This is a genomic window from Actinomycetota bacterium (assembly GCA_030774015.1).
Taxonomy (GTDB): domain Bacteria; phylum Actinomycetota; class UBA4738; order UBA4738; family JACQTL01; genus JALYLZ01.
Map to the genome: position 1 here is coordinate 57,672 of JALYLZ010000026.1, position 55,351 is coordinate 113,022.

Here is a 55,351-nt window from a genome sequence, read left to right on the forward strand (position 1 = left end):
CGACGTCGCCGCGTCGGTCTGGCCGAGCAGCGAACGAATCGACGTCGCGGCGGCGGCGTCCTCCGGCTGCACGGCCAGCTGTTTCAGGATCTCGACCACCGGCCAGTACGTGATCCCCTCTCCGTAGGGAAGACAGCGGCCGCGGACCACCGTCGCTTCCAGCGAGGCGAGGGTCTCGGCGATGAGCCGCGACTTGCCGACCCCGGCTTCCCCGGTCACCGTCACCAGCTCGCAGAGGCGCCCGGCCTGGACCCGTTCCCAGGCTTCCCGGATCGTTGTCAGCTCGCGCCCGCGCCCCACGAACCGAGCCCCGTGGGAGCGCTCCGGTGCCTCATGGACCCGCAGGAGCCGGTAGGCGGGCATGCGCCGAGCCTTGCCCTTCAGCTCCAGGGGCTCGACCGGCTCGACGTCGGCCGCGTCCCGAAGGAGGGCGAGGGTCGGAGCCCCGATCAGCACGTCCCCGGGCGCCGCGGCCTGCTCCAGTCGGGCGGCCACGTTCACCGCGTCGCCGGTCACCAGCCGCTCCTCGGTGCCGGTGACCACCTGCCCGGTGTTGACGCCGATCCGGGCCTGGACGCCGAGCCCCGGGAGCGCCTCACGCATCTCCATGGCCGCCCTCACGGCGCGGAGCGCGTCGTCCTCGTGCGCCGCCGGCACCCCGAACACTGCCATCACCGCGTCGCCGATGAATTTCTCCACCGTCCCCCCGTGGCGCTCGACGATCGCCTTCATCCGCTCGAAGTAGCGGGCCAGGAGGCCGCGGAGCGCTTCCGGGTCGATCGACTCGCCCAGCGAGGTCGAGCCCGTCACGTCGCAGAACAGCACGGTCACGGTCTTCCGCTGCTCCCGCGCCGGCGCCGAGGCCAGCGCGGCTCCGCAATGGGGACAGAAGACGACATCGCCGTCGATCTCCCGTCCGCAGCTCGAGCAGGCGCGCATGGGGGAAAGGCTATGGCGCCCGGACCGCCGGGACAATCGACATGCCCTCGAGCAGCTCCCCGGTCAGGACTCCTCGTGGCCCTCGGCCGGTGGAGCCGGCGGCTGCCCTGACGCCCTGGACAGGAACACGGGGATGCCCAGCTGTGGGACCCACACGAAGAACAGGGGCAGGTAGGACTTCACCGCGGAGGCCACGAACACCAGCGCCACCGCCACCAGCACGAGCACCACCACTACGAGCCGCTGAGCCCGCTCGCTCATGTCGGAGCTCCCGGCTCTGGGGGCGGGGTGAACGACGTGGTCGCGGCACCGGCGGACTCCTCGGCGCCCGGTGGGGGCGGAGGCGGGCGCCTGGATTGGATGGCCCATTGCACCAGCACGAACGTCGAGATCGCGGCGAGGGCCGCCGTGCTCCACTGGCTGCCGGTCAGCCCGAAGAACCGCTTGTCCACCCGGAGGAAGTCCGTGATGACCCGGCCCATCCCGTACCAGATGGTGAACGTCAGGATCAGCACGCCCTCCCGCCGGGGCTTGCTCGCCATGACCAGGTACATGAACAGGAACAGCGACCCCGCGATCAGGAAGTCGTACAGCGCGGTCTGGTGGACCCCGTTCCCCGTCTGCACCACGCCGGTGGGATAGATCAGCCGCGCCACGTGCGGGGTGATCTCCAGGGTGTGGCGGTGCAGGCCCTGGAGGAGGGTCTCGGTGCACACGTTCCCCGTGCACGAGAACCCGGAGAGATGCCCGCCGTCGTAGGCGAACGCCCACGGCACGCTGGTGGGCTTCCCCAGATGGTCCCCGATGACGAGGTCGCCGATCCGCCCCACGAAGATGCCGAACGGCAGTCCGATCGCGGCGCTGTCCATGACCTGGAAGAACCGGTAGTGGTGCCGGCGCATCACGGGGTAGGCGAACGCGATGGCCCCGACGATGCCGCCGATCAGGCTGATCCCGCCGTTGTAGATCTTCAGCATGTCGGTGAAGCTGTTGAACTCCGAGAGGTGCGCGATCACGTAGAAGAACCGGGCCCCGACGATCGTGCCGATCAGGGCCCAGAACAGCATCGAGCTGGCGTGCTCCTCCTTCACGCCGCGCTTGGGGCCTTCCCGGAGCACCCACCACGATCCCAGCAGGAACCCGAACGCGATCCCCACGCCGTGGGGGGAGATGGCGAATCTGCTGCCGAAGTGGACACGGTCCAGGACCGGCCACGACAGCGAGGCAAGCAGGTCGATCACGCGCCTACTGTATCGCCGGACCCTCGGATTGCGAGGGCGGCCAGCCCCATCGCCCGGCCCAGCAGCATCCCCGCCACGACGTCCGAGGGGAAGTGCACGCCGAGGTACACCCGCGACGTGGCCACCAGCCCGGCCAGCCCGGCGAGCCCGATGCGGGCGGCGCCCGGCAGCCCCAGCTCGCGCCCCGCCACGGTGAGGAACGAGAGCAGGACCGCGGGGTGCGAGCTGGGCCAGGAGGTCCCCCGCGGCCTCCCGATCAGCAGGCGGACGGTGAGTGCGTCGTACGGACGGACACGCAGGTAGAGGCGCTTCAGCGCCTGCCCGGCCACCCACGTCGCGCCGGCCGCACCCACCGCCCTGGCGGCCACCCGAACCTGCCCCCGGGCGGCCAGGACGGCTCCTGCGGACAGGGAGGCCGTGATCGAGCCGAGCTCGGTGAGCCCGGCGAAGAACCTGTCCGGCGCCTTCCCGTGACCCGCGTTGACCATGCCGAACAGGCGCCGGTCCACCTTCATCCCCGGCCGGGAGGACGACAGCCGCTCCACCACGATGGCGACGGCGGCCAGGGTTCCCGCGCGCTGCAACGCCTCACGGTCGATGCTCACGCCGGCGATTTGAACCCGCCCGGCGAGGTCGGCGCAACGCCGGGGTGTGCGAGAATCGCCGCGCCAGCGCCGCGGCCCGAGGGGAGGAACCGATGCGACGAGAGGGGGATCAGCCGCCCGGGGCCGACGACCCGGAGCTCCAGCACGACCGCGACCAGCTCCACGAGCTCCAGAAGTCGCGCCAGCGCCGCGTGGCCAAGCTCCTGGTGGCGCTGTTCATCTCGGTCGTCCTCATCGTGTTCATCATCCAGAACTCCGAGCGGGTGAAGATCCACTACGTCTTCTTCACGGCCAACAACCGGCTCATCTGGGTCATGCTCGCGTGCGCCATCCTGGGAGGGGTCGTGGGCTACCTGATCGGCAGGCCCGGGAAGCAGGTCCGCCTCCGCCACCGCCCGGACCAGGAGCCGAAGCCGAAACCGGAGAAGAACAAGCCTTCCTGAGGGGTGGCCCAGGGCTTCGGGCGCTCCAGCGCGCGGCGCCCCCGGGCTTATCCGGATTCGATGTGGTGCTTCTGGGCCAGCGCCCCACGCCGAAGCACCAGCTGCGGGCCACCGGTCAGGCGCATGGCTCGCGCCGCCAAGCCCCCCACCGGGCCGCCTCGGAACCCGTACCGCACCTCATGGACGATGCGGCTCCGGCCGTGCGGGAGGGGCTCGACGCGCGTGTACACGACCGCCTCGATGAACCCGCGGAGGAGGATCTTCGAGGAACGGGGCGGGTCCCACTCCAGGACTTCGGCGTCCACCACGCCGGCCACGCCCATGAACCGGAGCTCGGTGGAGTAGCGCACGCCCACCTTCAGCCCGTCCTCGGGAACGCCCTCCACCTTGGTGATGTGGCGGTCCCATCGGGAGAGGTTTCGGGGGTCCGAGATGGCGGCCCACACGCGCTCCGGCGGCGCATCAACGTTCACGGTGACCCTTGCCTCGCTCACGTGCCTCGCTCACGACGGGCGGACGTCCATGGTGATCAACTGGGTCAATCACGCCTGGCGTACCGTACCCCCGGACCAGCCCTTCCACCACACAACTCGCTCGGTGTTCAGGCGGATCACCGCGGCGCCCTCGGGGTCGAGGCCGGCCCGCTTCGCTATCGCCGAGGCGGACCGCCCACCTGACCGCAGCCGGCCGATGACGAACATCGACGCGGTTCCCTGCAACAGGACGCCGGTCATGGCGCTGGCCCGCCACGTCGAGGCGTGGTCGACGGTGAGCGATGCGGGGCAGTCGGCGTCGACGCCCGCGAGCGCCAGCGTGGCCTGGGGAACGGCCGCGTACGGCCAACCCCGGTCCAGCAGCCACGAGGCCGGGATCACCAGCGGGCCGTGCCGCCCGCCCAGCGCGAGCGCAGCGGGCCCTCCGACCCCGACGCGGTCGCGGACCTCGTCGGGGACCCCGTCCAGCGCGGCCCGGTCCGGCGGCGCCGGGGCACGGAACGACTCGTGGCTCCCCACGCGCGGGCTGAACCGGCCCCACGTCCGGATGCCGCCCGCGCCCACCAGCGCGATCCGCTCCAGGTCCACCCGGGCGAACACCCGCCCGGGAGGGGTCCAGCTCAGCGGTACCTTCCGGGCATCGACGGCGTACCCGGCGAAGAACCGCGCGTTCCTCGTGGTGAACGCCACCGCGGCGGCCGTGATCCGGTGGGCGCTCGCCGCGGAGGCCATCCACGTCGTCGGGTCGAGCAGGTCGTACGTGCGCACGGTCCCGCCGAACACCAGCGACCCCTCCTCCGTCCGGACCAGGCCCGCCACCCGCGGGTCCGCCCGCCACGTCCTGGCCTTCACCGAGCGACGGGCCGTGGTGACCCACAGCGAGTGATCAGACACCGTGTACACCACCGGCGTGGCGTGCATCCCCCGCGTGGTCCGCAGGCCCAGGTGGCAGAGCGCGCCCCGGTCCAGCAGGGAGGCGACCTCCGGCGGCAGGGGCCGGATCACGAGGTTCGAGCCTCGGGCGGAGGGGCGGCGGGACCGGCGGGCGCGGCGTCGTCGGGACCGGCGGGGCCGCTGCCGTCCGGCGGGAACGCGATCATGAACGAGGTCCACACGGCGTGGCACAGCAGCGGCGCCAGGATCCCCCGGGTCCAGAAGGCGAGCACTCCCCACACGGCGCCGCCGACCACCGCGGCCGCCAGGATGGGAAGGCTTCCGCTGGGAGCGTTGGCCGCGAAGTAGGCGCCCCACGCGGCGAGCGCTCCTCCCGTCCGGCCCACCGCCTGCGACAGCCTTCCCTGGACCAGCCCGCGCCAGAAGAGCTCCTCGCCCGCCACGACCACCAGCGCCGCCCCCACCGCCGCCGGCACCGAAAGGCCTCCCCGCTGGTCGTAGATGGCCTCGGCGTGTCGCCGGAACGCTGGCCACGCTCGCTCCACGGCCCACACGAACACCCGGGTCGCCCCGAACAGCGCCACGCCCGCTCCCACCCCCGCCGAAACGGCCACGGCCCCAGAGACCGCCGGGCACAGGGAGACCTTCCCGGTGGCGACGGCGGCCAGCCCCGCGGCGGCGAGCACCGGCCCCGGCGCCACCCACACGCTGACCCGCCGGCGCCACACCAACCACCACGCCGCGGCCTCCGCGACCCCCCCGATCACGACGATGGCGGTGATCATGGGGGCCTACGGGAGGAACCGGACCTTCGCCGCCAGCTCGCCGGCGAACGCCGTGATGACCGCGAGGTAGAAGAACCCGGTGGCCGCCTGGACCGCCGTGGCCCGGGTCCCGCGAAGGGTCAGCCGGATCATCACCGCGATCAGCGCGGTCACCGCCACCATCCCCAGGGCCAGCCACGAGGCCAGCCCGGCGGTGGTCAGCAGCGGGCTGAACTGCGCGGAGCTCGCCAGCGGCCCGAACCCTCCGCCGATCACGGCCGCCGCCTCCAGCACCACCGCCACCAGCAGCGCCATCGCGAACCGGTTGATCGGCCCGCGGGACAGCCCGCGGTCGGTCAGGTACCAGTGGCCGAGCAGCAGTCCGTCCAGCACCGCGCCCATGAACACCGACCCCGCCAGGAGCTGGAGCAGCGAGACCACGTGCGACCCCTCCGCGGTTCCGGCCAGCTCGACGAGCATGGCCACGGCCACGCCGAGCGACAGGAACCCCCCGATCCGCGCGGCCAACATGGCCCGGGCGAACAGCAGAACCAGCCACACCAGGGTGATGCCGGCGAAGACGAGGGCCAGCCACCACGACCACCGGCCGGCCACGTCGCCGGCCTGTCGAGCCGCCCCGATCGCGCCCCACGTGGCCACCCCCAGCGCCACCAGCAGCGCGCCGGTCAGCTTGAAGAACCCCCGCTTCACCTCCCGCCACAGCGGGGTCAGGAACAGGAAGGCGGCTCCGCCCGCCACGGTCTCCGCCAGGACCAGCGCCAGCACCCCCGCGGGGCCCTTCATCCCGCCATCCGTTGGGGCGCACGGGTTCGTGGCATGCTCATCGCGCCGAACAGCCTATCGGGGGGTCCGAGGACACGAGGGCGGGGATGCTGGAACCGGGACTCCAGGGGACGGTCGAGCGGACCGTCACGAAGGACATGACCGCGACGGCCCTGGGGTCGGGTGACGTCCCGGTCCTGGGCACACCTGCGGTGGTCGCGCTGGTGGAAGCCGCGGCGTGTCGGGCCGTCCAGGGCAGGCTGGGCGACGGCGAGATCTCCGTGGGCACGCGCATCGAGCTTTCCCATGACGCCGCCGTGCCGGTGGGGACGACGGTCACGGCGGCGGCGCACCTGGTGGAGGTGGACGGTCGCCGGCTCACGTTCGAGGTCCGGGTGTCGGAACCCAGCGGCGACGTCGCGACGGGACGGCACGTGCGGGTGGTGGTCCAGCGCCGGAAGTTCCTCGAGAAGATCGGGGCGACGGGTCAGCCGGCCGGCTGATACCAGTCGCTCGCGGCCAGCCACCCGTAGTGGCCGTAGTACCCGACCTCGGCGGGAAGCGTCGCCACCGGGCCGGTCACCGCGGCGTGCGTCCCGTCCACGCGAGCCAGCTCCAGGGTCCCCGCCGCGTTCGGCCGGCGCTCCCGCTGCACGAACAGCACCCACCGCCCGTCCCGCGACCATCGGGGAGCCTCGTCGGCCACGTCGTCCCCGTCCGCCCCGACCAGGCGGCGCCGGGACGAGCCGTCGGCCGCCAGCAGCCAGATCGTGCGGTCGGCCACGCCAAAGCGGCGCTCCTCAGCGTTCCGCGTCGCCGTGGCCGCGACCCACGTGCCGTCGGGCGAGCAGGCCGGCCAGAACCAGCTCCGCGAGGGGTCGGCCAACAGGTCCACCGCCTTCCAGCCCGGAGGGCCGAGGCCCACGAGCGCCTTGCCCGCGGTCACGTACCGATCGGCTCCCACCGCGGCGACGAGGGTGTCGCCACAGGAAGTCAGGAAGTCCGGGTACAGCAGCATCGACCCGGCGACCTCCACGGCGTCGCCGCCCTCCGCCGGCACGGCCTCCAGGGGCAGGCCGTCGGAGGCCGCGGAGGCCGAACGGCCCGCGTTCCGCCAGAACAGGATCCACCGGCCGTCGGGTGACCACCCGGCCACCTGCAGCTCCGCGGGCTGGTCGGGCGGAATCCGGTACGCGGTGTGCCCCGAAGCCGAGGCCACCGAGGCCACCTCGATGCTCTCGCCCGCCACGTCGACGGCGACCCCACGTCCCGTCGGGCTGAACCGGAATCCCACGACCGCCGACCCGTCCGGGTACAGGTCCCGGGGTGGCCGGTGGGGCCCGCCGACCACCAGACCGCCCTCCGGCGTGACGCCCCCCAGGAGGTCGGCGGCGGGCGACCATTCCCAGGAGACCGCGGGTCCGCCCAGCGAACGCACCACCGTTCCCCCGGCGGCGGGCACCACGCTTCCGCTCCCGAAGGCGATCCAGCCGCCGGACGGGCTGAACGCCACCGGCGGCCGGGCGCCCGAGGGAACCAGGACTTGGTCGACGCAGGTGCCCACGTCGACGATGTGGAGTGCCCCGGAGCGGACGTATGCGACGGAGCCCAGCTCCGACGCGTTGCGCATGGAGGCCGCCGGGCACGGGCTGGACGCGCGAGGCGAGGTCCGGTCGAGCAAGGGTGAGGTGCCGCACCCGGCAGCGAGCACGGCCATCACGATCAGCGCCGCGAGCCGCAGCCGGCCACGCCCCGGAGGGCGTGCGGCAGCGTCGGTCTGCCTGCTCCGCCGGCCCGATCGCATGCCCGCCACGCCCGCCACGTCCTCCAGGACCCGGGCAGCGTAGCTCCGGGTTCCGGCGTTGGGGAGACTTTGCCGTCCGGTGATCCAGAAATGTCGACAAATTCCGCCGGAGGCGATCGGCGCGGCCGGCGCGGCCCCTCGGCGGGCCGGCCGTCCGGCCTACTCCTGGTCCCGGCGGTACTCCTTCATCCGCTTCGGGTAGCCGAGGACGGCGGCGTCGTACACCGGCAGCCCCAGCTTCTGGGCGAAGCGCCGGAACGACACCTCGTCGGGCAGGGCGAAGCGCAGCCACTCCCCGTCCGAGGCCACCAGGGCAACCGAGCGCTGCCGGTCCAGGGCGGCGGGCTCGAGGTAGGACTCCACGCCCACCCGGGACTTGAAGAACTCCTTCATGCCGCGGCGGTCCTCCCGGGACAGCTTGCCCCGCCCCGCCTTGAGCCGCTTGCGCCGGCCGCCCCGAGGTTCCCGGGAGAACTCGTCGTCCGCTCTCATCCCGTCCTCATCCCAGGTACGAGCTGCGCTTCATCAGCGAGGAGTCCACCAGCACGTTGATGCAGGCGGGGACGCCCGAGGCGAAGGCGCGCTCCAGGGCCGGGCGGATCTCGGAGGGCTTCTCCACGCGCTCGCCGTACCCGCCCAGGCCCTCCACCATGCGCTCGTACGGCACGTCGCCCAGGTCGGCGGCGGGCGCGTTGCCCTGCCCGTACAGCGCCTCCTGGGCCACCTTGATCTGCCCCCACGCCCCGTCGTTGCCGATGATCCCGACGAACGGGAGCTTCTTGCGGATGGCGGTGTCGTACTCCATCGCGTTCAGCCCGAACGAGCCGTCGCCGTACACGATCAGGACCTGCTTGTCCGGCTTGGCCAGCTTCGCGGCGATGGCGAAGGACGGCCCCACCCCCAGGCACCCGAACGGGCCCGGGTCCAGCCAGTGGCCCGGATAGCGCGCCGGGAGGATCGACGCGCTGATGCCCACGATGTCGCCGCCGTCGCCCACCACCACGGCGTCGGGATCCAGGAAGTCGCGGATCTCTCGGGCGAAGCGCTGCGGATGGATGGGCACCGAGTCGGCGTTCATGCCATCCTCCGCGGCCGCCTCCAGGCGCTGCTCCTCGCCCCGGATCTCCTCGGTCCACGCGCGCTCCTCCGCGCTGCCCACGCCCGCTTCCAGCAGCTGGGCGATGACGGCGCCGGGGTCGCCCACGATCCCGACCTCCACCGGGCGGTTCCGGCCGATGTGCACGCCGTCCACGTCGACCTGGATCACCCGCACCCCCGGGGCGAAGTTCCGCTGACCGAACCCCAGCCGGAAGTCCCAGTCCACGCCGAGGGCCAGCAGGACGTCGCACTTCCCCAGGGCCTGCTTCCTCGCCGCGGAGAAGAAATAGGGGTTGTCGGGTGGGAGGCATCCCCGGGCCAGCGAGTTCAGGAACACCGGCGCCTTCACCGCCTCGGCCAGCGCGGCCAGCGCCTCGTGGGCACCCGACCACCGCACGCCCGCCCCCGCGAAGATCACGGGGTGCTCGGCCTCGCCCAGCAGCGAGGCCGCCCGCCGCACGAGGTCCGGGTCGCCCAGGGGCCGGGCATCCGTCCGATAGCCCACGGGAACGTCGACCCCCGCGCCCGAGTTGAACTGGACGTCCAGCGGCACGTCCAGGAACACCGGCCCCATGCGCCCCGACATGGCGTGGCGGAGCGCCGTGGTCGTGTAGTCGCCCAGGCGCCGGGTGTCGTAGCAGGTCTTGGCCCACTTCGTGATGGACGACACCAGCGTGACCTGGTCCATCTCCTGGAGGGAACCCATCTCGAACTCGAAGACCGGGTTCTTCCCGGACAGCACCAGGACCGGGGAGTTCGCGTAGAAGGCGTTGGCGATACCAGTCACGGCGTCGGTCACGCCGGGGCCGGCGGTAACGGCCGCGATGCCCGGGCCGAGCGTGACCCTGGCCCACCCGTCGGCCGCGTGGGCGGCGGCCTGCTCATGGCGGAAGTCCACCACCTCGATGCCGAGGTCCACGCACCCGTCGTAGATGGGCGCGATGTGCCCGCCGGACAGGGTGAACAGGTACCGCACGCCCTCGTTCACGAGCGCCTGCGCGATAAGGTGTCCCCCATGCCTGGGCTTTTCCATCGCCGCTCCCGCAGCCAGTCGGGCCGGTCGGACCGGTCGGACCGGTCCTCGGGCATCGTACCCGGCTCGTCGCGGCCGGATGCAAACGGAGGGCACGGCTCCCCGGATTGGCGCTCCTACGACCTGGTCGCGGAGACCTACGAGCGCGTGTCCGCGCCCCGGACGGCGGAGGTGGCGGCGGACCTGATGGCGCTGGCCGATCCGCCCTCGGGCGGCCGCGCCCTGGACGTGGGAACGGGAACCGGCGTGGGGGTCGAGGCCGGCGAGAAGGCCGTGGGGTCGGACGGCGTCGCCGTGGGCGTCGACCCGTCGATCGGCATGCTCCGCGTGGGCGCCGCGGCCAGGCCCGCCATCCGGCTGGTGGCCGCCGAGGCCATCGACCTCCCCTTCCACGACGGCACGTTCGACGTCGTCACCGCGAACTTCGTGCTGTCGCACTTCCGGAAGTACGACACCGCGCTGTTCGACATGCTCCGCGTCCTGAAGCCGCTGGGGCGGCTGGCGGTGACGGCCTGGGCCGGGGCGGACGACGAGTTCCAGGCGACGTGGCGCTCGCTGACCGAGGAGGTCGTGGCGCACGAGCTCATGCAGGACGCGCTGGAGCGGGCCATGCCGTGGGAGGGCCGGTTCCGCGATCCCCGCATGCTCGAGCAGACCCTGCGCGACGCCGGGCTCCATCCCGTGCGCGTGGAGCGGCGCGAGTACCGGTTCCGGATGTCCCTGGAGGACTACGTGGAGACCCGGGAGACCGCCGCCTCCGGCCGGTTCGTCCGCGACATGCTCGGCCCCGAGGGCTGGGAGTCGTTCCGGGAACGGGCCCGGGCCACGTTCCGGGAACGGTTCCCGGACCCGCTCACCGACTTCCGCGAGGTATTGCTGGCCGTGGGGACCAAGCCGCCGGGCTGGACGGCCCAGGACTCCCAGACCCAGCGCTGATCCCTGCGCCGCGGGCTACTGACCCCAGAACTCGTCGGTGGCCTGCTGGTTGGCGGGGTACAGCCACTGCTCCGTGACCTTCCCGCCGGTGATGTGGAAGACCTGCACGCTGTTGTCGTCGAGCTTCTTGCCGTCCTTCTCGCCGGTGGCCCGGGCCAGCACCACGGTGTGCTCGTCGTTGCCGATCACGTCGTGGATCTCCAGCGTGAACGTGCCCCCGGTCAGCTCGAACACCTTGGCGAACTGCCCGAAGACCTCGTCCTTGCCGTGGAAGTCGCCGGAGAGCTGGTTGTTTCCGGGCGCGTGCCACACGATGTCGTCGGCGAACAGGTCGTTCAGCGCGGCCAGGTCGCCGCCCAGGAACGCGGCGTATCCCTTCCGGACGAGCTCCTCGTTCGGATGTGCCATGTCTTCCCCCTTTCGACGTTCGCGGATTATGCCCGGGATGCCCGGGAAAGGCCAGGGGAAATCGCCGGGCTCATCCCAGCATGAGGCGCCGGAACGACTCGCCGTGCCGGACGCCGATGCGGCGACCGGCCTCCTCGGCCTCGAGGGGCAGCCATTCCTTGAAGAACCCCAGCATATCCCCCTTCACCTGGCTGGCGTGCGCCTCCAGCGCGGCGATCTTCGTGTCCAGGAAGCCGGTGACGTCCTCGTCGTGGTTGGGCTGGGTGGACCAGGCCAGCCAGACCTCCGGCACGTTCCACGGCTCCAGCCCCTCGGCCAGCTGCTCGGCGAAGAACAGGGGGTTGCCGGCGCTCGGGAACACCCCATCGACCGTCACCGCGCCGGCGGTGCGGTGGTCCGAGTGGTTGATGTAGCGGTTCCCCACGAACCAGGTGGTGGGGTCGCAGGTCACCACCACCGCGGGCTTCACCTCCCGGACCCGCCGGGCCACGGCGGCCCGTACCCCCGGTGTGTTCTCCAACTCGCCGTCCGGCGTCTCCAGGATGTAAACCGTCGAGAGACCGAGCACGCGGCCGGCGGCCTCGCTCTCCTCGGCCCTGGTCCGGGCCAGGGCCTCGCGGTCCTCGTCCCGGTCGTTCGAGCCGCGGTCGCCGTTGGTCAGGACCAGCAGGTGCACGTCGCGGCCCGCCGCCGCCCACTTGGCCAGCGTCCCCCCCGAGGAGATCTCCGCGTCGTCGGGGTGGGCGAAGCAGGCCAGGGCGGGACCGGCGGGCGGCTCGTCTGTCACAGGCGGGCCCTAGCGTCCCGCCCGGGCCCGGGCTCTCGACGCGCTCCGAGCCTTCCCGTCCCGTGCGGCCTGATCCAGGATGTAGCGGATCACCGTGCGGGCCGGCGAGCCCGTGGCCCCTCTCGGCCAGTAGTCCCCGGCCTTCTCGTGGAACGCCGTCCCGGCCACGTCCATGTGGCACCACGGCGTGTCGCCCACGAACTCCGCCAGGAACAGGGCCGCGGTGATGGCCCCGCCCCACCGGTCGCCGATGTTCTTCACGTCGGCGATGGGCGAGCGGATCTTCTCCCGGTACCGCTTCCACAGCGGGAGCTCCCATCCCGGTTCCCCCACCGCCTCGCCGGCCGAGATGAGGTCACGGATGAGCGTGCGGTCGTTGCCCATGACGCCCCAGATCTCGTCGCCCAGCGCGATCATGCACGCGCCGGTCAGCGTGGCGGCGTCGATCAGCACGCGAGGCTTCTGCTCGGACAGAAAGGCCAGTGCGTCGGCCAGCACCAGGCGCCCCTCGGCGTCGGTGTTCAGCACCTCGGAGGTCTTGCCTCCGCGGTGCTTCAGCACGTCGCCCGGCCGGATGGAGGCGCCGCCCGGCAGGTTCTCCGAGAACGGGATCGCCGCGATGACGCCCACTCTCGGCTTCAGCAGCGCGATCGAACGCATCACCGCAAGCATGGCCGCGGCCCCGCCCATGTCGGACTTCATCCACTCCATCTGCTTGGCGTCCTTGATGGACAGGCCGCCCGAGTCGAACGTGATGCCCTTGCCGGTGAGGGCGATGGGCGGGCCGGAACCGGCCTTGTAGGTCAGCTCGACGAACCGGGGCGGGTTCACACTGCCCTGCCCCACACCGATCACACCGCCGAACCCGCCGTCGGCGAGGTCCTGCTCCGTCCACACCTTGAACTGGAGGCCGACCTCGGCCGCCATCTGCTCCGCCTCCTGGGCCAGGTGGTCGGGTGTGGCGTCGATGGCCGGCGCATTCACCATGTCTCGGGCCCAGGCCACCGACTCCGAGACGATCTCGCCGCGGCGGAAGCCCTCCTTCACCTCCTTGGCGTCCCACCGGGCCGGGCCGAGAACGGTGACGGTGGCCAGAGCCGACGGCTCGCCCGACTCCTCGTCCTCCCGGGTCTTGTAGCGGGTGAACCGGTAAGACCCCAGCAGCAGCCCTTCCACCGTGGCCTGGACCGAGTCGGTGGCGCTCCTTCCGGCGGCCTGCGGAAAGGTCGTGGCGGCCGTGGCGAACCTGACCACCCGGCGGGCCACCCGGCCCATTGCCCGCCGAAGCGTGTCGGTGGTGGCCTCCGCCTTGGGCCCCAGGCCCACCAGCAGCACGGTCTTCGCGGGGAGCTTCCCGAGCGTCGGAACCGTCAGCGCCTCGCCGAGGCGGCCCCGCACGCCGTTGTCCCGACACAGGGCGGCCAGGTCGGCGTCGAGCGCCGCCCCCACCTCCCGGACCCCGGGCCCGGCTTCCGGCCCCTGAAAGATCGGCAACACCAGGACGTCGGCATCAGCTTCCGCGGGCGATGTCGTACGGAATTGAAACGTCGGCATGACCAGGCTCCCTCAGATCGGCTCGGGGCGCTCAGTCTATCCGGTTGGGGTGGTGTGACCCGCGGCGACGGCGCGCGTGGCTCGAACCGCACCCGGCTCCACCCAAGGGGCCTGGCCATCGCATGCAGGTTGCATGCAAGACATGAGATCTGCTTGTAGGATGGCAGCCGTGGCACGAACGATCCAGATCCGGAACGTGCCCGACGACGTTCACCGTACGTTGAAGTCCCGCGCAGGAGCTGCCGGGCTCTCGCTCTCCGACTACCTGTTGGCTGAGGTGGTCAGGGTGGCCGAGCGCCCTCCCCTGGCGGACGTGCTCTCTCGCGCCGAGACGCGACACGGCGGCGCGACCCTGGACAGCATCGTCGACGCCGTCCGATCTGGCCGCGACCGGACGTGATCGTCGTTGACACCTCGGCGGTGATCGCCGCGCTGGCCGCGCGCCCTCCGAGCGAGGCACTGACCGTCCGTCTACGAAACGACGGCGATCTCCATGCGCCCCATCTCCTCGACGTGGAGTTCCTCCACGCACTCCGGCGGCTGGTTGCCACACGGAAGCTCACCGAGGACAGAGCTGCCGAGGCTCGAGGGGACTTCGCCGATATGGCGCTCGTTCGATACCCGCACCATCCGCTGGCGGACCGAATGTGGGAGCGCCGCCGAAACCTGACGGCGTACGACGCGGCCTTCATCGCGCTCGCCGAGGCCCTGGGCGTCCCCTTGATCACCTGCGACGGACGCCTCGCCAGAGCCGGCGGACATCAAGCCCGAGTCGAGCTCTTCCGAGTCCCATAGGGTGCCGCATGTCCGGCGGGGGGAGACCGATCGGGGATCGATCTGGATGAACGCGCGGGGCCAGCGCATCGAGCCGCCTGACCCCTTCGGCCCCAGGACACAGCCGAAACCTGACCTCAGTTAGTCTTCGCTTCGAGTGGAAACCAGGGACATCCGCGACCTCGTGCGCTTCTCGGAGGACGGGCCGGCTCGGTCCGACCTGTTCGAGAGCGAGCGGTTGTGGGCCGAGGTGATCTGCCTGGAGGCGAACCAGCAGGCCGGGCCGATGGGCGATCCGGGCGCCGACGCCGTGTTCGTGGTCGTGGCGGGCGAGGCGGTGGTGCAGGTCGACCGGAGCCGGAAGCGGCTGAAGCAGTGGTCCGTCGCGCTGGCGCCGGCGGGTTCCGAGGTCACCGTGACCAGCGCATCGGCCGATCCGACGGTCCTGCTGGTGGTGGCGGCTCCTCCGCCGACGCCGCACGCGGTCAGCGGGTAGCGCCGGCAGGCTCCTCGGTCCGCCGCCGCGGCAGCACCGCCAGCGACAGCAGCAGCGCCCCGGCGAAGCTGGGGATGCTGGCCCCGAACGCCGAGTTCCACAGCGGGAACGGCAGGTGTAGCCAGCTATGGAACAGCGTGCGCATCGCGTCGTTCCACCAGGCCAGCTGTGAGCCGACGCACCACTGGTACAGCAGGAACCCGGCGGCCCACGGCACCAAAGCCCTGGCTCGCAGGCGGGGAACCCGCCCCGAGGGCCCTCCGTCCGGGTCGAACAGGTCGGCCGCATCGTGGACTCGATGTCGCAGCACGAAGTAGTCCGCCACGAACACCCCGAACAGCGGGACGAACACCGAGCCCAGCAGCAGCAGGAAGAACTCGTAGTCGCCCACGGCCAGGTCCGGCCGGCCTCCCAGCCACGCGGCCAGGGCCACGCCGGCGGCGGCCACGGCCGCGATGGCGCCTCGCTGGGGGATCCGCGGCGCCAGGTTCTGGCTGGACACCGCCGACGAGTAGATGTCGGCGAAGGCCTCGTCGGTCTCCCCCACCAGCAGCGTCAGCAGCACGATCGTTCCGCCGGCCAGCGTCGCGATCGCCGTGGCCAGGTCGGCGGGCGTGGCGAACTGGGGCAACCCCGCGCCGAGGACCAGCAGCGCACCCAGCGCGTAGAACCACATGTTCCCCAGGGCGTACCCCGCGTAGGTGCCGGCCGCCCCCGAGGCTCCGCGCCGGGCGAACCGGTTGTAGTCCGCCACCAGCGGAAGCCAGGAAACCGGCATGGCGACGACCAGGTCGACCGCCAGCCAGAAGTGCCCCGGGTAGCCGCCGGCGCCGCGCGAGCTCCAGATGGAGGAGAGGCTCGCGGTGGTCAGCAGGCGGATGGTGATCCACAGCCCGACCGCTCCCACCACCCAGGCCCCGAACCGCTCCAGCCACCTCCGGATCACCAGGATCGGCCCGCCCAGGGCCAGGGCGGTACAGGCCACCGCCACCACGGCCAGCCACACCGCGTAGCCGAGATGGAGCACGCGGTTGGCGACGAGGCTCATGGCCCAGAACTCGAACCCGGTCCACCCCACCAGTTGCGCGATGTTCAGGGCGCTCGGCAGGTAGGACCCCCGCGTCCCCAGCACCGGCCGGAACAGGACCATGGTCGGCAACCCCTCGCGGGCTCCTGCCACCCCCACCAGGGCGAGCGGCACGCACCCCAGCAGCGAGCCCACGACGATGGCGAGCAGGGCCTCGCGGAACCCGAGCGCGGGCACCAGCAGCGCACCGGTCAGGATCACCAGCAGCCCCACCGACAGGTCGCCCCACAGCACCGCGAAGTCGAGCCCGGACAGCCTCCGGTGCTCCGGAGGGACGGGCCGGATGCCCACGGTGGGGGCCTCGCGCTGGAGGATCCGCTCCAGCCGTTCCGTGACGCTCGCCATGCTCGCTCCCTCCGCCCGAATTACCGGGATCAGGTTCCAAGGGTCGGCGACCACCAAGTCGCCCTCTCAGCCCGGTGCGCCCGAGCTCCCCGATCGCGGTCGACTGTACGGCCGCCCGTGCCACCCGGCAACACGCCCGGGTAGGCTCCGGCACGACGATGGAGACGATGGACGCGCCGGTCGTGGGCGGGGCGGTTCCCCGCGCGGAGGACGAACGGTTCATCACGGGCGCCGCCCGGTACACGGAGGACCTTCCCGCGGACGGCGCGCTGCACGCCGTGTTCGTGCGGGCGTACGCGGCCCACGCGCGCATCCTCGGCATCGACACGGAGGAAGCGGCCCGGATGCCGGGCGTGGCCGGCGTCTCCACGGCGGCGGACCTCGGCCTCGAGCCGATGTGGCGTTCCAAGAAGGTTCCCGAGGGCATGTGGCGGCCGGTGCTCGCCGCCGACACCGTCCGTTTCGCCGGCGAGCCGGTGGCCGTGGTGATCGCCGAGACCCGGGCCCAGGCCATGGACGCCGCGGAGCTGGTGGCCGTGGACTACGAACCGCTGCCGGTGGTGATCGACCCCACCGAGGCCGTCCGATCCGAGGCACCCGCGCTGTTCCCCGACCATGGGACGAACGTGGCCATGACGCTGGAGGGCGGGGAAGAGGGCGCGCTGGACGGCGCGGAGGTCGTGGTCCGCGCGCGGTTCGTGAACCAGCGGGTGGCTCCGGCGCCGATGGAGGGGAACGCCATCCTGGCCATCCCGCAGGCCGACGGCGGCCTGACCGTGTGGGTGTCCACCCAGGCGCCGTTTTGGCTTCGCGAGGAGCTGGCGCCGGCGGTCGGCCTGGACAAGGAACGGATCCGCGTGATCGCGCCGGCGGTGGGGGGCGCGTTCGGCGCGAAGATCTACTCCTGTGCCGAGCACGTCGTGGCGGCGGCCCTGGCCCTCCGGCTGCGACGGCCCATCCGGTGGGTGGAGACCCGCTCCGAGAGCATGGTCACCATGACCCACGGCCGGGGCCAGGTTCAGGACGTGGGACTGGCGGCGCGCCGCGACGGGACGCTCACCGGCATCCGGGTCCGGGTGGTGGCCGACTGCGGCGCGTATCCGGGGGCGAACGACGAAATCGTGACCGGAACGCGGCTGATGGCGACCGGGCCATACCGGATCCCGCGGGTGGACTTCCGTGCGGACCTCGTGGTCACGAACACGACGCCCGTGTCCGCGTATCGCGGCGCGGGCAGGCCGGAGGCCACCGCGCTGCTGGAACGGGCCATGGACATGCTGGCGGTCGAGCTCGACCTCGATCCCGCGGTGCTTCGCCGCCGCAACCTGCTCCGCCCCGAGCAGTTCCCCTACACCACCCCCGCGGGCGCCACCTACGACACCGGCTCCTATCAGGAAGCGCTGGACCAGGCGCTCCGCCTAGCGGGGTACGAGGAACTGCGAAAGGAGCAGGCGGAACGGCGCGAGCGGGACGACCGGGTCCAGCTGGGCGTCGGCATGGCCTCCTACGTGGAGGTGACCGCCTCGGACTCAGCTCCAGTCAGCGAGTATGGATCGGTGGAGGTCCACCCCGACGGCACGGTCACCGTGGCCACGGGGATCTCGCCGCACGGCCAGGGCCACGAGACGTCGCTGGCGCAGATCGCGGCGGAGACACTCCGCGTGCCGTTCGACCGCATCCAGGTGGTGCATTCCGACACCGGCCTGCTCCCCCGCGGCGAGGGGACCTGGGGATCGCGGTCGCTCCAGATGGCCGGGCCGGCCGTGCTGACGGCCTCGCAGGAGGTCGTGGAGAAGGCCAGGCGCATCGCCGCCCACCTCCTGGAGGTCAACGTGGAGGACGTCGTCCACGCCGACGGCCGGATCGGGATCGTGGGCGCGCCCGAGCGTTCCCTGAGCTGGGGGGAGATCGCGACCGCGGCGGCCGACGGGGCGAGCCTTCCCCAGGGCATGGAACCGGGCTGCGCCGCCTACGGCGACGTGGAGCAGGGCGGCGGGACGTTCCCGTTCGGGACGCACGTGGCCGTGGTGGAGGTCGACATGGAAACGGGAGGCGTGCGCCTCCGGCGGCACGTCGCCGTGGACGACGCCGGGCGAATCCTGAACCCGCTCCTGGCCGATGGACAGGTCCACGGCGGACTGGCTCAGGGCATCGCGCAGGCCCTGTTCGAGGAAATCCTCTACGACGAGGACGGGAACCCGCTCACGGCGAACCTCATGGCGTACGCGGTGCCCAGCGCGGCCGAGCTGCCGATGTTCGAGACGGCGCACACCGAGACGCCGACCCCCTTGAATCCCTTGGGGGCCAAGGGAATCGGGGAGGCGGCCACGATCGGCTCCACCCCCGCCGTCCAGAACGCGGTGATCGACGCGCTGTCGCACCTCGGGGTCCGCCACCTCGACCTCCCGCTCACGTCGGAGCGGGTGTGGCGGGCCATCCGCGGCGCCAACGCGAACCACTGACCGCTCGGCGATGGGGCGGCCGGAGGTCGGCGAGGAAGCCACCGTCTGGGTCACCGTCACCGAGGACATGACCGCCAGGCTGTTCGGCCGGGAGATGCATCCCGTGTACGGCACGGCCTGGATGGTCCTGCACGTGGAGGAGAGCGGGCGCCTGCTGGTGGACCGGCACCTCGGGGCCGAGGAGGACGCGGCGGGCTATCGCATCGAGCTGACCCACGAGCGCCTGGCGCAGGTGGGCGCCTGGCGCAGGTGGGCGACCACCTCGCCGTCACAGCGCGAGTCGTGGCCGTGGACGAGCGGGAATGCGTGACCGAGCATCAGGTGTTGAGGGCGGATGAAATCGTCGGGCGAGCCCGGTTCGTGCAACGCTACGTCCGGCGAGGCGCGTTCTGGCGTCCACCGAGGGGGCAGGCGTGACGTACGAGCAGATCCTGTACGAGGAACGCGAGGGCACGGCCTGGATCCGCCTGAACCGCCCTGAGCGCCTGAATGCCCTCACCACGGCGCTGTCCGCCGAAGCCCTGGACGCCGTGGCGCGCGTGGAGAAGGACCCCGAGATCCGCTGCCTGGTGATCACCGGCGAGGGCCGGGGGTTCTGCGCCGGGCAGGACCTCCAGGAGTTCGCGGAGCGGGGCTCCGGGGCCCTCGACGTCGGCGAGCACCTCCGGAGCGGCTACAACCGCCTGATCACGGCGCTGGTGGAACTGCCGAAGCCGGTGGTGGCGGGCGTGAACGGGGTGGCTGCGGGCGCCGGGCTGTCGCTGGCGCTGGCGTGCGACGTCCGCATCGCCTCCGACGCGGCCCGGTTCCTCCAGGCCTTCGTGAAGATCGGCCTGGTGCCCGACTCCGGCGGGAACTGGCTGCTCCCGAGAGCCGTGGGGGTGGCCAAGGCCCTCGAGCTCTCCATCACCGGCGAGCAGGTCGACTCGGCCGAGGCCCTCCGCATCGGCCTGGTCACGAGCGTGGTGCCGGCCGACGACTTCCCCACGGAGCTGGAGCGGTACGCCACCAACCTGGCGGCGATGCCGACTCGGGCCATCGGCTCGACGAAGCGCCTGCTGGCCGAGACGCCGGGCCTGACCCTGGCGGAGACGCTGGAGCGAGAGGCCGTGGCCCAGGCCGAGGCCGCCACGTCCGAAGACTTCAAGGAAGGGGTGCGCGCATTCCTGGAGAAGCGCCCGCCCCGGTTCACCGGCCGCTGAGCTGAGGAGGGGGACATGGCAACGATCGCCGCGGACGCCACCACCAAGCGCTGGACCCTGTTCGCGGCCGTCCTGGGATCGGGCATCGTGTTCCTCGACTCGACGGTGGTCAACGTGGCCCTGCCCAAGATCGGACAGGACCTCCACAGCAGCCTGTTCAGCACCCTTGAGGGCCAGACCTACGTCTACAACGGCTACCTCCTCACGCTGTCGGCCCTGCTGATCCTGGCGGGGGCCCTCAGCGACTACTACGGCCGCAAGCGGATGTTCGCCCTCGGGCTGGCCGGGTTCGGGGTCACCTCGGTGCTGTGCGGCCTGGCCCCGAACATGGAGCTCCTCATCCTGTTCCGGATCCTCCAGGGAGCCACCGGGGCCCTGCTGGTCCCCGGCGCCCTGGCCCTCATCACCTCGACCTTCGACGGCGAGGAGCTGGGGCGAGCGTTCGGGGTGTGGGCCGGCGCGTCCGCGGCCACCACGATCCTGGGGCCGTTCCTGGGCGGCGTGCTGGTCGACTCGATCTCCTGGCGGGCCGTGTTCTTCATCAACGTCCCGCTCATCCTGCTGGCGTACTACGCGACCGTGCGCCACGTCCACGAGTCCCGGGACGAGGACATGGTCCGGAAGTTCGACTGGATCGGCGCCGCGGTCGTGGCGCTGGCCGTCGGCGGGCTGGCGTTCGGGGCCATCCGGGGGCAGCAGCGGAACTGGCACGACTCTGCCGCGTACATCGCCCTGGCGGTGGGCGCCGTGGCCGCGGTGGCCTTCCCGTTCCTGGAAGCCCGCATGGAGCATCCGCTGGTGCCGCTGTCGCTGTTCCGTTCCCGGAACTTCACCGTGACCAACATCTCCACCCTGCTGATCTACGGCGCCCTGTACGTGACCTTCTATTTCCTGACGCTGTTCCTCCAGGGGACCCTGGGGTACAACGCCGCCGCCGCGGGGGTCGCCGGGGTTCCGGGCACCCTGTTCCTGGCCCTGTTCTCGACGCGCTTCGGGAAGCTGGCGGCCCGGTACGGCCCCCGGCTGTTCATGTCCGTGGGGCCGGTGATCATGGCGCTGGGGGTGCTGTGGTACGCGCGGGTGCCCGCCCACAGCACGCCCTGGGTGCTGACCACGGGAACGAGTGGGCGCATCCTGCCGCCGTCCAGCTACTTCACCGACTTCCTGCCCGGCCTGATCCTGTTCGGGATCGGCATCTGCATCATGGTCGCGCCGCTCACCACGGCGCTGATGACCTCGGTGCCGGAGCACAACTCCGGCGTGGCCTCCGCGGTCAACAACGCCATCTCGCGGGTGGGGCCGCAGCTGGCCGGGGCGGTCATCTTCGTGGCCATCGCGGCGAGCTTCTACCACGGGCTGGCGTCCCGAGTGCCGGGCCTGAACCCGGGGTCCGAGAAGGTCCGCCAGCAGTTCGCGCCGCTGAACCAGCCCTCGGACCACCCGTCGCAGCAGGAACGGGTCGCCGCCCGGGAGGCTTCCACCGACTCGTTCCATCTGGCCATGTACCTGGGGGCCGGGCTGCTGCTGGCGGGGGCGGTGGTGAACGCCGTCGGGATCAAGAACCCGCCCCGGCGAGCCGCTCCGCTGCGTCCCGAACAGGTCGAGCCCGTTCCCGTCCCGTGCGGCGGCTGCCTGGCCGAGCGCGAGGTCACCGCCGGCGCCGCGCAGGCCGGGGCCGGGGGCGATCGGGCGACCGAGACGTGACCCTCCCGGCCGGCGACCTCCTGGACCTGCTGGACTGGAAGCGCCGGGTGTTCGAGCTGTACGCGGAGGTCCGGGCGGCCGATGGCGACGAGGGCGCGTGGCGACGGTGGCGTTCGGTCCGCGACGAGCTGTTCGCCTCCCACTCCCAGTCCCCCATCCCGCCGGAGGCCCGGGCCTCGTTCGCGGGCCTGCCGTACTTCGACCACGACCCGGCCGCCCGCGTGCTGGCCGACGTGGAACCGGCGGAGCCGGAGCACTACGAGATCGGCACCAGCGACGGCGGGACGTACGGGTTCACCCGGTTCGGCGTGGCCCGGTTCTCGCTCTACGGCCGCGACCTGGCCCTGGAGGCCTACTGGCTGGAGGGCTACGGCGGGGGCGTGTTCCTGCCGTTCCGCGACGCCACGGCAGGCCGGGAGACCTACGGAGCGGGCCGGTACCTGCTCGACACGGTGAAGGGCTCGGACCTCGGCGCCGAGGACGGTCGCCTGGTCCTGGACTTCAACTTCGCCTACAACCCCTCGTGCGCGTACGATCCGCGGTGGGCCTGCCCACTGGCCCCGCCGCCCAACCGCCTCGACGTGGAGGTCCGGGCCGGCGAGCGGTACGTGGGAGCTGCGGCCCAGGGGGAGTAGCGATGCCGAAGTCCGCCGGAACCCGTTGCGCGTACTGTTAGCGATGGAGCCCGAAGCGAGCGCGACGCCGGCGCCGAGCACCGCAGCGCCTGCACGCCCGGCCCGGTCTCGCGGCCGGGCCCGGTTCGCGCTGTGGCTCGCCGTCGGGGCGCTGGTCGCCCTGAGCCTCGGACTGTACGGACGGGCTCACGACCCGACCGGGCGGAGCCTGGTCACGCTGTTCTTCACGAACACCCTGACCCTCAAGGTGTGGTTGGCGACGGCGGCCGTCTCGCTGGCCGCGTTTCAGGGCCTCACCGGGCTCCGGATGTACGGAAAGCTCGGGCGGCAGCGGGGACCCCGGTGGGTCCCCACCGCCCACCGGTTGTCGGGCACGGTGGCGTTCCTGCTCACGATCCCGGTGGCCTACCACTGCCTGTGGGCGCTGGGGTTCCAGTTCCAGGCCGGGACCCGGATCCTGGTCCACGGGGTCTTCGGATGCTTCTTCTTCGGCGGGCTCGCCACGAAGGTGCTGGTGGTGAACTCCCGGCGCATGCCAAAGTGGGCGCTCCCGGTCATGGGCGGTTCCCTGTTCACGGCGCTGGTCGTGATCTGGGCGACCAGCGCCCTGTGGTTCTTCCGGACCCAGGGCATCCAGTTCTGAGCATGGCCGGGCGCCGTTCGACCTTCGACCGGGTGATCCTCACGCTGCTGGTGGCCGGCGCGGTGCTGTTCGTCCTGCTGCTGTCGGGGATCGGCTCGGGCCTGCTCACCAATCCAGCCCCCTATCGCCCGCCGGCGCCCTCCCCGGTGGCCACGAACACGAAGTGAGGGGCCCGCCCCAGAAGGCGAGCCCCCCACCGTGCGTGGAACCCCGGAGCTAGGTCAGTCCTTGATCCGATAGGTAGGCCTTGGCCACGTCGGCCGGGTCCTGGTGCTCGATCTCGACCTTCTCCGACAGGCCGGTGATGGTGGCGTCCTCGATCCCCGCACTGACCTTGTTCAGGAGGTCCTCTCCCGAGGAGGTCAGCACGCCCTTCTTCACGATCGGCGCGATGTTCCCGGCCGCCTGGAGGTTCTTGTCGTCTTGGAGGACGACCAAACCTTCCTTGGCGATGATCGATTGCGTGGAGCACAGGAGTGCCACGTCCACCGCCCCGCTGACGAGAGCATTCGCAGTGGCCGAGTCGCAGGCCCCGATGGGCTGGAACTTGCCGAATTCGATCCCGTACGTGGACTTCAGGCCGGGGATGCAGAACGGCCGCTGCGGGCACTCGGGCGGCCCGCCCAGCGTCAGCTGCCCGGCCACCTTGGCCAGGTCGCTCATCGTGGTCAGGCTGTACTTGTCGGCCGTGGCCTTGGTGACCACGAACGCGTTCGTGTCGTTGGCTGGCGTGAAGTCGAGCAGCTCCCAGCCCTTCTTCTCCACCAGGGGCTTCAGGCGCGCCGCCACCTGGTCCGCCGTCCCGCTGGTGTCGGCGTTCGGGTCCAGGGCCGGCAGCTCGTAGGCCACGTACTCGGGTTTGATGTCGATCTTCCCGCTCTCCAGGGCCTTGTCCGAGATCTCCCGGGTCCCCAGATGGAGCTGGTAGGACACCGTGCACCCGTTCGCCGCCAGGATCTGCCCGTACAGCTCGGCCATGATCTGGCTCTCGGCGTAGTCGCCCGACACGCCTACCGTGACGGGGTCGTTGCACGCCTTGCCGGTGCCGCCCCCACCCGGCGAGCTCTTGCCGCACGCCGCGGCCAGCAGCGTGAGCGCGAGCGCCGCCGCCCCGAGGGCAAGCTTGCGGTGCTTCCGCATGGGTTTTCTTCCCCCCTCTCCGGGTCCGTGGCGCCCGCGATCCGGGCGCCGCTGCGCATCACCCTATCCCAGTCCGCCGACACGCCAAGGCGTTACGGCGCGTCCGGCCCTCAGGCCGACTTGAACGCGGCCGCGGGCTCGGGCTCCACCTCCGGCCGCCGGCGCCCCCGCTGGGAGAACCTCGGGGTGGCGATCCGCTCGAACCCCGCGAAGGCCAGCTCGGTGAGGATGGCCAGCGCTGCCACCAGGACGGCCCCGGCCAGGACCATGGTGTCGTCGTTCACCGCGAACCCGTCCACGATGTAGCGACCCAGGCCTCCGCCGCCGATCACGGCGGCCAGCGTGGCCGTGGCCACGACCTGGACGGCCGCCGTTCGCAGGCCGGCGATGATGAGCGGGGCGGCCAGCGGCAGCTCCAGCCGCACCAGGACCTCGCGCTCCGTCATGCCCACCCCTCGCGCGGCCTCCACGGTGTCCGGATCGACCCCCTGGATCCCCACGTAGGTGTTCGTGAGGATGGGCGGGATGGCCAGCAGGAACAGCGCGATCACCGTGGGGACGAAGCCGAAGCTGAGCTTGGGCTTCACCTGGAGCATGATCAGGAACACCAGCGACAGGATGGCGAACGAGGGGATGGCCCGGCCCAGGTTGGCGATGGACACCGCCAGGAACTCGCCGCGCCGCGTGTGGCCGATGAGCATCCCGACGGGAAGTGCGACCGCCATGGCGATGGCCACCCCGAGCAGCGAGAGCTCCACGTGCTGGAGGACCCGCGTCGGGATGGGGCAGTTCAGCGGCTCGCAGGGGCCGGACCAGTGACTGGCGGTGGTGAGCCAGTGCCACAGCTGGACGAACGCGTGCATCAGGCCGGCACCCGTCCCCGGCGGGGAGACCATGGCGTGATGGCCCGCTGGCCCACCAGCAGCAACGAGTCGGCGGCGATGGCCAGCGCGACGCACAGCACCGTCCCGGTGAGGGCGGCCGTGGCGAACGAGTCCCGAAGTCCCTCGTAGATGAGCAGGCCCAGCCCGCCCTTGCCGATGAGAGCCGTGACCGTGACCAGGCCGATCGTGGTCACCGTGGCGATGCGGATCCCCGCGGCGATGGCCGGCAGGGCCAGCGGCAGCTCCACCCTGGCCAGCAGCTGTCGCTCCGTGTAGCCCATGCCCCTGGCCGCTTCCTTCACGTCGTCCGGGACGCCGCGGAGCCCGGTGACGATGTTCCGGATCAGGATCAGCAGCGTGTAGCTGACCAAGCCGATCTCGGCGGTGACCGCGGAGAGGCCGGTGAACGGGATCAGCAGCACGAACAGGGCCAGGCTCGGGATCGTGTACAGGAACCCGGTGAGCCAGGTGAGGGGTGGGTACAGCCACCGGCGCCGGTGCGCCGCCACGGCCAGCGGGAACGAGATCAGGAACCCCACCCCCACCGCGATCACCGTGTACTCGAGGTGCTGGAGGAAGGCCCGGAAGATGGTGTCGCCATTGCGGCCGATCCAGCCCCAGTCGATGAACGGCTGGCCGGCGAGCCCGAGCCCCGCCGGCGCGATCACCCGGCGCTCGCTTTCACTGCGTGATCTCCCGGGACAGCCGGTCCAGGGTGAGGATCCCCAGGTAGCGCTGGCCCTCGCTCACCACCACGGCCACGTTTGTGGACGAGGTGACGATGGAGTCCAGGGCCTGACGCAGCGAGTCCTTCGCCGTGACGTAGGCGCTGAACCTCCGGGGGTTGGCGTCCCTCGCGGTGGCCGCGCCGTCCAGCGACGACTCGTCAATCCAGCCGAGCAGCTCGCCGTCCTCGACCACGCTGACCCAGCCGAACCCGCCCTCCCGGATGGCCCCGCGTGCCTCCTCGGCGGTCGCCGTCGGGGGGATGACCGGCCCGGGCTCGACCTCGATCGCGGACACGGGGATCAGCGCTAGGCGCTTCAGGCCCCGCTCGGCTCCCACGAAGTCCTGGACGAACGGGCTGGCCGGCGCGCGAAGGATCTCCTCGGGGGAGGCGTACTGTTCCACCTTCGCCCCCCGGTTCAGGATGGCGATCCGGTCGGCCATCTTGATCGCCTCGTCGATGTCGTGGGTCACGAACACGATGGTCTTGCGGAGGCGCCGCTGGATCCCCAGGAACTCGTCCTGAAGGCGGGCCCGGACGATGGGGTCCACGGCCGCGAACGGCTCGTCCATGAGCATCACCGGGGGGTCGGCCGCAAGCGCGCGGGCCACGCCGACCCGCTGCTGCTGGCCCCCGGACAGCTCCGACGGATACCGGGGCAGCAGCTCCCGGTCCAGGTCGAAGATCTCGACCAGCTCGTCGACCCGCTTCCTGCTGCGGGCGTCGTCCCACCCCACCAGCCCGGGGACCGTGGCAATGTTCTGCTGCACGGTGCGGTGCGGGAGCAGCCCGATGGACTGGATGACGTAGCCGATCCGTCGGCGGAGCTCCACGGGATCCTGGTCCATGACGTCCCGGCCGTCCACGTGGATCGAGCCCGACGTCGGCTCGATGAGCCGGTTGATCATCTTCATGGTGGTGGTCTTGCCGCAGCCCGAGGGGCCCACCAGGACCACGGTCTCGCCCTCGTGGACGTCCAGGGTGAGGTCGTTCACCGCCGCCCCCCCGGACTGCTGGAACTGCTTGGAGACGTTGCGGAGCGAGATCATCGGCTTCGGCACGGTCGCACCCTCCCGGGGACTCGAGCCTCGAGGAGGTTCAACTCCGGGCGCGATTGTCCTCTTTCGCCGATGGGGGCGTGGACACCGTCCTGGAATCGATCCACCGCAGGGCCAGACGGACGGCGTCGTCCCTGGTCATGGAGCGTCCCCGGGCCCACTTCCGGACGAAGGTCGCCTCGTCCAGCAGGGGGCGGATGAGGACCGCGGGATCATCGAACCCTCGGAGGGCCTCGGGGGCACCCCCTCCGACCTGCTCTTCCAGCGCCTCCCAGGCCCCACTCAGCACCGCCGCGGTCTCGCCGTCGCCGGCCCGGGCGGCCAGGACGGCCAGGCCCCCGAGGACCATGGCCACGGCCGCCACGTCGCCCGCCTCGTCGAAGATCCGCAGCGCCTCGCCGAAGGCAGCGGCGGCGCCGGGCACGTCGCCCTCCTCTCGCAGCGCGTCGCCCAGGCCATGCAGTGTGTTGGCGAGGCCCCACCGGTCCCCGAAGTCCCGGAACGCCTGGATGATCTCATCCGCCATCGACAGGCTCCGCTCCCATTCGCCCAGCATCTGATGGATGGTCTCCAGGAGGAGGCCGGTGTAGGCCACACCGCGCTGGTTCCCGGCAGCCTCGTACAGCGCCCGGCTCTCGGCCAGCAGGTCCCGGGCCCGCTCGGGCTTGCGCTCCGCGCCCAGGGAGAACGCAAGGTTGTACAGGGCCGTGGCCGTGTCCTCGGGATCCCCCCCGGCCCGGCACAGCTGGAGCGCCTCCTCGTAGGCCCGGCTGGACGCTTCGTAGTCGCGCTGCCAGTACGCCAGCCCGGCCATGCCCTGGAGGGCCTTCGCGCGGGGACCCTGCTGCTCGGTCGCCGCCGGCATCGCCAGCGCCTCGCCCAGCCATGCCCGGCCCTCGCTGAGGTGCCCCCGGAAGTGCCAGAACCGCCACAGCGCCCCGGCCATGCGCAGGGCCGGGCCGGCGTCGCCGGCGTCCACCAGGAAGCGGAGGGCCGCCCGGAGGTTGTCGTGCTCCCGCTCCAGTCGGTCCAACCACTCCCCCTGCACGCTGCCCGTGAGCTGAGGCTCGGCTTCCTCCGCCAGGGCCAGGAAGTGCGACCCGTGGCGGCGAGCCAGTTCCGGCCGTTCGCCACTCGTCTCCAGCCGCTCCAGGGCGAACGCGCGGATGGTCCCCAGCATCCAGAAGCGGGGCTCGCCTTCGGCCTGGGGCTCCTGGCGGACCAGGCTCCTGTCCACCAGGCCCTCGAGCGCGTCGAGGACGTCGGTGGACATATCGCCGTCCGCGTCCACCACCGCTTCCGCGGCCTGGACAGTCCAGCCCCGGACGAAGATGGCCAGTCGCCGGAACAGCGCCTGTTCGTCGGGCCGAAGGAGGTCGTGGCTCCAGGCGATGGCGTGGCGGAGGGTCTGCTGGCGGGCCGGAAGGTCCCGCGACCCGGACCGGAGGACGGTCAGGCCCTCCCGGAGCCGCCGGAGCAGCGCCTCGGGAGGCAGGAGCTTGCTCCGGGCCGCGGCCAGCTCGATGGCCAGCGGCAGGCCGTCCAGGCGAGCGCAGATCTCCGCCACTGCGGGCGCGTTCTCGTTGGTCACGCTGAACGTCGGGCTCACCGACCGGGCCCGCTGGATGAACAGCGCCACCGCGTCGTACTGGGACAGCACGCCGAGCTCCGGAAGGTGCAGGGGGTCCGGAAGGGCGAGCGGGGCCACCGGGAACTCCTGCTCCCCGCTCACGTGCAGGACGGCCTGGCTGGTGACCAGGGCCTTGAGCAGGGGGGCGGCCTGCAGGAACTCGGTGATGGACGTGGCCGCGGGGAGGATCTGTTCGAAGTTGTCGAGCACCAGGAGCATCTCCCTGGGCTCCAGGTGCTGCTTCAGGATCTCCTCGATGGGGCGCACGCCCATCTCCTTGACTCCGAGGGCCTCGGCGATGGTGGAGACCACCAGGGAGGGATCCCCGATCGAGGCCAGCGGAACGAAGAACACCCCGTCCACGAAATGATGGAGGACGCGGGACGCGACGTGCAGGGCCAGCCGCGTCTTCCCGGTCCCTCCCGGCCCCGTCAGGGTCACCAGCCGGTTGGCCCGGAGCAATTCCATGACGGAGACCATCTCGGCCTCCCGGCCCACGAACGTCGTGAGCTCGGCCGGGAGGTTGTTCGGGCGCTCGTCCATGGACCGGATGGGCGGGAAGTCCGCCGGCAGGCCGGGGGCGACGAGCTGCGAGATGTGCTCGGCCTGCTCCAGGTCCTTCAGCTGGTGCTGTCCGAGGTCCAGGAGCCTGACCCCCTCGGGGAGGGTCCCTTCGACCAGCGCGCTGGTGGTGGCCGAGAGCAGGACCTGACCGCCGTGGCCCGCGGCGGCGATCCTGGCCGCGCGATGCACGTCGATCCCGACGTAGTTGCCCGCGACCAGCGTCCCCTCGCCCGTGTGCAGGCCCATCCGAACCTTGATCCGGCCCCCCCTCGGCCAGGGATGGGCGGCCAGTCCTCGCTGGGCGTCCAGGGCCGCCCCAACGGCTTCCGTCGCGCTCGGGAACACGACAAAGTGCGCGTCGCCCTCGGTCCCGAACTCGACCCCGTCGTGGGCCCGGCACGCCGCCCGAACGATCTGGCGATGCTGTTCCAGCAGCTCGGTGTACCCGGAGCCCAGCTCCTGGAGCAGGCGCGTGGAACCCTCGATGTCCGTGAACAGGAACGTGACGGTCCCGGTCGGTAGGTCCACCATTTCGACGGAGGGTAGCCCAAGGCTCGCGGGGCGAACCAGGGCCGGCTCAGCCGGCGAGCTTCGGCTTGAACCCCTCGAACGCGTTGCGGCAGGACCGGCAGAAGTGCGTGGTCCGGCATAGCGTCGGCCCGAAGGCGCTCTCCAGAACGGTGTGGTCGCTGCCGCAGAACGGACAGGTCATCCCGCCCTCGGTGCGCTCCAGGGACGCCAGCGGAATGAACGTCGTGCGGTGGCCGCTTTCGCCCGGCGGCGTGAGGCCGTAGGACCGCAGCGCTTCGCGTCCCTCCGGCGTGATGCGATCGCTGGTCCAGGGCGGTGAGAACACGAACCGAACGGTGACCTCCCGGTCCCCCGCGACGTCGAGCGCCGCCCGCGTCGCATCCTCCCGGATGGCGTCGAGCGCGGGACAGCCGACGAAGGTGGGCAGGAGGTCGACCTCGACCCGGTCCTCCTCGACCCGCACCTCCTTCACGATCCCGAGGTCGGTGATGGCGAGCGGGGGGATCTCCGGGTCGTGGACCCCGGCCAGCGCCTCCCACACCGCGAGCTCGATGGCCTTCACTTGGGTCACCATCTCGCCCCCGGGTGTGCCCGATGCAGCCCCGTCATCTCCTCCCACAGCGGCATGAAATCATCAGAGTGCTTGCCCTGCCGTCCTCCGGCCCCGGCGAATCCGCCCTCGTGCAACCACACGCCGTCCCGCCGGACCAGGCCGGGTGCCTGGAGCTCGTCGGCGTCGGCGACGATCTCCCCGCTCGAGGTCGGGACCATCTCGCCCCCGATGGGCCCGTGGTGCTCGAGCACGTAGTCGAGCGAGGCCGCCTCGAGGGCTTCCCCCAGCGGGCGCAGCCACGCGGCCAGCAGCTCCTCCGACGGCCGCGGGAGCACGCCTTCGTCCACCAGCACGAGCTCATCGGGCAGCGGCTCGAACAGCGCCACGGCCTCGGCCAGGGCCGCGGCCAGTCCGGAGGCGAACCGGTTCCGGGCCTCGAGCGGCCCGGCGGCCAGACGCTCGAACCAGGCCCGGCCGTGGTCGAGGTGGTACTTCTCCTCGAGCTGGATGACCGTCACCAGCTCTGCCAGCTCCGTCCATGAGGAGCCCGCCAGCGCCTCCAGCCGGACCGCGTCCGCGGTGTCGTACAGGTATTGCCGAGCCAGCGTGTAGCCCCAATCGCCGTTGGGACGCTCGCACAGGACCGCGTGGCGATACTCCTCGGGCGCGCGCCCGAACGCGAGCGAGTCCTCGCTCCGGCCGGTCAGGGAGCCGGCCAGCCCGTACAGCAGCCGGGCGTGCGCCATCTCGTCCTGCGCGATCGAGGAGAACGCCAGGTCCTCCTCGATGTGCGGCGCCCACCCCGTCCACTCGGCGTGGCGGTGCCCCAGCACCAGCTCGTCGTCCGCCACCGCGAACAGAAGCACCAAACGGGGGTCGCCGGCCATCTCGATCAGGCCTCCCCGGCGGCGGCCGCCGCCGCCTCGTGCTCGGCGCGGCTCTGTGACCGCCGCACCGGCCGGGGCGCTTCGACCACCACGCCGCGGCGCGCCATCTCGGCCTGGATCCGTTTCAGCTTGGCCCCCACCCCCGTGTACGCCTCCTGCCGCCGGTAGGAACGGTCGGTCACGCCGCCCAGCTCGTCTCCGGGATAGGGCCCCTCGTGCACTTCGTCCGAGCCCCGCCGGCGCACCGCGTACGCCACACCCTCCTTGTGGCGGAAATGGGTCTCGCGGGCCAGGAGCAGGGCCATGTCCGCGTCCGCCGCCTTCACGCCGCCCACCACCACGAACTGGTCGGACGAGGAGCGTTTCCCCAGCACGTCCCACACGTCCATGTCCCAGAGTGTAGAGCGGGCGGCGTCCTCGGCTACCGCCTTCCGCTGCGTGCGGGGTACGCTCCGCCGCGTCCCGAGTCGAGAGGTCGGACATTGGAGCAGCGCGAGAACCCGCCGGTCCCCGTTCCGCTCCGGCTGATCTCCGCCGCCCAGACGGCCATCCTCGCCGCTACCGGCGCCACGATGTTCTTCGACACCGGCTTCGCCCAGTCCATCTGGCCCTGGACCCTGACGCCGTTCAACGCCCGGTTCATCGGCGGCTTCTACCTGGGAGCCGCGGTGGGCGCCGCCGTGACGACCGTCGTCGGCCGCTGGGCGCTGTGGCGGGTCATCCACGGCATGTCGGTCGTGTTCACGGCCATGGTGCTGGTGGTGTCGCTCTTCCACCTCGACCGGTTCTCCTTCGATCGGTGGGGGGCGTGGGCCTGGTTCGCGCTGTACGGCCTGCTGCCCCTCTCCACCGCCGTGGCCTGGTACCGGTGCGGCGGCCTCCCCACCGGTGGCCGGCCCCTCCGCCGGGGCGTCCAGCGCGTGCTGGTGGCGCAGGCCCTGGTGCTGGGAGCGTACGGCGTGGCCCTGGTGATCGCCCCCGTAGCCCTGGCCAAGTTCTGGCCGTGGCCGGTCGACCGCCTCCACGGGCAGCTGTACGCCGCGGTCTTCGTGACCGCCGCGGTAGGTCCGTTGATGATGGCCCGGCGCGCCCACCGCCAGGAGCTGCTGGGGGCCGGGATCACCTGGATCGCGGCCGGCGGCCTGATCATCCTGAGCGTGGTGGTCACGGACGCCGGGACACACACGGTCGACTACGGATCGGTGGGGACCTGGGTGTGGTTCGCCGGGTTCGCCTTCCTGGCGGCCATGGGGATCCTGATGATGGGGGCGGCCCGCGGCGCGGTCGTCACGGTCCCCCGGGAAACTGCCGCGGCGCCGTAGGCTCGGCTACACCGCCGCGGCGGGGATGCCGGCGAAGACCTCCCGAACCCAGGCGTGCGTGTCCCACATGGCCTTGCGGTACAGCAGGCGAACCGACGTCATGGGCCCGTTGCCGCGGACCACCTGCCAGAACTCGTCCCAATTCACCCAGTCCTCGGCCCCCCACACCCACTCGCCACGCTCCTCGTCCCAACGCAGCGCCGGGTCGGGGACGGTGATGCCAAGGTCCCACAGCTTCGGAACGTAGGTGGAGAAGAACTCGTTGCGGAGCTGCTCGTTCGACTTCGTCTTGATGCCCCAGTACAGCAGGACGTCCTTGCTCGGGTTGGAGGGCGGTCCGTAGAAGTGCATGATGGCCCGCCACCAGCGGTTCACGGCGTCCTGGAACATCTCCCGCTGCTCGGGCGTGCCGCTGACGAGCTCCAGGGTGAGGTCCTCGCCGTGGCGGAGGTGCAGCGACTCCTCGGCGCAGATCCTACGCATGGCGCGGACGTACGGCGCGTACGACGAGTCCAGCAGGGCCCGCTGGGTCACCAGCGCGGCGCCGTCGATGAGCCAGCCGATCACGGCCACGTCGCCCCACGTCTTCGTGGGGTAGTGGAAGACGTTGTGGAACTTGGTCCGGCCGTTGACCAGGTCGTCGAACATCTGCTCGCGGGACTTCCCGAGGTCCTCGGCCACCCGGTACAGGATCTGGCCGTGCCCGACCTCGTCCTGGACCTTCGCGGTGAGGCTCAGCTTCCGGCGGAGCGTCGGCGCGCGAGGGATCCATTCCCGCTCCGGCAGCGCCCCCATCACCTCGGAGTTCGCGTGCATCTCGATGAACTTCAGCGCGGCCTGGCGGTACTCGTCGGGCATCCACTCGCCGGCCTCGATCTTCTCGCCGGCGTCGACGCGCGCCTTGAACTCGGCCACCCGCTCGTCGTAGGTCATCGTGGTCATCGTACCCGCGCGTCGGGCTCGAGGGCTCCGAGCCAGTCCCTGGCCATAGACTTGGCTCCGTGAGGACCTGTCCCAGCTGCGGCGAGGAGAACTCCGACCGAGCGCGCTTTTGCCAGGCATGCGCAGCCCCTCTTGACCAGGCGCCGGCGGTGGCCCAGGAGGAGCGCAAGGTCGTGACCGTCCTCTTCTGCGATCTGGTGGGGTTCACCGCCGCATCGGACCTGGCCGATCCCGAGGACGTCAAGGCCAGGCTCGGCCCCTACCACGCTCGGCTTCGCGCCGAGGTCGAGCGGCTCGGGGGAACCGTCGAGAAATTCATCGGTGACGCCATCATGGCCGTCTTCGGCGCCCCCGTCGCACATGAAGACGACGCCGAGCGGGCGGTCCGAACGGCCCTTCGGATCATCGAGGCCATCGACGAGCTGAACGAGGCCACGCCGAGGCTCAGCCTTCAGGTTCGGATCGGCATCAACACGGGTGAGGCCGTCGTGGCCCTCGGGGCCCGCCCCGAACGTGGAGAGGGCATCGTGGCGGGTGACGTCGTGAACACGGCCGCCCGCCTCCAGCAGGCGGCCCCGGTGGGAGCCGCCGTGGTCGGCGAGGTGACCTTCCGCTCCACCAGGGACGCCATCGGGTACGAGAAGCTCCCGCCGGTCGAGGTCAAGGGCAAGCGCGAACCCCTCTCCATCTGGCGGGCCACGGTCCCGAGGACGCGCCTTCCGATGGAGGGGGACGTCGGGCCCGCCACGCCGTTCATCGGGCGCCTGGACGACTTGGCGGTCCTCAGGCAGACGTATGCCAGGTCGGTGCGGGAGTCGAGCGCCCAGCTGATCACGGTGACCGGCGAGCCCGGTGTGGGAAAGTCGCGGCTGCTCTCGGAGTTTCGGGCCTCCTTGGACACGGAGCCGGAACCGGTGTGGTGGCGGCAGGGTCGCTGCCTCCCCTATGGGGAGGGCATCACGTTCTGGGCCCTGGGGGAGATCGTCAAGTCTCACGCCGGGATCCTCGAATCGGACTCTCTCGAGCTTGCCGCGGAGAAGCTGGGGAGCGCCATCCCCCGAGCGATCGAGGACGCGCCGGATCGCGAATGGATGCGAGCACGGCTGGCGCCGCTCGTTGGAGCCCGGGCCCCGGAGTCCGCTGCGGCAGTCGAGCGAGACGAGTACTTCACCGCCTGGCGCCGCTTCCTGGAGGCCCTGGCGGCGGAGCACCCCTTGATCCTCGTGTTCGACGACTTGCATTGGGCCGACGAACCGATGCTGGACTTCATGGAGCACCTCGTGGACTGGTCCACGGGGGTCCCGGTCCTGGTGATTGCCGTGGCGAGGCAGGAACACTACGAACGCCGGCCCGGATGGGGCGGAGGCAAACGGAACTGGGGCACCATCGCTCTCGGCCCCCTCAGCCCGGACGAGACCAGCCGGCTGATCGCCGCCCTCCTCACCGAGGCCGTGCTGCCGGCGGAGACCCAGGCCGTCCTGCTGGACCAGGCCGGAGGGAATCCCCTGTACGCCGAGCAGTTCGTGAGGATGCTCACCGACCGCGGCATCCTCCAGCGGCGGGGCCGGACCGTGGCCCTGGCCGCGGGAATGGAGATCCCGGTGCCCGAGACCATTCAGGCCCTGATCGCGGCGCGCCTGGACACCCTCCCGCCCGAGCGTAAGGGGCTGCTCTTCGACGCGGCCGTGGTCGGCAAGGTGTTCTGGACAGGCGTGGTGTCGTTCATGAGCGGGATCGAGCCCGAAACGGTGGAGGAGGGGTTGCACGAGCTGGCCAGGAAGGAGCTTGTTCGGCCGGCGCGGACATCGTCGGTGAAGGATCAGTCCGAGTACTCGTTCTGGCACCTCCTGGTCCGGGACGTGGCGTACGGGATGATCCCTCGAGCCGCCCGGGCGGCGAAGCATCGGATGGCTGCACAGTGGATCGAGCGGGTCTCCGGGGAGCGCGTCGCCGACGTGGCCGAGGTGCTGGCTCATCACTACTCCCAGGCCCTGGAGCTGGCCCGGGCCTCCGGTGCCGTCGATTCCGAGGAGCTCGAACAGGCCGTTCGGCGGTTCCTCGTCCTGGCGGGAGACCGGGCCATGCGGCTCGATGTGGCAAGCGCCGAGTCCTACTACCGGCGGGCTCTCCGGGCTCTCCCTGCCGGCCATCGAGACCGGGCTGCGGTGCTGGCCAAGGCGGCCGAGTGCGCGTGGCAAGCGGGCCGATACTCAGAGGCCGAGCGCGACTATCAGGAGGCGATCGCCGCGCTGCGCGCTCAAGGAGACACGCTGGCGGCGGCCGATGCCATGGTGAGCCTGGCGTTGGCCCACGGGCTCTGGGGCAAGACGGCTCAGTCGCGAAGACTCACGGAGGAGGCCGTGGAGATGCTGGAGCGTGAGCCGCCGGGCCCCGAGCTCGCGCGTGCGTACGTCCAGATCGCCAGGGGCAAGTGGCTGTCCGGCCTTGCCCGGGAGGCGCTCGAGTGGTCGTCGAAGGCGCTCCGGTTGGGCCAGGACCTCGGCATCCACGAGGTGGCCGTCATGGCGCTGCAGATTCGGGGTGGCGCCAGGTGCGAGCTCGGGGACATGGGAGGGCTGGAAGGTCTTCGGCAGGCTCTCCAGATGAGCCTGGAATACGGGCTCGGGCATGAGACGGTCCGAGGCTACACCAACTTCGGGGAGTGGCTCTGGTGGACGGAGGGTCCTGCCCCCGGGCTGGAGGTCCTGCGGGCCGGGGCCGATTTCGGCGAGCGACGAGGCATTGCCAGCCTCGCGATGGCGGCGCAGGGGTGGATCATCTGGATGCTGTTCGACTTGGGCGAATGGGACGAGCTCCTCCAGGTGTCAGAAGAGCTGATCGCCTGGGATGACCAGCGCGGGGGGAGCTACTTCGGGATAGCGGCGCCCACCTACCGCGCTCAGGTGCTGGCCCTGCGTGGACGGTTGGACGAGGCGAAGAAACTGGAGGACGAGTTCCTTCCTCGCGCTCGGGAGATCGGAGACCCTCAGATACTCTTCCCCGCCCTGGCCACCGGCGCCCAGATCGACCTGGCCCTCGGCGACGGTGCGGCTGCCCTTCGGCTCCTCGAGGAGTTCGAGCACGTCACCAGAGGAAACCCCCATTTCCGGACGCTGCACGTGCATCTCGCGGCTCGCGTGTGCAACGGCTTGCAGGCGGCCGACCTGGGTCGAAGGCTACTGGAGGGCTGTTCACCGATCGCCACCCGCCACCGGTGCTGCATCGTCACGGCCGAGGCCAACTTGACGGAGGCTGAGGGAGAGCTTGAACAGGCTCTCGCGCTGTACGCCACGGCTGCCGAGCGATGGGCCGAGTTCGGCCACGTCCTGGAACAAGGCCAGGCCCTGCTCGGAGCGGGGCGCTGCCTCCTGAGCCTGGGCCACCCAGCCGAGGCGGCGGCCAAGCTCCGCGAGGCGCGCGAGGTCTTCGAGGGACTGGGGGCGGAGCTGCTCATGCGCGAGGTCGACACCTACATGGGTCGAGTCACATCGGACCTCTGACCCGCCCGCGGCGATCCGCCCGGCCCGAGTACGCTAGCCGGTAGCGACGAGGAGGGGCGAGACATGACCGACACGTACCAGCTCGTCATCGGAGGAGAACTCGCGGACGCGGCCTCCGGGGAGACGTTCGACAGCATCGATCCCTCGACCGGGGAAGCCTTTGCCTCGGTGGCCAAGGCCGGCGCTGAGGACGTTGGGAGAGCGGCGGAGAGCGCCCGCCGCGCGTTCGACGAGGGCCCCTGGCCCCGGATGAAGGGGCGGGAGCGGGCCGCGGCGCTGCTGAAGGTGGCCGACCTGGTGAAGCAGAACGCGGGCGCCCTGGCCGACCTGGAGGCGCGCGACGCCGGCCACACCATCCGCATGGCCAAGAACGCCGACGTGGGCATGGTCATCTCGACGTTCCGCGCGTTCGCGGAGCTGGCGGGGCGGGAGGACGACGAGGAGGCCCTTCCGAGGAACCCCGGCTCCTACAACTATCTCCGGCGCGAGCCCATCGGCGTGTGCGCCGCCATCACCCCCTGGAACTTCCCGATCCAGATGGCCGCGTGGAAGATCGCGCCGGCCATCGCGGCCGGGAACACCGTCGTGCTGAAGCCCGCCTCGTACACGCCGCTGACCTCGATCGAGCTGGGCCGGCTGTGCCTGGAGGCCGGGCTGCCGGAGGGCGTGGTGCAGGTCCTGCCCGGACCTGGCGCCGCGGCGGGAGAGGCGCTGGTGGAGTCGCCGCTCGTGGACAAGGTCGCGTTCACGGGGTCGACGGAGGTGGGCCGGCGGATCATGCAGCTGGCCTCCGGCACCATCAAGAAGTGCACGCTGGAGCTGGGCGGGAAGTCGCCCTCGATCGTGCTGGACGACGTGGACATGGACTACGCGGTGGACGGCGTCCTGTGGGGCGTCTTCTTCCACAACGGGCAGGTGTGCACCGCGGGGACCCGCGCGTTCGTGGCCCGCGCCATCTACGAGGACTTCGCGGCGGAGCTGGTGAAGCGGGCCGAGGACTCGAGGGTGGGCCCGGCCATGGACCCGTCGTCCGACCTCGGACCCATCGTCGCGAAGACGCAGCTCGAGACGGTGGAGCGCTACGTCGACATCGGGCAGCAGGAGGGGGCGAAGCTGCTGACCGGGGGGGAGCGGGCCTCTGTGGAGGGCCACGAGGGCGGCTTCTACCACCAGCCCACCATCTTCGCCGCGGACAACTCCATGAAGATCGCGCAGGAGGAGATCTTCGGCCCCGTGCTGGCGGTGATCCCGTTCGAGGACGAGGAGGAGGCCGTCCGCCTGGCGAACGACTCGATCTATGGGCTGGGCGGCGTTGTGTGGTCCGGAAACGTCCCCCGGGCGGTGAAGGTCGCGGAGCAGCTCCGCACCGGCACCGTGTGGATCAACGACTATCACATGATCAACCCGCGCTATCCGTTCGGCGGCTACAAGCAGTCCGGGATCGGCCGGGAACACGGGAAGATCGGGTTCGACGAGTACCGCGAAATCAAGCACATCCACGTGGACCTCGGCGGACAGGTCCGGTCCCGCCACCCGTGGTGGGACATCTCGGTGCCCAAGCGCGAGCCGAGAGCCGCGGAGCCGAAGGTGCCCGGCCCGGAGACGCCGGGCTCGAAGCCAGCGGGCTAGCGTTCGAGGCGGTCACGCAACCCGTCGAACGTCATGTCCGTGTCAGCAACCGTTGCAGGTTCCGCATCGAGCCGCGCATCAGCCGGCTCATGACGGGGCGGTAGGCGCCGAGCGCGAGAGCCCCGAGCACGGGGACACCGATGGCGAGTTCCTCCGTCCACGTGAACAGCGTCCTCGGCGAACCCGGATCCTCGGCCTCTGGCCGGCGGAGCGTCCATTCCCCGTGGCCGCGGACGAATCGCTGGTGGGCGAGCTGCATCCGGTGAGGTGGCTCCCACCGAACCACCTCGAGGACCTCCGTGAACGCGGGGATACCGAGCACCCGGGTGCGCACCGCGATCCGAACACCGACTCCCTCTCGATGAGGGGTCACGACCTCCACCGCATCGGCATCCCGCATCCAGCGAGCCTGCTCCTCCCATACGGACAGAGCTCGCCACGCTTCCGTGATGGAGACAGGCAGCACGACCGACCGACTCACACGCATGCCGGCTCGCCCTGCGGTCCCCGCGGTTGACATATCGGCCCGTCGGCCGCAGACTCCCGCCGTTTGCGGATGGGAAGGGAGGGCACCTGATGGGCTGGTTCCATTTCTACCTGGTCGTGCACATCCTGGGGGTCTTGCTGGCGTTCGGCCCCACGTTCAGCTTCCCGTTCTTCGGCATGCTCGTGCAGAAGTATCCGCAGGCCGCGACGTTCTTCACGGAGGGGACCGAGGTCATTGAGAAGCGGCTGACCCTTCCTCTCGCCGTGGTCGTCGCGTTGGCGGGTGTCGGGATGATCTACACGGCGCACATCCCTTTGTGGCACAGCAAGTGGCTGATCGCCAGCATCATCCTGTACACGGCGGCGTTCTCGTGGGCGCTTCTGGTGCAGTTGCCAACCACGGTCAAGCTGCTGCACGTGCTGCGGTCGATGGGACCTCCGCCCTCGGGACCGCCGGGGCCTCCGGGAGCCGCAGGCGAGGGCAGTGCACCCATCGCCGGGGCCGGCGGGCCACCCGCGGGGCCACCGCCCGAGGTGACGAAGCTGACCAAGAAGCTCCAGTTCGGCGGGATGTACCTGTCGGCTTCGGTGGTGGTGATCGCGATCCTCATGATCTGGCAGCCCGGCGGGGCGGTCCATTTCGGGTAGCGGTTCGTCAGTCAGCCTGGCCGACCCGCGTGCTTCGCCTCCCGACGGGCGTGTTTCGCCGCGCGGAGGTCGACCCGCTTCGACCGGACCCGGGCCCGGACGATCGTGCGGATCGTGAGCAGGGCGACGACGGCGACGAGCTGTCCGCCCAGGACGATGCGGGTCACATCGACCGCGGGCTGCCAGGAGACCCGGCCCTCCCGGATGACGAACGCTCCCACCGGTCGGGCGATCAGGCCGAAGCCGCTCCCGGCCCCCTTTCCCAGCGTGGGCCCACCCTCGCTGCCCCCTCCTCCGCCGCCGCCCTGGAGTCGAGCGGCGGGGATCATCGTCACGCCGTCCCGTTCGTAGGGCTCGCCGAACACGCGGCGAACCGTCAGCGCGTCCCTGGCCTGCGCGATCGTGTCCATCACGTCCATGGCCACCACCTCCGTGCTCAACCCTAGCCCTCGGCCACCCGTTCCGGCGGGGACGACGTCCGCGGCACGGTGAGCGCGATCGCCGCCGCGACGACCAGCGGAATCGCGCTGACCGCGAACGCGGCCGGAAAGCCGAAGGCTGATGCCATGGCCCCTGCCACCAGCGGCCCGAACACGAACCCGAGGTCGCCCACGAACCGGTACACCCCGATGGCGGCGGCACGCTGCTCCGGCGGGACCACGTCGTTCAGCATGACCGGGATCGGCACGCCGCCGTAGCCCGACCCCAAGCCGAGGAACGCCGCAGCCACACCGAACGCCACGACGCTCGACGCCAGACCGAACAGCGCCACCACGACCGCCGTGGCCAGGAACGACGGAACCACCACGGCCCGGCTGCCCAGCCGGTCGGTGGCGCTTCCGGCCGGGAACAGCACCGCGAACTCCGCGGCGGAGGCGATGGCGAGCCCCAGGCCGATGCCGAGCGGAGACAGGCCAACCCGGTCCTTTCCGAACAACGAGATGAGCGTGCTGAACACCGCCGCGATCATCCAGAAGTACGCGAGGTTCGCCGCCAGCACCGAGAGAAACGGTCGGTTCCACCGAAGGGTCCGGAGGCCCCGCGGTTGCACCTCGTCTTCGGGCCTCGCCCGCGGCGGGTTCCGGACGGACCGCACGTACACAGCCGCCGCCAGGAAGCACGCCCCCGCGTAGAACCACAGCGGGCTGGCCAGGCCGAAGAAATGCGCGACCACGCCTCCGAGCGGGTTGCCCAGGATGATCCCGAGGTTGAAGGCCCCGAAGAACACCCCCATGACCCGGCCCAGGAGGTCCTTCGGCGCCGTCTTGAACAGGTAGGACATCATCGCGGCGAAGAACACGGCCGAGCCGGCGCCGCCGGCCGCCCGGAAGAGCACCAGCAACGTGAACGTCGGCGCGATGGCGGCCAGGCCGGATGACACACCCACCACAAGGGCCCCGACGCTCACCATCGCGCGCTCCCCGTAGCGGTTCACGAGCGCGCCGCACCCGAGGTCCGTCACCAGGCGGGCGAAGGCGAACGCCGATACGAGCAGCCCCACGGCGTCGTAGCCGACGTGGAACGACCGGGCGTAAAGGGGCAGGACCGGGGACAGGATCCCGTACCCCAGCATGATGACGAACGTTCCCGCGACCACCACGCGGATCTCGGGAATGCGGAGGATGTCGAGATAGCCGACCTTGGCCCGAGTCGGTCCCTCGGAGGAGGACGTTTCGCGTTCCGCGCGGTCCCCCACCGGTCAGGCCGGCTCGCGCTTCGGTCTGTTCGACCTCGGAGACGAGGAATGTCGCCCGGACCGCGCCGGGTGGGAGGCGATGTCCACGGACCGAAAGTCTACGGGCGAGGCCCGGGCCGACCCTCGGCGCCGCATGCAGCCGGGGTTCGGAGGCTCGGGGTTCGGCACTAAGCTTCGCCCTCACATGACCGACTCGAAGGACACCTCAGGATCCGGCTCCCTCGTTGCGTCGACCCTCATCACGGTGGCCGGTGGCCCTGTTCCGCGGCGTGGTCACGACATCGCGGCTCCCGACGTCGTCCGCGACGGAGGCCTCGTATGGCAAGACGGGCTGGTGACATACGCGGGCCCAGCCACGGGGATGCCCGAGGGTTCGGCCCCTATGCGTCTGGGTAGCGCGTGCGTCGTCCCGGGCCTCGTGGACTGTCATACCCACCTGCCATTCTTCGGGTGGCGGGCGGATGAGTTCGAGGCGCGTCTGGCGGGGCAGACGTACCGCGACCTTCACGGGGGAGGGGGGATCTATCGAAGTGCCCGACTGCTGACCGAGGCCTCCGACGAGGAGGTACTAGCGTTCTGCAAGCCGCTCGCGGCGGAGATGGCCGCTCACGGCACCACCGCGGTCGAGCTGAAGACCGGGTACGGGCTCTCGGTCGAAGGTGAGCTGCGCCAGGCCAGGCTGGCGCGGAAACTGGCGGCGGAGATCCCGCAGACGGGTTCTGTGACCTTGCTGGCATGCCACGCCGTGCCCCAGGGGATGCGGCGGGAAGAGTGGGTCCGGGTGGCATGCGACGAGCTCATCCCGGCGGCTGCGGCAGAGGAACTGGTGGACGCGGTCGACGTCTACGTCGAGGACATCGCGTTCTCGGTCGAGGACCTGCACGCCGTGGCGGAGGCGGCCGGCCGCGTGGGCCTTCCGGTGCGTTGCCACGCCGACCAGCTCGGTGGCTCCGGCGCGGCGGAGGCGGCCGTGGCCGTCGGCGCTCGCAGCGCCGACCACCTCAACCACGTCAGTCCGGCGGGCATCGACGCGCTGGGCTCGGGCCAGACGGCAGCGGTCCTGCTGCCCGCGTCCACGCTGTTCCTGCGGGCCGCCCCTCCGTCCGTGCCCGCCCTGCTCGACGCCGGTGCCGCGCTCGCCATCGCCTCGGACTTCAATCCGGGAACGTCCCCCACGCTCTCCTTGCCCGAGGTGATCGCGGTTGCCTGCTCCCTGTACGGGCTGGCGCCTCTTGGCGCGCTCGCGGCCGCGACAGTCAACGCGGCCTGGGTCCTGGGGCTGAGCGATCGTCTGGGGACGCTCGAGCCCGGCAAGCGCGCCGACTTCGTCGTGCTCGACGCCGACGAGTTCCGGATGGTGCCCTACCGCCCGGGCCACAACCCCGTGACGGCCACCTTCATCGGTGGGCAACTCGTGAGCGGCGCGACAACGGCCTGATCCCCGCCGGCCCTACGCCAGCGCCCCGACGGCCTCCTCCACCGCGGTCACCAGCCCTCCTTCCCGGACCAGCTCGACGATCGCCGCGATGTCGAGGCGGATCTCGCGATCCCGTTCCAGGAACGGCACCACCTCGCGCACGGCCGCCAGGGCGGCCGACGAGCCGGCCCCCGGACGCAATGGACCGCGCAGGTCGAGCCCCTGCGCGGCACCCAGCACTTCGAGCGCCACCACCGTCTCGGCGTTCGCCACGCACTCCCGGGCGTGCCGTGCGGAGGTCATGCCCATGCTCACGTGGTCCTCCTGGCCGGCCGACGAGGTGATCGAGTCGATCGAGGCAGGATGGGCCAGCGACTTGCTCTCCGACACCAGCGACGCCGCCGTGTACTGGGCCAGCATGAACCCCGAGTTCAGCCCGCTCTCCTGGACCAGGAACGCCGGCAGCCCGTTCGAAAGCGCCGGGTCCAGCAGCCGGAACAGCCGCCGTTCCGAGATGCTCGACACGGTCACCACGCCGAGGGCCAGGGAATCGAGCGCCACCGCCACCGGCTGGCCGTGGAAGTTCCCTCCGGACAGCACGTCGCCGGTCTCGGCGAACACGACCGGGTTGTCCGAGACGGAGCTCATCTCGCGCTCCAGCACCTCGCGGCAGAACGACAGGACGTCCCGCATCGCCCCGTGGACCTGGGGGGCGCAGCGCAGCGAGTACGCGTCCTGGACGAGGTGCCCCGACTCCCGGTGCGAGGCGATGATCTCGCTGTCCGCCGTCAACCGGCGAAGGTTCGCCGCCGACGCCGCCTGGCCCGGGTGCGGCCGCAGCTGCTGGAGGCGCTCGTCGAAGGCGCGGTTCGTCCCCAGCGCGGCCTCCACGCTCATGGCCGCGGCGATGTCAGCCGCCTTGGCCAGGGAGACGGCCCGGGCGACCGCCAGCACGCCGATGGCCAGCATGCCCTGGGTCCCGTTGACGAGCGCCAGCCCCTCCTTGGCCTGGAGCGTCAGCGGCTCGAGGCCGGCCTCCCCGAGCACGTCTGCGGCACGACGGTTCCCGCCACCCTCCGCCAGGAACTCGCCCTGCCCGAGCAGCGGCAGGGCCAGATGGGCCAGCGGCGCCAGGTCCCCCGACGCCCCCAGCGACCCCTGCTGCGGAACCGCGGGGATGAGGTCGCGGTTCAGCATCTCGATCATGCGGTGCGCGATCTCGGGCCGAACCCCCGAACGTCCCAGGGCCAGCACGTGGGCGCGGAGCAGGAGCATGGCCCGAGCCTCCGGGCGCGACAGCGGAGGCCCGACCGCGGTGGCGTGCGACTGCACGATGTCGTGCTGGAGCCTGGCGGCCTGCTCGGGAGCGATGCGCACGGTGGCCAGGCTTCCGATGCCCGTCGTCACGCCGTAGACAGTGTCGCCGGCGGCCACCCGTTCCTCGACCACCGCTCGCGATGCCCGCATGCGCGCCTCGGCGCCCGAGGAAAGCTCGACCGTCTCGCCGCGGGCCACGGCGACGACGTCCGCGATCGAGAGGGTCCCACCCACCTGTACCGGCACGCTGAGGCGCAAGGCTAGGCGCACCCCGACCACGGGGCAACCGAACGTGCCGGGCGGGCGAACGACGGTCCGCGGGCGGAGGCTCTGATATAAGGCTGGCGTGACCCTCGTCGGCGAAAGGCTCGTACAGCCGTGACCCTCGTCCGCGCCGAGCTCGTGTTCGCCCGGGACCGCTGGGAGCGGCGGCACGGGTTCGTGATGCAGGGAGGCCGCATCCTGGCCACCGGCGACCCGGGCGAGCTGGCCGAGGAGTTCCCCGATCACGAACGTGACGACTGGGGCGACGTGGCCGTCGTCCCCGGATGCGTCAACGCCCACGCGCACTCGTTCCAGGCGCTGCTGCGGGGGTTCGGGGACGACCTGTCCTTCCTGCGGTGGCGCGACCGCGTCCTGTATCCGTTCTCCGAGCGGCTGGACCGCGACGCCATCCGCGTGGGGGCGCTGTTCGACTTCGCCGAGATGCTTCGGGCCGGCATCACCACCGTGGTGGACTTCTTCTACCTCCACGACCGGGGGAACGAGAACGACCTCGCCGTGATCGACGCGGCCGAGGAAGTGGGCCTCCGGATCGTGCTGGCGCGCTCGATGTACGACTGGGCCGGCGCGCCGAAGCGCTACCAGGAGACGCCGGACCTGGCCGTCCGCAACGCGCGGGCGCTGCACGACGCCGTTCGCGGGAACCCCCGGGCGTTCGTCCAGCCCGCGCCCCACTCCATCCACGGGGCCAGCCCCGAGATGATCCAGGCCGGGGCGGCGCTGGCCGAGGAGCTCGACACGCCGTTCCACATCCACGTCGCCGAGGGCCGGTACGAGCGCGAGATGTCGATCGAACGCCACGGGGTGACACCGGTCCGCTTCCTCGATTCGCTCGGCGTGCTGTCGCCGCGCACGCTGATGGTGCACTGCGTGTGGGTGGACGAGGAGGACCTCGCCGTCATCGCCGAGCGCGGCGCCCGCGTGGTGCACAACCCCTCGGCGAACGCGTTCCTGGGCGACGGCATCGCGCCGTTCCGTCGGATGCTGTCCCGCCAGATCCCCGTTGCCCTGGGAACCGACGGGGGATGCACGAACAGCCGGCAGAGCATCTTCGAGGAGATGCGCATGGCCGCGCTGCTGGCGAAGGCGGTGGAGGCCGACGCCGAGGCCGTCCGGGCGGAGGACGTCCTGCTGGCGGGCACGGCTCGGGGCGGCGAGGCGCTCGGCCTGCCCCTCGGCCGGATCGCGCCCGAGCACGCCGCCGACCTGGTGGTCCTGGACCTCCAGTCGCTGTCCCTCCAGCCCACGGCGACCGCCCCGAAGCAGGTCGTCTACGCCATGCAGCCCGACGCCATCCAGCGCGTGATCGTGGGGGGCGAGACCGTGGTCGAGCAAGGCCACCTGCTCCGAACCGACCCCGCCGGGATCGTGGCCAGGGTGGGCGAGGTGACGAAGGGCTGGGAGCTGCCCCCGGCCTGAGGACCTGGCCCGTGTCGAAGGTCCGAAGCGCTCGCAGGACAGCTTCCTGATCTCGTGCTGGCGCCGCCCGACAGGACTACTCGGGGGGAACGATCAGGTAGCGCTTCTCCCCGTCGTCCCACACCACGGGCACGATGTCCCCGCCGGGCGAGTCGTCGACGGCGACCATGTGGCCGTCGCGAACCTCGAGGTGCATCTCCCTTCGGTCGCCGACTTCCACCACTTCATCGAGGAAGTCCCGAAAACCCGCATCGATCGGCACCACCGTGCTCGACTCCTCTCACGGTTCGCGCCAGGCTACTCCAGCCAGGGGAGGCGGACGCCGCGCTCCCTGGCCACCTCCAGGGCTCGGTCGTATCCGGCGTCGGCGTGGCGGACCACGCCCATGCCGGGGTCGGTCGTCAGCACGCGCTGCAGGCGACCCGCGGCCTCGTCCGTTCCGTCGGCCACCACGACCATCCCGGCGTGGATCGAGTAGCCGATGCCCACGCCGCCCCCGTGGTGCACGCTCACCCAGTGCGCTCCGGCGGCCGTGTTCACCAGCGCGTTCAGGATCGGCCAGTCGGCGATGGCGTCGGAGCCGTCGCGCATGCCTTCGGTCTCCCTGAACGGCGACGCCACGCTTCCGGCGTCCAGGTGGTCCCGCCCGATCACGATCGGCGCGGACACATCGCCGCTCGCCACCATCTCGTTGAACCGAAGCCCGGCCCGGGTCCGCTCCCCGTACCCCAGCCAGCAGATCCGGGCGGGCAGCCCCTGGAACGCCACCCGCTCCTCCGCCATCCGCAGCCAGCGGTGGAGCCGCTCATCTGAAGGAAACAGCTCGGCCACCGCCCGGTCGGTGGCCAGGATGTCCTCGGGGTCACCCGACAGGGCGGCCCACCGGAAAGGCCCTTTCCCCTCGCAGAACAGGGGCCGGATGAAGTTCGGGACGAACCCCTGGTAGTCGTACGCCCGCGAGTAACCGCCGGCCTCCGCGCCGGCCCGGAGGTTGTTGCCGTAGTCGAACACCACGGCACCCTGCTCCTGGAATCCCACCATGGCCTCCACCTGCCTGGCCATGGACTGGTGAGCCCGCCGGACGTAGTCGTCCCGGTCGGTCTGGCGAAGCAGCTCGGCCTCCTCCAGGGACAGCCCGGCGGGCACGTACCCGTCCAGCGGATCGTGCGCCGAGGTCTGGTCGGTGACCACGTCGGGACGGAAGCCGCGCCGCAACAGGTCCGGGTGCGTGTCCGCGGCGTTCCCGAGGAGGCCGATCGACACGGCCTCGCCGGCGGAACGCGCCTCCTCCACCCACCGCAGGGCCTCGTCCAGCGAGTCGGTCTCCCGGTCCAGGTACCCCGCCTTCATCCGGCGCTCGATGCGTGAGGGGTCGACATCCACACACAGGGCCACGCCCTCGTTCATGGTGACGGCCAGCGGCTGGGCTCCGCCCATCCCGCCGAGGCCGGCCGTCAGCACCACCCGGCCCCGCAGCGTGCCGTCGAAGTGCTGGGCCGCGCATTCCCCCAGGGTCTCGAAGGTTCCCTGGAGGATGCCCTGGGTCCCGATGTAGATCCAGGACCCGGCGGTCATCTGGCCGTACATGGTCAGGCCGGCCCGCTCCAGCTCCCAGAACGTCTCCCAGTCCGCCCACTTCGGGACCAGCATCGCGTTGGAGATCAGGACCCGCGGCGCCAGCGCGTGCGTGCGGAACACGGCCACCGGCTTCCCCGACTGCACCAGGAGGGTCTCGTCGTCCTCCAGCTCGCGAAGGGTCCGCACGATGGCGTCGAACGCTTCCCAGGACCGGGCGGCCTTGCCCGTCCCCCCGTACACGATGAGGTCCTGGGGCCGCTCGGCCACGTCGGGGTCGAGGTTGTTCATCAACATGCGCAGCGCGGCCTCCTGCGGCCACCCCTTGCACGTGAGCGTGGTCCCTCGGGGAGCGCGTATCTCTCGACCGGTCATGGCGTCCTCGCGTTTCGGCGTGGGGTCGTTCCCTTGGAGATGGTAGCCGCACCGGATCGGGGAAGCCGAACTACGATGGGCGCTCGGCCTCGGCGCCATCCTGGCCACATCGTGCGAAGGCTCGCAGCGCTCCTCCTCGTTCCGCTGGCGGTCCTCCCGGTGGCGCCCGCGCCCGCCCCCGCACGGCCAGCCTCGTCCGTCGCCGCGAAGGTTGTGGCCAAGGTCGTGGCGAACGACCTGGCCTTCCCCGCCGCATTCACGCTCGGCCCCGACGGCGCGATCTGGTACGGCGAGCGCTTCACCGGCCGGATCCGGGTGATCGGGCCCAAGCGCGGCAGCAACCGCGTGTTCTTCCGGATCCCGGACGTGGTCGGCGCGGGAGAGCAGGGGCTCCTCGGCCTGGCCCTGCACCCGGAGTTCCCGGGCGCACCGCTCGTGTATGCGTACGTCACGCGCACCGTGCACGGCCACGAGCGAGACCAGATCGTGCGGATCCGGGACCAAGGGGGCCACGGCATGGACATGCACGTGATCTGGAGCTCGCCCACCACCGCGGGCGTGTATCACGACGGCGGGCGCATCGAGTTCGGGCCCGACGGCATGCTGTACGCGGTCCAGGGCGAGGCCCACGACGCCTCGAATTCCCAGGACCTCTCGAACGACGCCGGGAAGATCCTCCGGATGACCCCGGGAGGGAAGCCCGCGCCCGGGAACCCGTTCGCGGACAGTCGGATCCTCGCGTACGGCATCCGGAACTCGTTCGGATTCGACTTCGATCCCCGAACCGGGCGGCTGTGGGAGACGGAGAACGGGCCGTCCTGCAACGACGAGCTGAACCGGATCGTGGCCGGCCGGAACTACGGCTGGGGCTCTCACCAGACCTGCTCGACCCCGCCCGACCCGCCCCGGAACACGAACCAGGACGGGCCCACGCCGGTGCTGCCGAAGCGGTGGTACACGCCCGTGATCGCCCCAACCGGAGCGGTGTTCTGCCAGCGGTGCGGGCTGGGCCCGGCCAGCCTGGGACGCCTGTTCTTCGGCGCGTACGACACCGGCCAGGTCCGTCGGGTCACGCTCACCGAGGATCGCCTCGGGGTGATCCGCCAGACGGTGGTGTACGTCCACGGCGAGGGCGTGCTCTCGATGGAGGCCGGACCCGACGGCCGGCTGTACTTCAGCGACAGCCACGCCATCTACCGGCTGGTGCTGTCGTCGTAGCGGAACGGAGCGAGGACGCCGGCGGACCCGGCCGGGAAACGCACTCGCCGCGCGGCCCGCCGGTCGGGGAGAATGGGCGCAGCCTGGCCACGGGGAGGACGCTGCGATGGAGGTCATGGATTCGTTCCTGGACGCGACGGGCGACACGCCGCTCGTCCGCCTCCGCCGCGTGGCCCAGGGGGTCCTCCCCACCATCCTGGCCAAGCTGGAGATGCTGAACCCGGGCGGCAGCGTGAAGGACCGCATCGGCAGTCGCATGATCGAGGCCGCGGAGCGGGAGGGCATGCTGAAGCCCGGCGGCACCATCGTCGAGCCGACGTCCGGCAACACCGGCCACGGCCTGGCCATCGCCGCGGCCATCAAGGGCTACAAGTGCATCTTCGTGATGCCCGACAAGATGAGCCAGGAGAAGGTCGCGCTGCTCCGCGCGTACGGCGCGGAGGTCGTGATCACCCCCACCGCCGTGGCCCCCGAGTCGCCGGAGTCCTACTACCGGGTGGCCGACCGCCTGACCGAGGAGATCCCGGGCGCCTTCCAGCCGAACCAGTACTTCAACCAGGTGAACCCGCAGACGCACTACGAGACCACCGGACCCGAGATCTGGCGCCAGACCGACGGCCGCGTCGACGTGTTGGTCGTGGGCGTCGGCACCGGCGGCACCGTCACGGGAACCGCCAGATACCTGAAGGAGCAGAACCCGGACCTGCTGGTGGTGGGGGCCGACCCGGAGGGATCGCTGTTCTCCGCCCCGCAGGATCCGGCCCGGCCGTACCTGGTGGAAGGGATCGGCGAGGACTTCTGGCCGGAGACGTTCGACCCTTCCGTGGTGGACCGCTACGTGCGCGTGTCGGACCGCGACTCCTTCCTGACGGCCCGCGCCATCACCCGGCAGGAGGGCATCCTGGTGGGCGGCTCGTCGGGGACGGCGATGTGGGCAGCCCTTCAGGTGGCCCGCGACCTCCCGGAGGACAGCCTGATGGTGGTGATCTTCCCCGACACCGGCCGCAACTACCTGTCGAAGCTGTACTCGGACACGTGGATGCTCCAGTACGGATTCCAGGAACGCCCCGAGGTCGTCCACGTCGAGGAGGTGCTGGCGTCGAAGCCGGCGGGGCTCCCGGCGCTCATCACCATCGGGGCGCACGAGAAGGTCCGCCAGGCCATCGAACGGCTCCAGGAGCACGGCATCTCCCAGGCCCCGGTGGTTCGCGAGGAGGCCACCGACGTGACCGCGTTCGTGGGGTCGATCCAGGAACGCGGGCTGCTGGACCGGATCTTCCGGGACCCCGACGCGCTCCAGCACGACGTCGCCGAGGTCATGGGGCCGCCCCATCCGATGGTGGAGGTGGACGACCCGGTCGAGGTCGCCTTCGAATCGCTCCAGGGGTCTCCTGCGGTGCTGGTGGCCAAGGGCGGCCACGTGCTGGGCGTGCTGACCCGGGCGGACCTCCTGGAGTTCCTGGCCCACCGCCAGCGGACGCCGTGACGCCGCAGCCGCTCCAGTCCCTCGGCGTCGACGTCGGCGTCACGAAGGGGCTCGACCTGGTGCTCCTGGACGAGGAACGACGGCCGCTGGAATGCCGACGCCGGGTTCGGGTCGAGGAGCTCGGGCCGGCCCTGGTGGAGCTCCGTCCGGACGTCGTGGCCATCGACGCGCCACCGGCGTGGGGCACCGGCGGGGGCTCGCGGCTTACGGAGCGCGAGCTGCGGAGGTTCGGCATCCAGTCCTACGGGACGCCGTCCGACCCGCGCAAGGGCGAGAACACCTTCTACTCGTGGATGAAGGTGGGGTTCGCCGTGTTCGCCTGCGCCGGGGAGTCGGGCTACGCCAGGTACGCGAGCGGACCGGTGCGGGGCACCGCGATCGAGGTCTTCCCGCACGCCAGCGCGGTGGTCCTGGCCGGATGCCTCCCGCCGCCGGAGGTCAACAAGCGCGCGTTCCGGGAGGACGTGCTGCGCGCGCAAGGGGTACCGGTGGACGGGCTGCGCTCGCCGGACCAGGTCGACGCCGCGCTTGCGGCCCTGACGGGGTTGCTGGCGCTGGGGGGACGCCGAACGCACCTCGGCGACCCGAAAGAGGGCGTGATCGTGCTCCCGTCCGCGACGCTGCCGGCCCGACCGTACCGCCGGTGCCAGCGGGAGCGCCAGGCCGGGCGCAAGGACGGCGAGGCCCAGCTGCACTTCCCGGGGCTGGCTCGGTGTGCGTGCGGCGACCCCGCCTGCCGGGCCAGCACGGCCCGCGAGTTCGCGCCGGGGCACGACGCCAAACGCAAGTCCGCGCTGTGGAGCCTGGCCCGATCCGGCCAGGAAGCCGTCGACGAGCTGAGGAGACGAGGATGGGAGCTTCCCCCCGAGATGAGGTAGGCGCGGGCGACCGGGATGCGAGCGGCGACGGCTGGCGGTTCGAGACGCGGGCCATCCACGCCGGCCAGGACCCCGAACCCGAGTATGGCGCCGTCAACGTCCCGATCTACCAGACCTCCACGTACGCCCAGGAGGCCGTGGGAAAGCCCAAGCGCTTCGACTACGCACGGGCCGGAAACCCGACCCGTGAGGCGCTCCAGGAGGCGCTGGCCTCGCTGGAAGGAGGCCGGCACGCGTTCTCGTTCTCGTCCGGTATGGGTGCGGAGACCACCCTGCTCCTGCTGCTGAAGCCGGGCGACCACGTGGTGATGGCAGACGACGTCTACGGCGGCACGTACCGCCTGCTGACCCGGGTGCTGGGCCCGTGGGGCCTCGAGCTCGACACCGTCGACATGACCGATCTCGACGCCGTGGAGAGGGCCGTCCGGGAGGAGACGCGAGTGGTGTGGGTGGAAACGCCCAGCAACCCGCTGCTGAAGGTGGTCGACATCCGGGCCGCCGCCGAGATCGCGCACCGGGCCGAGGCATGGTGTGTGGTCGATAACACGTTCGCCACGCCGTATCTCCAGCGGCCCCTCGAGCTGGGGGCGGACGTCGTCGTGCACTCCGTGACCAAGTACCTGGGCGGGCACTCCGACCTCGTGAACGGGGCCCTGGTGCTGAACGACGACGAGATCGCGGAGCGCCTCGGGTTCCTGCTGAACGCCGTGGGAGCGGTGCCGGGGCCCATGGACTGCTACCTGGCGCTGCGGGGCGTGAAGACCCTCGCCGTCCGCATGCAGGCCCACTGCCGCGGCGCGGCGCGAGTGGCCGAGTTCCTGTCCACGCATCCGGCGGTCACCCGCGTGCTCTACCCGGGGCTCCCGGAGCATCCCGGCCACGACGTCGCGGCGAAGCAGATGGCCGATTACGGCGGCATGGTCTCCTTCGAGGTCTCGTCGGCCGACGAGGCGGTGCGCGTGGCCGAGCGGACCAGGCTGTTCTTCCTGGCCGAATCGCTGGGCGGGGTCGAGTCGCTGATCGAGGTCCCCGCCCCGATGACCCACGCCAGCGTGGCGGGCTCGCCCCTGGAGGTCCCCCCCAACCTCATCCGCCTCTCCGTCGGCCTCGAGCATCCCGACGACCTGATCAAGGACCTCGCCCGGGCCCTCGACTGAAGGGCGAAGGGCCTACCATCGCGGGGGATTCCATGACTCGGGCACGCCATTCGCGGCCGCGTCGCCGCGCCTTCTCGGTCCGGGCCCGGCTCCGGCGGCGCCGGCTGGGCCGCGAGCTGGTGGCCATGGCCCGGACCGACCAGGAGGCGCGGCGCGACTGGCGGGACGACCCGGAGCAGGCTGAACGCGTGGAGCGGCTCGATCGCCACCACACCGAACGGCTGCGTGAGCTGATCGACCGCTTCGGCTGGCCGGGCCCCGAAGTGGCCGGCGTTGCGGGCTCGCAGGCGGCGTGGCTGCTGGTCCAGCACGCCGACCACGACCCCGAGTTCCAGCGGCGATGCCTGGGGCTGCTGGAGGACGCGGTGGCCCGGGACGAGGCCGAGCCGCGCCAGGTGGCGTTCCTCACCGATCGCGTGCGGATCCACGAGGGACAGCTCCAGCGATTCGGAACGCAGCTCCGGTTGGAGGAGGGCCGCCTCCGGCCCATCCCCATCGAGGATCCCGACGGCGTGGACGAGCGGCGACGGTCGGCCGGCCTGGGCCCTCTCGACGACTACCTCCGGGACACGGAGCGGTCCTACGGGCTCCTGCCATCCGACTGATGGCCCGCCCCCGCACTACACTCACGAACCGTGACGGTCCAGGCCCAGCGCCGGCGAGTGGCCAAGGCTCCCGACGAGCGGCGGGAGGACCTCCTGGCGGCGGCGCGGACCGTCTTCCGCGCCAAGGGCATCTCCATCGCCACGGTCTCCGACGTCACCGAGGAGGCCGGCGTTGCCAAGGGCACGTTCTACCTCTACTTCGATTCCAAGGAAGCGCTGCTCGGCGCGCTGAAGGAGCGGTTCGTGGACGACCTCATCGCCCGGGCCACGGCGCTGTACTGGCGGGTGGGCCGGGACGACTGGTGGGCGCTGGCGGACGTCACCGTGGAGAGCCTGATCGACTTCATGGTGGAACACGCGGACCTCATCCAGGTCTTCGCGCAGGACAGCCTCACCCCCGGGAGCACCCAGATCTTCGCGGAAGCCGAGCGCAAGCTCCGGAACATGTTCGCCGCCGGCATCAAGGCGGGCATGGAGGCCGGCACGTTCCGCGACACCGATCCCGTGCTCACCGCGACCTTCCTGAACCACGCCATCCACGGAACCGTCGAGCAGGCCATCCTGTACGAGGGCGGAGTGGACCGGGACCGGGTGGTGGGCGGGGCCAAGGAGCTCATGCGCCGCGTCCTGGCACCGTAAGGAAGGGCCTCCCGCGATGAAGTGGGTGACCAGGGCCCGTCCCAAGACCGACCGCATCGCCTGTCCCTGGCTGATCCGCCGGTTCATCGACCCGGAGGCTGAGATCCTGTACGTGCCGCCCGAGCAGGTGCTCGACGTGGCGTCGCGGGAAGGGGCCCGGTCCTTCGACGCACGGGACGCCGAGTTCACCCATCGCGACGGGCTGTGCACGTTCGAGGTCCTGATCGAGGAATTCGGCCTCGGCACGGACTCCGCGCTGGCCCGGCTGGCCGCGATCGTGCACGCCGCCGACGTCGAGGCCGACCTGGACTCCGACCCGCTCGGGCCGGGCCTGCTGGCCATCGGGGTGGGCGGGCTGGATGTCGAGGCGGACGATCACCGCCTGCTGGAGCAAGGCTCGTTCGTGTACGACGCGCTGTACGCGTGGTGTCGGCGCCAGGTCGCCGTCTGAGCCTCGTCCGGGCCTAGGGAACGGGGCGCTTCAGGTACGCGACCAGCGAGCGTCCGCCCTGGGGATTCTCGATCTGGAGGACGGTCACCAGCTCCCAGCCGTCCTGGCCGAAGCTGTTCAGGATCTCCCCGGGGTTGTGCTCGAACAGGGGCGCCACGAAGTACTCCCACCTGGTCATCGACCCGCACCCTCCTCCTCGAGCCGGACCGCCACGTCGTGGATGCACACGCCCATCACGACGTCCAGGCCCGCATCCTCGGCGATCCGGCGCGCCTCGTCGTTGATGATCCCGCTCTGGAGCCACAGAACCTTCGCGCCGGCCGCCACGGCGTCCCGGGCCACGTCGGGCGTGTACTCGGGCCGCCGGAAGACGTCCACCACGTCGACGGCCTCGGGCACCTCCCGCAGCGACGGGTAGCTCTTCTCGCCCAGGACCTCGCGTTCGTTGGGATTCACGGGCACCACCCGGTAGCCCTTGGACTGGAGGTACGCGGCGATGCGATACGAGGCGCGCCGGGGGTCGGACGACAGGCCCACGACGGCAACGGTCCGGGCGTTCCCCAGGAGCGCGCGGAGCTCCCGATCGCTGGGGGCGTACGGCACGGCCTCTCGGGCGGGCTGGGCGGTCATGGCGACTCCTGTCGATCCTTTTGATCCCACATCCGGTACACCTCCAGGAACTCGTGGAGCATCCGGCCGGTCGCTCCCCAGATGACGTGCCCGTCCACCTCGTAGACGAACCCCCGCCAGGTCTGGCCCTCGCGGGTCCACTCCACCTCCGCCTCCACCTCGTCCAGCACCCGAACGGGGACGCGGAAGACCTCCGCGATCTCGTCGGGGTTGGGCGTCAGGGTGGGCGCCTCCTCCAGCGCGCCGACGAACGCCGTCACCCAGAACCCCGTGGTGTAGGTCGAGATCGGCTCCAGCGCGCCCAGGACCTCCACCGCGTGTGGGGACAGGCCGAGCTCCTCCTCGGCCTCCCTGAGGGCGGTGGCCAGCAGATCGCCGTCCCCCGCGTCGTGCATGCCGCCGGGAAACGAGATCTCGCCCGGATGCCGCCGCAAATCGGCCGTCCGCCGGGTGAAGATGACCTCCGGCTCCTCGCCCTCGACCAGGGGGACCAGCACCGCGGCGGGCCGGCCGGGCCCCGGCGCGGCGCTGCCTCGGGCCGGGTGCAGCGACGAGCGGAGCCGCTCGCGAAGGG

59 protein-coding genes and 1 riboswitch (2 of these 60 only partly in view) are annotated in these 55,351 nt (G+C 71.4%); of the genes, 26 read left to right on the forward strand and 33 right to left on the reverse strand.

Going from position 1 to position 55,351, the window contains the following annotated elements; translation table 11 throughout:
• From M3Q23_01895 to M3Q23_01910, 4 genes are all read right to left on the reverse strand, one after another.
• A protein-coding gene (locus tag M3Q23_01895) for an AAA family ATPase (GenBank protein ID MDP9340863.1) crosses the window boundary here: on the reverse strand, window positions 1-939 show its beginning. 2,040 nt of this gene lie to the left of the window's left edge; the window shows 939 of its 2,979 coding nt (coding positions 1-939); it begins with the start codon at window positions 937-939; its stop codon lies off the left edge, out of view.
• A 63-nt stretch (window positions 940-1,002) separates the two neighbouring features.
• Window positions 1,003-1,200 carry a hypothetical protein gene (locus M3Q23_01900; protein MDP9340864.1) on the reverse strand — a complete coding sequence of 66 codons (198 nt, stop codon included), beginning with the start codon at window positions 1,198-1,200 and terminating at the stop codon, window positions 1,003-1,005.
• A complete protein-coding gene (locus M3Q23_01905; protein MDP9340865.1) occupies window positions 1,197-2,180 on the reverse strand; it encodes a prolipoprotein diacylglyceryl transferase in 984 nt (327 codons plus the stop codon). The genes M3Q23_01900 and M3Q23_01905 overlap by 4 nt, the downstream gene beginning before the upstream one ends.
• A complete protein-coding gene (locus tag M3Q23_01910; GenBank protein ID MDP9340866.1) occupies window positions 2,177-2,785 on the reverse strand; it encodes a phosphatase PAP2 family protein in 609 nt (202 codons plus the stop codon). Before M3Q23_01910 ends, M3Q23_01905 begins: the two co-directional genes overlap by 4 nt.
• 92 nt (window positions 2,786-2,877) lie before the next feature.
• Between M3Q23_01910 and M3Q23_01915 the strand changes: the two genes are divergently transcribed.
• Window positions 2,878-3,228, forward strand: a complete 351-nt coding sequence (locus M3Q23_01915) for a LapA family protein (protein ID MDP9340867.1) — start codon at window positions 2,878-2,880, stop codon at window positions 3,226-3,228.
• A gap of 47 nt (window positions 3,229-3,275) precedes the next feature.
• On the opposite strand, the gene M3Q23_01920 is transcribed toward M3Q23_01915, so the two are convergent.
• The 4 genes from M3Q23_01920 to M3Q23_01935 are packed head-to-tail and all read right to left on the reverse strand — an operon-like array spanning window position 3,276 to window position 6,184.
• Complete coding sequence (locus M3Q23_01920; GenBank protein MDP9340868.1) at window positions 3,276-3,722, reverse strand: SRPBCC family protein; 447 nt, start codon at window positions 3,720-3,722, stop codon at window positions 3,276-3,278.
• A gap of 48 nt (window positions 3,723-3,770) precedes the next feature.
• A complete protein-coding gene (locus tag M3Q23_01925) occupies window positions 3,771-4,727 on the reverse strand; it encodes a hypothetical protein (GenBank protein ID MDP9340869.1) in 957 nt (318 codons plus the stop codon).
• Window positions 4,724-5,401 (reverse strand): CPBP family intramembrane metalloprotease, encoded by a 678-nt coding sequence (locus M3Q23_01930; protein MDP9340870.1) that lies wholly within the window; start codon window positions 5,399-5,401, stop codon window positions 4,724-4,726. The genes M3Q23_01925 and M3Q23_01930 overlap by 4 nt, the downstream gene beginning before the upstream one ends.
• Window positions 5,402-5,407: 6 nt before the next feature.
• A complete protein-coding gene (locus M3Q23_01935; GenBank protein ID MDP9340871.1) occupies window positions 5,408-6,184 on the reverse strand; it encodes a hypothetical protein in 777 nt (258 codons plus the stop codon).
• Window positions 6,185-6,270: 86 nt separating this feature from the next.
• Between M3Q23_01935 and M3Q23_01940 the strand changes: the two genes are divergently transcribed.
• Window positions 6,271-6,666 (forward strand): thioesterase, encoded by a 396-nt coding sequence (locus M3Q23_01940; protein ID MDP9340872.1) that lies wholly within the window; start codon window positions 6,271-6,273, stop codon window positions 6,664-6,666.
• Here M3Q23_01940 and M3Q23_01945 read toward each other — a convergent pair.
• From M3Q23_01945 to M3Q23_01955, 3 genes are all read right to left on the reverse strand, one after another.
• Complete coding sequence (locus tag M3Q23_01945; GenBank protein ID MDP9340873.1) at window positions 6,651-7,985, reverse strand: hypothetical protein; 1,335 nt, start codon at window positions 7,983-7,985, stop codon at window positions 6,651-6,653. The genes M3Q23_01940 and M3Q23_01945 overlap by 16 nt on opposite strands.
• Before the next feature lie 141 nt (window positions 7,986-8,126).
• Window positions 8,127-8,459 carry an oxidoreductase gene (locus M3Q23_01950; protein MDP9340874.1) on the reverse strand — a complete coding sequence of 111 codons (333 nt, stop codon included), beginning with the start codon at window positions 8,457-8,459 and terminating at the stop codon, window positions 8,127-8,129.
• Window positions 8,460-8,466: 7 nt separating this feature from the next.
• A complete protein-coding gene (locus M3Q23_01955; protein ID MDP9340875.1) occupies window positions 8,467-10,098 on the reverse strand; it encodes a thiamine pyrophosphate-binding protein in 1,632 nt (543 codons plus the stop codon).
• Between M3Q23_01955 and M3Q23_01960 the strand changes: the two genes are divergently transcribed.
• Window positions 10,081-11,034: a methyltransferase domain-containing protein gene (locus M3Q23_01960; GenBank protein ID MDP9340876.1), complete on the forward strand. Its 954-nt coding sequence runs from the start codon at window positions 10,081-10,083 to the stop codon at window positions 11,032-11,034. The two genes, M3Q23_01955 and M3Q23_01960, sit on opposite strands and share 18 nt — an antisense overlap.
• A gap of 15 nt (window positions 11,035-11,049) precedes the next feature.
• Here the strand turns inward: M3Q23_01960 and M3Q23_01965 are convergent, their stop codons facing one another.
• The 3 genes from M3Q23_01965 to M3Q23_01975 all read right to left on the reverse strand — a co-directional run bounded on the left by M3Q23_01965 (window position 11,050) and on the right by M3Q23_01975 (window position 13,783).
• Window positions 11,050-11,442 carry a nuclear transport factor 2 family protein gene (locus M3Q23_01965; protein ID MDP9340877.1) on the reverse strand — a complete coding sequence of 131 codons (393 nt, stop codon included), beginning with the start codon at window positions 11,440-11,442 and terminating at the stop codon, window positions 11,050-11,052.
• Between the two features lie 70 nt (window positions 11,443-11,512).
• Window positions 11,513-12,229, reverse strand: coding sequence for a PIG-L family deacetylase (locus M3Q23_01970; GenBank protein MDP9340878.1), 717 nt, complete (start codon window positions 12,227-12,229; stop codon window positions 11,513-11,515).
• A gap of 9 nt (window positions 12,230-12,238) precedes the next feature.
• A complete protein-coding gene (locus M3Q23_01975; protein MDP9340879.1) occupies window positions 12,239-13,783 on the reverse strand; it encodes a leucyl aminopeptidase in 1,545 nt (514 codons plus the stop codon).
• A 169-nt stretch (window positions 13,784-13,952) separates the two neighbouring features.
• Here M3Q23_01975 and M3Q23_01980 point away from each other — a divergent pair, with 169 nt between their 5' ends.
• The 3 genes from M3Q23_01980 (at window position 13,953) to M3Q23_01990 (ending at window position 15,053) form a co-directional block, all read left to right on the forward strand.
• The gene (locus tag M3Q23_01980; GenBank protein ID MDP9340880.1) at window positions 13,953-14,183 is read left to right on the forward strand and encodes a hypothetical protein; all 231 of its coding nucleotides are present in this window, start codon (window positions 13,953-13,955) and stop codon (window positions 14,181-14,183) included.
• Window positions 14,180-14,578 carry a type II toxin-antitoxin system VapC family toxin gene (locus M3Q23_01985; GenBank protein MDP9340881.1) on the forward strand — a complete coding sequence of 133 codons (399 nt, stop codon included), beginning with the start codon at window positions 14,180-14,182 and terminating at the stop codon, window positions 14,576-14,578. The genes M3Q23_01980 and M3Q23_01985 overlap by 4 nt, the downstream gene beginning before the upstream one ends.
• A 136-nt stretch (window positions 14,579-14,714) precedes the next feature.
• A complete protein-coding gene (locus tag M3Q23_01990) occupies window positions 14,715-15,053 on the forward strand; it encodes a cupin domain-containing protein (protein MDP9340882.1) in 339 nt (112 codons plus the stop codon).
• Here M3Q23_01990 and M3Q23_01995 read toward each other — a convergent pair.
• Complete coding sequence (locus tag M3Q23_01995; GenBank protein MDP9340883.1) at window positions 15,043-16,485, reverse strand: cytosine permease; 1,443 nt, start codon at window positions 16,483-16,485, stop codon at window positions 15,043-15,045. The two genes, M3Q23_01990 and M3Q23_01995, sit on opposite strands and share 11 nt — an antisense overlap.
• A riboswitch (TPP riboswitch) is annotated at window positions 16,475-16,588 on the reverse strand. It overlaps the preceding gene by 11 nt.
• Window positions 16,589-16,652: 64 nt before the next feature.
• Between M3Q23_01995 and M3Q23_02000 the strand changes: the two genes are divergently transcribed.
• The 7 genes from M3Q23_02000 to M3Q23_02030 all read left to right on the forward strand — a co-directional run bounded on the left by M3Q23_02000 (window position 16,653) and on the right by M3Q23_02030 (window position 23,298).
• On the forward strand, window positions 16,653-18,947 hold the full coding sequence (locus tag M3Q23_02000; protein MDP9340884.1) for a xanthine dehydrogenase family protein molybdopterin-binding subunit: 2,295 nt from the start codon (window positions 16,653-16,655) through the stop codon (window positions 18,945-18,947).
• Window positions 18,948-18,957: 10 nt separating this feature from the next.
• Window positions 18,958-19,257: a hypothetical protein gene (locus M3Q23_02005; GenBank protein MDP9340885.1), complete on the forward strand. Its 300-nt coding sequence runs from the start codon at window positions 18,958-18,960 to the stop codon at window positions 19,255-19,257.
• Window positions 19,258-19,360: 103 nt separating this feature from the next.
• Entirely contained in the window at window positions 19,361-20,149 is a 789-nt protein-coding gene (locus M3Q23_02010) for an enoyl-CoA hydratase-related protein (GenBank protein MDP9340886.1), read from the forward strand.
• Window positions 20,150-20,164: 15 nt separating this feature from the next.
• Window positions 20,165-21,853: an MFS transporter gene (locus M3Q23_02015; protein ID MDP9340887.1), complete on the forward strand. Its 1,689-nt coding sequence runs from the start codon at window positions 20,165-20,167 to the stop codon at window positions 21,851-21,853.
• The gene (locus tag M3Q23_02020; protein MDP9340888.1) at window positions 21,850-22,488 is read left to right on the forward strand and encodes a DUF1684 domain-containing protein; all 639 of its coding nucleotides are present in this window, start codon (window positions 21,850-21,852) and stop codon (window positions 22,486-22,488) included. The genes M3Q23_02015 and M3Q23_02020 overlap by 4 nt, the downstream gene beginning before the upstream one ends.
• A 43-nt stretch (window positions 22,489-22,531) precedes the next feature.
• Window positions 22,532-23,131, forward strand: a complete 600-nt coding sequence (locus M3Q23_02025) for a DUF6529 family protein (GenBank protein MDP9340889.1) — start codon at window positions 22,532-22,534, stop codon at window positions 23,129-23,131.
• A gap of 2 nt (window positions 23,132-23,133) precedes the next feature.
• Window positions 23,134-23,298 carry a hypothetical protein gene (locus M3Q23_02030; GenBank protein MDP9340890.1) on the forward strand — a complete coding sequence of 55 codons (165 nt, stop codon included), beginning with the start codon at window positions 23,134-23,136 and terminating at the stop codon, window positions 23,296-23,298.
• 49 nt (window positions 23,299-23,347) lie between these two features.
• Here M3Q23_02030 and M3Q23_02035 read toward each other — a convergent pair whose 3' ends face one another.
• The 8 genes from M3Q23_02035 to M3Q23_02070 all read right to left on the reverse strand — a co-directional run bounded on the left by M3Q23_02035 (window position 23,348) and on the right by M3Q23_02070 (window position 31,494).
• Window positions 23,348-24,271: an ABC transporter substrate-binding protein gene (locus M3Q23_02035; protein MDP9340891.1), complete on the reverse strand. Its 924-nt coding sequence runs from the start codon at window positions 24,269-24,271 to the stop codon at window positions 23,348-23,350.
• A 110-nt stretch (window positions 24,272-24,381) separates the two neighbouring features.
• The gene (locus tag M3Q23_02040; protein MDP9340892.1) at window positions 24,382-25,167 is read right to left on the reverse strand and encodes an ABC transporter permease; all 786 of its coding nucleotides are present in this window, start codon (window positions 25,165-25,167) and stop codon (window positions 24,382-24,384) included.
• The gene (locus M3Q23_02045; GenBank protein ID MDP9340893.1) at window positions 25,134-25,823 is read right to left on the reverse strand and encodes an ABC transporter permease; all 690 of its coding nucleotides are present in this window, start codon (window positions 25,821-25,823) and stop codon (window positions 25,134-25,136) included. The genes M3Q23_02040 and M3Q23_02045 overlap by 34 nt, the downstream gene beginning before the upstream one ends.
• A 13-nt stretch (window positions 25,824-25,836) precedes the next feature.
• Window positions 25,837-26,943, reverse strand: a complete 1,107-nt coding sequence (locus M3Q23_02050; GenBank protein ID MDP9340894.1) for an ABC transporter ATP-binding protein — start codon at window positions 26,941-26,943, stop codon at window positions 25,837-25,839.
• A 37-nt stretch (window positions 26,944-26,980) separates the two neighbouring features.
• Window positions 26,981-29,665 carry a tetratricopeptide repeat protein gene (locus M3Q23_02055; protein MDP9340895.1) on the reverse strand — a complete coding sequence of 895 codons (2,685 nt, stop codon included), beginning with the start codon at window positions 29,663-29,665 and terminating at the stop codon, window positions 26,981-26,983.
• Window positions 29,666-29,711: 46 nt separating this feature from the next.
• Window positions 29,712-30,227, reverse strand: coding sequence for a phenylacetate-CoA oxygenase subunit PaaJ (gene paaJ / locus M3Q23_02060; protein ID MDP9340896.1), 516 nt, complete (start codon window positions 30,225-30,227; stop codon window positions 29,712-29,714).
• Between the two features lie 5 nt (window positions 30,228-30,232).
• Complete coding sequence (gene paaC, locus M3Q23_02065) at window positions 30,233-31,105, reverse strand: phenylacetate-CoA oxygenase subunit PaaC (protein MDP9340897.1); 873 nt, start codon at window positions 31,103-31,105, stop codon at window positions 30,233-30,235.
• Window positions 31,106-31,110: 5 nt separating this feature from the next.
• Window positions 31,111-31,494, reverse strand: a complete 384-nt coding sequence (locus tag M3Q23_02070) for a hypothetical protein (protein MDP9340898.1) — start codon at window positions 31,492-31,494, stop codon at window positions 31,111-31,113.
• Between the two features lie 93 nt (window positions 31,495-31,587).
• Here M3Q23_02070 and M3Q23_02075 point away from each other — a divergent pair, with 93 nt between their 5' ends.
• On the forward strand, window positions 31,588-32,427 hold the full coding sequence (locus M3Q23_02075) for a hypothetical protein (GenBank protein MDP9340899.1): 840 nt from the start codon (window positions 31,588-31,590) through the stop codon (window positions 32,425-32,427).
• Window positions 32,428-32,433: 6 nt separating this feature from the next.
• On the opposite strand, the gene paaA is transcribed toward M3Q23_02075, so the two are convergent.
• The gene (gene paaA / locus M3Q23_02080) at window positions 32,434-33,360 is read right to left on the reverse strand and encodes a 1,2-phenylacetyl-CoA epoxidase subunit A (protein ID MDP9340900.1); all 927 of its coding nucleotides are present in this window, start codon (window positions 33,358-33,360) and stop codon (window positions 32,434-32,436) included.
• 158 nt (window positions 33,361-33,518) lie between these two features.
• On the opposite strand from paaA, the gene M3Q23_02085 reads away from it, so the two are divergent.
• On the forward strand, window positions 33,519-36,869 hold the full coding sequence (locus M3Q23_02085) for an AAA family ATPase (protein MDP9340901.1): 3,351 nt from the start codon (window positions 33,519-33,521) through the stop codon (window positions 36,867-36,869).
• A gap of 63 nt (window positions 36,870-36,932) precedes the next feature.
• The gene (locus M3Q23_02090) at window positions 36,933-38,498 is read left to right on the forward strand and encodes an aldehyde dehydrogenase family protein (GenBank protein MDP9340902.1); all 1,566 of its coding nucleotides are present in this window, start codon (window positions 36,933-36,935) and stop codon (window positions 38,496-38,498) included.
• A gap of 31 nt (window positions 38,499-38,529) precedes the next feature.
• On the opposite strand, the gene M3Q23_02095 is transcribed toward M3Q23_02090, so the two are convergent.
• Window positions 38,530-38,964: an SRPBCC family protein gene (locus M3Q23_02095; GenBank protein ID MDP9340903.1), complete on the reverse strand. Its 435-nt coding sequence runs from the start codon at window positions 38,962-38,964 to the stop codon at window positions 38,530-38,532.
• Between the two features lie 110 nt (window positions 38,965-39,074).
• Here M3Q23_02095 and M3Q23_02100 point away from each other — a divergent pair, with 110 nt between their 5' ends.
• Complete coding sequence (locus M3Q23_02100; GenBank protein MDP9340904.1) at window positions 39,075-39,632, forward strand: DUF2269 family protein; 558 nt, start codon at window positions 39,075-39,077, stop codon at window positions 39,630-39,632.
• Between the two features lie 11 nt (window positions 39,633-39,643).
• On the opposite strand, the gene M3Q23_02105 is transcribed toward M3Q23_02100, so the two are convergent.
• Window positions 39,644-40,072 carry a sporulation protein gene (locus M3Q23_02105; GenBank protein ID MDP9340905.1) on the reverse strand — a complete coding sequence of 143 codons (429 nt, stop codon included), beginning with the start codon at window positions 40,070-40,072 and terminating at the stop codon, window positions 39,644-39,646.
• A 2-nt stretch (window positions 40,073-40,074) separates the two neighbouring features.
• Window positions 40,075-41,328, reverse strand: a complete 1,254-nt coding sequence (locus M3Q23_02110) for an MFS transporter (GenBank protein ID MDP9340906.1) — start codon at window positions 41,326-41,328, stop codon at window positions 40,075-40,077.
• A gap of 361 nt (window positions 41,329-41,689) precedes the next feature.
• On the opposite strand from M3Q23_02110, the gene hutI reads away from it, so the two are divergent.
• Window positions 41,690-42,766 carry an imidazolonepropionase gene (gene hutI / locus M3Q23_02115; GenBank protein MDP9340907.1) on the forward strand — a complete coding sequence of 359 codons (1,077 nt, stop codon included), beginning with the start codon at window positions 41,690-41,692 and terminating at the stop codon, window positions 42,764-42,766.
• A 12-nt stretch (window positions 42,767-42,778) separates the two neighbouring features.
• Here the strand turns inward: hutI and hutH are convergent, their stop codons facing one another.
• Entirely contained in the window at window positions 42,779-44,308 is a 1,530-nt protein-coding gene (hutH, locus tag M3Q23_02120) for a histidine ammonia-lyase (protein MDP9340908.1), read from the reverse strand.
• 132 nt (window positions 44,309-44,440) lie between these two features.
• Between hutH and M3Q23_02125 the strand changes: the two genes are divergently transcribed.
• Window positions 44,441-45,763 carry an amidohydrolase gene (locus M3Q23_02125; protein MDP9340909.1) on the forward strand — a complete coding sequence of 441 codons (1,323 nt, stop codon included), beginning with the start codon at window positions 44,441-44,443 and terminating at the stop codon, window positions 45,761-45,763.
• 76 nt (window positions 45,764-45,839) lie between these two features.
• Here the strand turns inward: M3Q23_02125 and M3Q23_02130 are convergent, their stop codons facing one another.
• Window positions 45,840-46,028: a hypothetical protein gene (locus M3Q23_02130; GenBank protein ID MDP9340910.1), complete on the reverse strand. Its 189-nt coding sequence runs from the start codon at window positions 46,026-46,028 to the stop codon at window positions 45,840-45,842.
• 32 nt (window positions 46,029-46,060) lie between these two features.
• On the reverse strand, window positions 46,061-47,713 hold the full coding sequence (hutU, locus tag M3Q23_02135; GenBank protein ID MDP9340911.1) for a urocanate hydratase: 1,653 nt from the start codon (window positions 47,711-47,713) through the stop codon (window positions 46,061-46,063).
• A gap of 111 nt (window positions 47,714-47,824) precedes the next feature.
• Here hutU and M3Q23_02140 point away from each other — a divergent pair, with 111 nt between their 5' ends.
• The 7 genes from M3Q23_02140 to M3Q23_02170 all read left to right on the forward strand — a co-directional run bounded on the left by M3Q23_02140 (window position 47,825) and on the right by M3Q23_02170 (window position 54,147).
• Window positions 47,825-48,931, forward strand: coding sequence for a PQQ-dependent sugar dehydrogenase (locus M3Q23_02140; protein ID MDP9340912.1), 1,107 nt, complete (start codon window positions 47,825-47,827; stop codon window positions 48,929-48,931).
• 106 nt (window positions 48,932-49,037) lie between these two features.
• Complete coding sequence (locus M3Q23_02145; GenBank protein ID MDP9340913.1) at window positions 49,038-50,417, forward strand: cystathionine beta-synthase; 1,380 nt, start codon at window positions 49,038-49,040, stop codon at window positions 50,415-50,417.
• Window positions 50,414-51,295, forward strand: a complete 882-nt coding sequence (locus M3Q23_02150) for a DUF429 domain-containing protein (protein MDP9340914.1) — start codon at window positions 50,414-50,416, stop codon at window positions 51,293-51,295. The genes M3Q23_02145 and M3Q23_02150 overlap by 4 nt, the downstream gene beginning before the upstream one ends.
• Window positions 51,268-52,452, forward strand: a complete 1,185-nt coding sequence (locus tag M3Q23_02155) for a cystathionine gamma-synthase (GenBank protein MDP9340915.1) — start codon at window positions 51,268-51,270, stop codon at window positions 52,450-52,452. The genes M3Q23_02150 and M3Q23_02155 overlap by 28 nt, the downstream gene beginning before the upstream one ends.
• A gap of 32 nt (window positions 52,453-52,484) precedes the next feature.
• Window positions 52,485-53,057 (forward strand): hypothetical protein, encoded by a 573-nt coding sequence (locus M3Q23_02160; protein ID MDP9340916.1) that lies wholly within the window; start codon window positions 52,485-52,487, stop codon window positions 53,055-53,057.
• 30 nt (window positions 53,058-53,087) lie between these two features.
• On the forward strand, window positions 53,088-53,696 hold the full coding sequence (locus tag M3Q23_02165) for a TetR/AcrR family transcriptional regulator (protein MDP9340917.1): 609 nt from the start codon (window positions 53,088-53,090) through the stop codon (window positions 53,694-53,696).
• Window positions 53,697-53,712: 16 nt separating this feature from the next.
• Window positions 53,713-54,147 (forward strand): chromate resistance protein, encoded by a 435-nt coding sequence (locus M3Q23_02170; protein MDP9340918.1) that lies wholly within the window; start codon window positions 53,713-53,715, stop codon window positions 54,145-54,147.
• Window positions 54,148-54,160: 13 nt separating this feature from the next.
• Here M3Q23_02170 and M3Q23_02175 read toward each other — a convergent pair whose 3' ends face one another.
• The 3 genes in view from M3Q23_02175 to M3Q23_02185 are tightly spaced (each overlapping or abutting the next) and all read right to left on the reverse strand, a layout consistent with a single transcriptional unit that may run on beyond the window.
• Window positions 54,161-54,325 (reverse strand): DUF4177 domain-containing protein, encoded by a 165-nt coding sequence (locus tag M3Q23_02175; protein ID MDP9340919.1) that lies wholly within the window; start codon window positions 54,323-54,325, stop codon window positions 54,161-54,163.
• The gene (locus tag M3Q23_02180; GenBank protein ID MDP9340920.1) at window positions 54,322-54,777 is read right to left on the reverse strand and encodes a CoA-binding protein; all 456 of its coding nucleotides are present in this window, start codon (window positions 54,775-54,777) and stop codon (window positions 54,322-54,324) included. Before M3Q23_02180 ends, M3Q23_02175 begins: the two co-directional genes overlap by 4 nt.
• A protein-coding gene (locus M3Q23_02185) for a CoA pyrophosphatase (protein ID MDP9340921.1) crosses the window boundary here: on the reverse strand, window positions 54,774-55,351 show its 3' portion. It continues 16 nt past the right edge of the window; only the last 578 of its 594 coding nucleotides appear in the window; its start codon lies beyond the right edge, outside the window; the stop codon is at window positions 54,774-54,776. Before M3Q23_02185 ends, M3Q23_02180 begins: the two co-directional genes overlap by 4 nt.

What these genes read in the sequence shown, in the direction of transcription:
- M3Q23_01930 (MDP9340870.1), bottom strand. Translation starts at nt 5,401, where the DNA reads ATGATCACCGCCATCGTCGTGATCGGGGGGGTCGCGGAGGCCGCGGCG.
- M3Q23_02160 (MDP9340916.1), top strand. Translation starts at nt 52,485, where the DNA reads ATGACTCGGGCACGCCATTCGCGGCCGCGTCGCCGCGCCTTCTCGGTC.
- M3Q23_01935 (MDP9340871.1), bottom strand. Translation starts at nt 6,184, where the DNA reads ATGAAGGGCCCCGCGGGGGTGCTGGCGCTGGTCCTGGCGGAGACCGTG.
- M3Q23_01940 (MDP9340872.1), top strand. Translation starts at nt 6,271, where the DNA reads ATGCTGGAACCGGGACTCCAGGGGACGGTCGAGCGGACCGTCACGAAG.
- hutU (MDP9340911.1), bottom strand. Translation starts at nt 47,713, where the DNA reads ATGACCGGTCGAGAGATACGCGCTCCCCGAGGGACCACGCTCACGTGC.
- hutI (MDP9340907.1), top strand. Translation starts at nt 41,690, where the DNA reads ATGCCCGAGGGTTCGGCCCCTATGCGTCTGGGTAGCGCGTGCGTCGTC.
- M3Q23_01900 (MDP9340864.1), bottom strand. Translation starts at nt 1,200, where the DNA reads ATGAGCGAGCGGGCTCAGCGGCTCGTAGTGGTGGTGCTCGTGCTGGTG.
- M3Q23_02025 (MDP9340889.1), top strand. Translation starts at nt 22,532, where the DNA reads ATGGAGCCCGAAGCGAGCGCGACGCCGGCGCCGAGCACCGCAGCGCCT.
- M3Q23_01950 (MDP9340874.1), bottom strand. Translation starts at nt 8,459, where the DNA reads ATGAGAGCGGACGACGAGTTCTCCCGGGAACCTCGGGGCGGCCGGCGC.
- M3Q23_02015 (MDP9340887.1), top strand. Translation starts at nt 20,165, where the DNA reads ATGGCAACGATCGCCGCGGACGCCACCACCAAGCGCTGGACCCTGTTC.
- M3Q23_02100 (MDP9340904.1), top strand. Translation starts at nt 39,075, where the DNA reads ATGGGCTGGTTCCATTTCTACCTGGTCGTGCACATCCTGGGGGTCTTG.
- M3Q23_02000 (MDP9340884.1), top strand. Translation starts at nt 16,653, where the DNA reads ATGGACGCGCCGGTCGTGGGCGGGGCGGTTCCCCGCGCGGAGGACGAA.
- paaA (MDP9340900.1), bottom strand. Translation starts at nt 33,360, where the DNA reads ATGACCTACGACGAGCGGGTGGCCGAGTTCAAGGCGCGCGTCGACGCC.
- M3Q23_02030 (MDP9340890.1), top strand. Translation starts at nt 23,134, where the DNA reads ATGGCCGGGCGCCGTTCGACCTTCGACCGGGTGATCCTCACGCTGCTG.
- M3Q23_01960 (MDP9340876.1), top strand. Translation starts at nt 10,081, where the DNA reads ATGCCTGGGCTTTTCCATCGCCGCTCCCGCAGCCAGTCGGGCCGGTCG.
- paaC (MDP9340897.1), bottom strand. Translation starts at nt 31,105, where the DNA reads ATGGCCGGCGACCCCCGTTTGGTGCTTCTGTTCGCGGTGGCGGACGAC.
- M3Q23_01995 (MDP9340883.1), bottom strand. Translation starts at nt 16,485, where the DNA reads ATGGCGAGCGTCACGGAACGGCTGGAGCGGATCCTCCAGCGCGAGGCC.
- M3Q23_01965 (MDP9340877.1), bottom strand. Translation starts at nt 11,442, where the DNA reads ATGGCACATCCGAACGAGGAGCTCGTCCGGAAGGGATACGCCGCGTTC.
- M3Q23_02180 (MDP9340920.1), bottom strand. Translation starts at nt 54,777, where the DNA reads ATGACCGCCCAGCCCGCCCGAGAGGCCGTGCCGTACGCCCCCAGCGAT.
- M3Q23_02005 (MDP9340885.1), top strand. Translation starts at nt 18,958, where the DNA reads ATGGGGCGGCCGGAGGTCGGCGAGGAAGCCACCGTCTGGGTCACCGTC.
- M3Q23_02155 (MDP9340915.1), top strand. Translation starts at nt 51,268, where the DNA reads ATGGGAGCTTCCCCCCGAGATGAGGTAGGCGCGGGCGACCGGGATGCG.
- M3Q23_02040 (MDP9340892.1), bottom strand. Translation starts at nt 25,167, where the DNA reads ATGGTCTCCCCGCCGGGGACGGGTGCCGGCCTGATGCACGCGTTCGTC.
- M3Q23_02090 (MDP9340902.1), top strand. Translation starts at nt 36,933, where the DNA reads ATGACCGACACGTACCAGCTCGTCATCGGAGGAGAACTCGCGGACGCG.
- M3Q23_01975 (MDP9340879.1), bottom strand. Translation starts at nt 13,783, where the DNA reads ATGCCGACGTTTCAATTCCGTACGACATCGCCCGCGGAAGCTGATGCC.
- M3Q23_01915 (MDP9340867.1), top strand. Translation starts at nt 2,878, where the DNA reads ATGCGACGAGAGGGGGATCAGCCGCCCGGGGCCGACGACCCGGAGCTC.
- M3Q23_01955 (MDP9340875.1), bottom strand. Translation starts at nt 10,098, where the DNA reads ATGGAAAAGCCCAGGCATGGGGGACACCTTATCGCGCAGGCGCTCGTG.
- M3Q23_02170 (MDP9340918.1), top strand. Translation starts at nt 53,713, where the DNA reads ATGAAGTGGGTGACCAGGGCCCGTCCCAAGACCGACCGCATCGCCTGT.
- M3Q23_02035 (MDP9340891.1), bottom strand. Translation starts at nt 24,271, where the DNA reads ATGCGGAAGCACCGCAAGCTTGCCCTCGGGGCGGCGGCGCTCGCGCTC.
- M3Q23_02055 (MDP9340895.1), bottom strand. Translation starts at nt 29,665, where the DNA reads ATGGTGGACCTACCGACCGGGACCGTCACGTTCCTGTTCACGGACATC.
- M3Q23_02145 (MDP9340913.1), top strand. Translation starts at nt 49,038, where the DNA reads ATGGAGGTCATGGATTCGTTCCTGGACGCGACGGGCGACACGCCGCTC.
- M3Q23_02070 (MDP9340898.1), bottom strand. Translation starts at nt 31,494, where the DNA reads ATGGACGTGTGGGACGTGCTGGGGAAACGCTCCTCGTCCGACCAGTTC.
- M3Q23_02175 (MDP9340919.1), bottom strand. Translation starts at nt 54,325, where the DNA reads ATGACCAGGTGGGAGTACTTCGTGGCGCCCCTGTTCGAGCACAACCCC.